General features: G+C 38.7%; 48 protein-coding genes and 1 riboswitch (1 of these 49 only partly in view). Of the genes, 4 read left to right on the top strand and 44 right to left on the bottom strand.

The window, feature by feature from the left end:
* A protein-coding gene (locus tag N0O92_RS11880) for a hypothetical protein (RefSeq protein ID WP_315614877.1) crosses the window boundary here: on the bottom strand, positions 1–107 show its 5' end (the start). It extends 229 nt beyond the left edge of the window; 107 of the gene's 336 nt are visible here — the first part of the coding sequence; its start codon is at positions 105–107; the stop codon falls past the left edge of the window.
* A gap of 436 nt (positions 108–543) precedes the next feature.
* Between N0O92_RS11880 and glcT the strand changes: the two genes are divergently transcribed.
* The 4 genes from glcT to mreBH all read left to right on the top strand — a co-directional run bounded on the left by glcT (position 544) and on the right by mreBH (position 5,121).
* Complete coding sequence (gene glcT, locus N0O92_RS11875) at positions 544–1,374, top strand: glucose PTS transporter transcription antiterminator GlcT (RefSeq protein WP_315614876.1); 831 nt, start codon at positions 544–546, stop codon at positions 1,372–1,374.
* 171 nt (positions 1,375–1,545) lie between these two features.
* Positions 1,546–3,576 (top strand): glucose-specific PTS transporter subunit IIBC, encoded by a 2,031-nt coding sequence (ptsG, locus tag N0O92_RS11870; protein WP_315614875.1) that lies wholly within the window; start codon positions 1,546–1,548, stop codon positions 3,574–3,576.
* A 113-nt stretch (positions 3,577–3,689) separates the two neighbouring features.
* On the top strand, positions 3,690–3,824 hold the full coding sequence (locus N0O92_RS11865; protein WP_315614874.1) for a DUF2639 domain-containing protein: 135 nt from the start codon (positions 3,690–3,692) through the stop codon (positions 3,822–3,824).
* A gap of 289 nt (positions 3,825–4,113) precedes the next feature.
* Positions 4,114–5,121, top strand: a complete 1,008-nt coding sequence (gene mreBH, locus N0O92_RS11860) for a rod-share determining protein MreBH (protein ID WP_315614872.1) — start codon at positions 4,114–4,116, stop codon at positions 5,119–5,121.
* 522 nt (positions 5,122–5,643) lie between these two features.
* Here the strand turns inward: mreBH and N0O92_RS11855 are convergent.
* The 43 genes from N0O92_RS11855 to uraD form a co-directional block, all read right to left on the bottom strand.
* Positions 5,644–6,435, bottom strand: coding sequence for a carbon-nitrogen family hydrolase (locus N0O92_RS11855; protein ID WP_315614871.1), 792 nt, complete (start codon positions 6,433–6,435; stop codon positions 5,644–5,646).
* Positions 6,436–6,468: 33 nt separating this feature from the next.
* The gene (locus N0O92_RS11850; RefSeq protein ID WP_315614870.1) at positions 6,469–6,921 is read right to left on the bottom strand and encodes a DUF3052 domain-containing protein; all 453 of its coding nucleotides are present in this window, start codon (positions 6,919–6,921) and stop codon (positions 6,469–6,471) included.
* A 119-nt stretch (positions 6,922–7,040) separates the two neighbouring features.
* The gene (locus N0O92_RS11845) at positions 7,041–8,000 is read right to left on the bottom strand and encodes a calcium/sodium antiporter (protein ID WP_315614869.1); all 960 of its coding nucleotides are present in this window, start codon (positions 7,998–8,000) and stop codon (positions 7,041–7,043) included.
* A gap of 135 nt (positions 8,001–8,135) precedes the next feature.
* Positions 8,136–8,705 carry an energy-coupled thiamine transporter ThiT gene (gene thiT, locus N0O92_RS11840; RefSeq protein WP_315614868.1) on the bottom strand — a complete coding sequence of 190 codons (570 nt, stop codon included), beginning with the start codon at positions 8,703–8,705 and terminating at the stop codon, positions 8,136–8,138.
* Between the two features lie 75 nt (positions 8,706–8,780).
* Positions 8,781–8,880, bottom strand: a riboswitch (TPP riboswitch).
* Between the two features lie 36 nt (positions 8,881–8,916).
* Entirely contained in the window at positions 8,917–10,386 is a 1,470-nt protein-coding gene (locus N0O92_RS11835; protein ID WP_315614867.1) for an amidase family protein, read from the bottom strand.
* Positions 10,387–10,756: 370 nt separating this feature from the next.
* Entirely contained in the window at positions 10,757–12,610 is a 1,854-nt protein-coding gene (locus N0O92_RS11830; RefSeq protein WP_315614866.1) for a PTS fructose transporter subunit IIABC, read from the bottom strand.
* Between the two features lies 1 nt (position 12,611).
* Positions 12,612–13,535 carry a 1-phosphofructokinase gene (gene pfkB / locus N0O92_RS11825; RefSeq protein ID WP_315614865.1) on the bottom strand — a complete coding sequence of 308 codons (924 nt, stop codon included), beginning with the start codon at positions 13,533–13,535 and terminating at the stop codon, positions 12,612–12,614.
* Positions 13,532–14,287 (bottom strand): DeoR/GlpR family DNA-binding transcription regulator, encoded by a 756-nt coding sequence (locus N0O92_RS11820; protein ID WP_315614864.1) that lies wholly within the window; start codon positions 14,285–14,287, stop codon positions 13,532–13,534. Before N0O92_RS11820 ends, pfkB begins: the two co-directional genes overlap by 4 nt.
* A 145-nt stretch (positions 14,288–14,432) precedes the next feature.
* A complete protein-coding gene (locus tag N0O92_RS11815) occupies positions 14,433–16,343 on the bottom strand; it encodes an ABC-F family ATP-binding cassette domain-containing protein (RefSeq protein WP_315614863.1) in 1,911 nt (636 codons plus the stop codon).
* 95 nt (positions 16,344–16,438) lie between these two features.
* Positions 16,439–17,497 (bottom strand): nitric oxide synthase oxygenase, encoded by a 1,059-nt coding sequence (locus tag N0O92_RS11810; RefSeq protein WP_315614862.1) that lies wholly within the window; start codon positions 17,495–17,497, stop codon positions 16,439–16,441.
* A gap of 402 nt (positions 17,498–17,899) precedes the next feature.
* Positions 17,900–18,376 (bottom strand): glutathione peroxidase, encoded by a 477-nt coding sequence (locus tag N0O92_RS11805; protein WP_315614861.1) that lies wholly within the window; start codon positions 18,374–18,376, stop codon positions 17,900–17,902.
* 53 nt (positions 18,377–18,429) lie between these two features.
* A complete protein-coding gene (gene treR / locus N0O92_RS11800) occupies positions 18,430–19,149 on the bottom strand; it encodes a trehalose operon repressor (RefSeq protein ID WP_315614860.1) in 720 nt (239 codons plus the stop codon).
* 27 nt (positions 19,150–19,176) lie between these two features.
* Positions 19,177–20,853 carry an alpha,alpha-phosphotrehalase gene (treC, locus tag N0O92_RS11795; RefSeq protein ID WP_315614859.1) on the bottom strand — a complete coding sequence of 559 codons (1,677 nt, stop codon included), beginning with the start codon at positions 20,851–20,853 and terminating at the stop codon, positions 19,177–19,179.
* Positions 20,854–21,090: 237 nt separating this feature from the next.
* Complete coding sequence (locus tag N0O92_RS11790; protein ID WP_315614858.1) at positions 21,091–21,591, bottom strand: PTS sugar transporter subunit IIA; 501 nt, start codon at positions 21,589–21,591, stop codon at positions 21,091–21,093.
* 94 nt (positions 21,592–21,685) lie between these two features.
* On the bottom strand, positions 21,686–23,119 hold the full coding sequence (treP, locus tag N0O92_RS11785; protein WP_315614857.1) for a PTS system trehalose-specific EIIBC component: 1,434 nt from the start codon (positions 23,117–23,119) through the stop codon (positions 21,686–21,688).
* 217 nt (positions 23,120–23,336) lie between these two features.
* Positions 23,337–24,650 carry a polysaccharide biosynthesis protein gene (locus tag N0O92_RS11780; protein ID WP_315614856.1) on the bottom strand — a complete coding sequence of 438 codons (1,314 nt, stop codon included), beginning with the start codon at positions 24,648–24,650 and terminating at the stop codon, positions 23,337–23,339.
* Positions 24,651–24,778: 128 nt separating this feature from the next.
* A complete protein-coding gene (locus tag N0O92_RS11775) occupies positions 24,779–26,089 on the bottom strand; it encodes an ATP-binding protein (RefSeq protein ID WP_315614855.1) in 1,311 nt (436 codons plus the stop codon).
* Positions 26,090–26,257: 168 nt separating this feature from the next.
* Positions 26,258–27,616 (bottom strand): aspartate aminotransferase family protein, encoded by a 1,359-nt coding sequence (locus N0O92_RS11770; protein WP_315614854.1) that lies wholly within the window; start codon positions 27,614–27,616, stop codon positions 26,258–26,260.
* Positions 27,617–27,775: 159 nt separating this feature from the next.
* Positions 27,776–27,997 (bottom strand): hypothetical protein, encoded by a 222-nt coding sequence (locus N0O92_RS11765; protein ID WP_315614853.1) that lies wholly within the window; start codon positions 27,995–27,997, stop codon positions 27,776–27,778.
* Positions 27,998–28,000: 3 nt separating this feature from the next.
* Positions 28,001–29,419, bottom strand: coding sequence for a dihydropyrimidinase (hydA, locus tag N0O92_RS11760; protein WP_315614852.1), 1,419 nt, complete (start codon positions 29,417–29,419; stop codon positions 28,001–28,003).
* A 15-nt stretch (positions 29,420–29,434) separates the two neighbouring features.
* Positions 29,435–30,709, bottom strand: a complete 1,275-nt coding sequence (gene preA, locus N0O92_RS11755; protein ID WP_315614851.1) for an NAD-dependent dihydropyrimidine dehydrogenase subunit PreA — start codon at positions 30,707–30,709, stop codon at positions 29,435–29,437.
* A gap of 22 nt (positions 30,710–30,731) precedes the next feature.
* Positions 30,732–32,102, bottom strand: coding sequence for an NAD(P)-dependent oxidoreductase (locus N0O92_RS11750; protein WP_315614850.1), 1,371 nt, complete (start codon positions 32,100–32,102; stop codon positions 30,732–30,734).
* A 325-nt stretch (positions 32,103–32,427) separates the two neighbouring features.
* The gene (locus N0O92_RS11745; RefSeq protein ID WP_315614849.1) at positions 32,428–33,435 is read right to left on the bottom strand and encodes a Gfo/Idh/MocA family protein; all 1,008 of its coding nucleotides are present in this window, start codon (positions 33,433–33,435) and stop codon (positions 32,428–32,430) included.
* 354 nt (positions 33,436–33,789) lie between these two features.
* Entirely contained in the window at positions 33,790–34,323 is a 534-nt protein-coding gene (locus N0O92_RS11740; RefSeq protein WP_315614848.1) for a chromate transporter, read from the bottom strand.
* Position 34,324: 1 nt separating this feature from the next.
* On the bottom strand, positions 34,325–34,900 hold the full coding sequence (locus N0O92_RS11735; RefSeq protein ID WP_315614847.1) for a chromate transporter: 576 nt from the start codon (positions 34,898–34,900) through the stop codon (positions 34,325–34,327).
* A 236-nt stretch (positions 34,901–35,136) separates the two neighbouring features.
* A complete protein-coding gene (locus N0O92_RS11730; protein ID WP_315614846.1) occupies positions 35,137–36,660 on the bottom strand; it encodes a tripartite tricarboxylate transporter permease in 1,524 nt (507 codons plus the stop codon).
* 17 nt (positions 36,661–36,677) lie between these two features.
* Positions 36,678–37,130 carry a tripartite tricarboxylate transporter TctB family protein gene (locus tag N0O92_RS11725; protein WP_315614845.1) on the bottom strand — a complete coding sequence of 151 codons (453 nt, stop codon included), beginning with the start codon at positions 37,128–37,130 and terminating at the stop codon, positions 36,678–36,680.
* 28 nt (positions 37,131–37,158) lie between these two features.
* Positions 37,159–38,193 carry a Bug family tripartite tricarboxylate transporter substrate binding protein gene (locus N0O92_RS11720; RefSeq protein ID WP_315614844.1) on the bottom strand — a complete coding sequence of 345 codons (1,035 nt, stop codon included), beginning with the start codon at positions 38,191–38,193 and terminating at the stop codon, positions 37,159–37,161.
* 266 nt (positions 38,194–38,459) lie between these two features.
* Positions 38,460–40,112, bottom strand: coding sequence for a gamma-glutamyltransferase (gene ggt, locus N0O92_RS11715; RefSeq protein ID WP_315614843.1), 1,653 nt, complete (start codon positions 40,110–40,112; stop codon positions 38,460–38,462).
* Positions 40,113–40,692: 580 nt separating this feature from the next.
* Positions 40,693–42,513, bottom strand: a complete 1,821-nt coding sequence (locus N0O92_RS11710) for an ABC transporter ATP-binding protein (RefSeq protein ID WP_315614842.1) — start codon at positions 42,511–42,513, stop codon at positions 40,693–40,695.
* Positions 42,506–44,227, bottom strand: coding sequence for an ABC transporter ATP-binding protein (locus tag N0O92_RS11705; protein ID WP_315614841.1), 1,722 nt, complete (start codon positions 44,225–44,227; stop codon positions 42,506–42,508). Before N0O92_RS11705 ends, N0O92_RS11710 begins: the two co-directional genes overlap by 8 nt.
* 146 nt (positions 44,228–44,373) lie before the next feature.
* Positions 44,374–45,546 (bottom strand): ATP-binding protein, encoded by a 1,173-nt coding sequence (locus tag N0O92_RS11700; protein ID WP_315614840.1) that lies wholly within the window; start codon positions 45,544–45,546, stop codon positions 44,374–44,376.
* 94 nt (positions 45,547–45,640) lie between these two features.
* Complete coding sequence (locus N0O92_RS11695) at positions 45,641–46,327, bottom strand: Na-translocating system protein MpsC family protein (protein ID WP_315614839.1); 687 nt, start codon at positions 46,325–46,327, stop codon at positions 45,641–45,643.
* 93 nt (positions 46,328–46,420) lie between these two features.
* On the bottom strand, positions 46,421–47,146 hold the full coding sequence (locus tag N0O92_RS11690) for a Na-translocating system protein MpsC family protein (protein ID WP_315614838.1): 726 nt from the start codon (positions 47,144–47,146) through the stop codon (positions 46,421–46,423).
* 82 nt (positions 47,147–47,228) lie between these two features.
* Entirely contained in the window at positions 47,229–47,672 is a 444-nt protein-coding gene (locus N0O92_RS11685; protein ID WP_315614837.1) for a hypothetical protein, read from the bottom strand.
* Between the two features lie 240 nt (positions 47,673–47,912).
* Positions 47,913–48,605 carry a Na-translocating system protein MpsC family protein gene (locus N0O92_RS11680; RefSeq protein WP_315614836.1) on the bottom strand — a complete coding sequence of 231 codons (693 nt, stop codon included), beginning with the start codon at positions 48,603–48,605 and terminating at the stop codon, positions 47,913–47,915.
* 250 nt (positions 48,606–48,855) lie between these two features.
* Positions 48,856–49,821 (bottom strand): Gfo/Idh/MocA family protein, encoded by a 966-nt coding sequence (locus N0O92_RS11675; protein ID WP_315614835.1) that lies wholly within the window; start codon positions 49,819–49,821, stop codon positions 48,856–48,858.
* 114 nt (positions 49,822–49,935) lie between these two features.
* Positions 49,936–50,796: a fumarylacetoacetate hydrolase family protein gene (locus N0O92_RS11670; RefSeq protein WP_315614834.1), complete on the bottom strand. Its 861-nt coding sequence runs from the start codon at positions 50,794–50,796 to the stop codon at positions 49,936–49,938.
* Positions 50,797–50,812: 16 nt separating this feature from the next.
* Positions 50,813–51,982, bottom strand: a complete 1,170-nt coding sequence (locus N0O92_RS11665) for an amidase (protein ID WP_315614833.1) — start codon at positions 51,980–51,982, stop codon at positions 50,813–50,815.
* A 16-nt stretch (positions 51,983–51,998) separates the two neighbouring features.
* Positions 51,999–53,252: a pyridoxal-phosphate-dependent aminotransferase family protein gene (locus tag N0O92_RS11660; RefSeq protein ID WP_315614832.1), complete on the bottom strand. Its 1,254-nt coding sequence runs from the start codon at positions 53,250–53,252 to the stop codon at positions 51,999–52,001.
* Between the two features lie 26 nt (positions 53,253–53,278).
* Positions 53,279–54,523: a Zn-dependent hydrolase gene (locus N0O92_RS11655; RefSeq protein WP_315614831.1), complete on the bottom strand. Its 1,245-nt coding sequence runs from the start codon at positions 54,521–54,523 to the stop codon at positions 53,279–53,281.
* A gap of 485 nt (positions 54,524–55,008) precedes the next feature.
* Positions 55,009–56,013: an ABC transporter substrate-binding protein gene (locus N0O92_RS11650; RefSeq protein ID WP_315614830.1), complete on the bottom strand. Its 1,005-nt coding sequence runs from the start codon at positions 56,011–56,013 to the stop codon at positions 55,009–55,011.
* Positions 56,014–56,070: 57 nt separating this feature from the next.
* A complete protein-coding gene (gene uraD / locus N0O92_RS23890) occupies positions 56,071–56,934 on the bottom strand; it encodes a 2-oxo-4-hydroxy-4-carboxy-5-ureidoimidazoline decarboxylase (RefSeq protein WP_315614829.1) in 864 nt (287 codons plus the stop codon).
* Positions 56,935–57,671 lie beyond the last annotated feature (737 nt).

Here is a 57,671-nt window from a genome sequence, read left to right as displayed (position 1 = left end):
TACAGATCATCAAATTCGGTATGCTTACAATCTACGGTACGCTCAAATTGTGTCTTAGCCTGCATAACCCGCTCTTCAAAATACGTATGAATGTTTTTCTCTTCCACCTGTAATCCCTCCCAATTAAATTCTATCTAATGAAAAAATTTAAGAACAACACAAGAACATTCGTTATATTAATTCTAACCTATGCTAAATCTCCAAGATAAAGAATACATATGCCCGAATTATATTTATAATCATACCACGAGTAAGGTGTTTACTAAACGAAAAACAGTTAGAAAATTTTTGAAAAAGCGAAAATTTACCTATCTATTCACAAAATTGAAGCTACACTCTTTCTTAGGTATTTCTTAACGCCAATTCTTCTTCTCCTTAACACATTTAAAGCGTAAAAAATGGTGAATTCTTTAAATGTAAAATTTTTCATATGTTACTGATTCATTTCCATTGACGTTCATTGTCTTTCTCGATATGATTAATTCGGAAAAGAATACACATTTCGACAAAATTCTTAATTTCTATGAAGGGAGGAAAAGAATAATGTTATCCGTTAAAAAAGTACTAAATAATAATGTATTAGTGGCCGAACATCCTAATTATGAGGAAGTTATCTTAATTGGAAAAGGCCTAGGTTTCGGAAAAAAAGCTGGAGATTTCGTTGCTGATGAACAAGCTGAGAAGTTTTTTGTTTTAAAAGAAGAAAAAGAACAAGAACAATACAAGCAACTACTTGATTATGTTGATGAAGGTTTCATTGGACTGATGAATGATATTATTGAAATTGTGGAAGAACGCTTTTCTGTCCAGCTTCATGAGCACATTCATATCGCTCTAACTGATCACCTTTTTTATGCAATTAAAAGAGTGAAGCAAGGATTAGACGTTACCAATCCTTTTCTTCCTGAAACCGAACTCGCTTATCCGAAGGAATTCTCTGTAGCTAATGAAATCGTTGACTATTTAGGCAAACAATTAGACCTTACTATTCCTCCTGGAGAAATCGGCTTTGTTGCCTTACACATTCACAGCGCTTTAACACGACGGTCTCTAAAGGAAGTAAATCGTCACACACAATTGATTAGTGAATTAGTATCAGTAACAGAAACATCACTCAATTTATCCATTGATCGTAAAGATGTGAATTACTTACGCTTAGTCCGTCATCTTCATCATGCGATTGAGCGAATTAATAAAGGTCAATATTTTGACAATCAAGAGTCTTTAAAAAAGGTATTGCAAACTGAATATCCTGTATGCTACAATTTGTCTTGGAAATTGATGAAAATTATGCAACAGGCTCTAAAGAAAGCCATTCCAGAAGCTGAAGCGGTCTACTTGACCTTACATCTTCAGCGACTATCTAAACAGTAAAATAGCTACAGCTATCATAAATTTCTTTTTACGTGTTACTGGTTATGCAGGCATGAGAGGAAAGGAAGCGATTGCACGGACATTCCGCGCATCCCCTTGCCACTCATGTCTTTTTTTGTTGCATAAATATCAATTAATCCATTCAAAATAACTTTATAAGGAGGAATTATTATGTTTAAAAATTCGTTTGGCGTCATGCAACGTGTTGGTAAAGCACTTATGCTTCCTGTTGCATTATTACCAGCTGCAGGTATCTTGCTAGCTTTTGGTAATGCTTTGCAAAATCCGGACATGATTGCTCGTATTCCGGCTCTAGAAGCTGGTTGGGTCGTAATGCTTGCGAGTATCATGGAAAATGCCGGGGATATTGTTTTTGCTAACTTAGCGCTTTTGTTTGCTGTTGGGGTGGCTATCGGGCTCTCTAATGGAGATGGAGTTGCTGGTCTAGCTGCTCTAATTGGTTACTTAATTATTAACGTGACCATGAGCGTAATGGGTGGCTATGGTGACTGGTCACCAGAAATGATTTCAGGTGATCCTGGTATCTCGAATGTATTAGGAATTCCCACGCTACAAACTGGGGTATTTGGCGGTATTATAGCAGGTCTACTCGCCGCCTACACGTATAAGAAATACTTTAACATTGAGTTACCATCGTATCTTGGATTTTTTGCTGGAAAACGTTTCGTTCCAATTGCAACGGCGTTCTTCGGTCTATTAATCGGTATTGCTCTTTACTTTGTATGGCCTACGATTCAAGTTGGATTAAATAACTTATCGTACTTAATGGTAGAAACGAATCAAACAGCGTCTGCCTTTATCTTTGGTGTGATCGAACGTGCGTTAATCCCATTTGGTCTTCACCATATTTTCTATTCACCATTCTGGTTTGAGTTTGGTCAATACACAAATGCGGCTGGCGAGGTTATCCGTGGTGACCAACGTATGTTCTTTGCGCAATTACGTGATGGTGCTGAATTAACAGCAGGTACATTTATGACTGGTAAATTCCCATTCATGATGTTTGGTTTACCAGCTGCTGCACTAGCAATTTACCATTGTGCTCGTCCAGAACAGAAGAAAATGGTTGCAGGTATCATGGGTTCTGCAGCGTTAACTTCTTTCTTAACAGGTATTACAGAACCAATTGAATTTAGTTTCTTATTTGTTGCACCTGTTTTATTTGCTATTCACACCGTGTTTGCTGGTTTATCTTTCATGGTAATGCAAATTCTTGATGTTAAAATTGGTATGACATTCTCAGGTGGGGTTATTGACTTCCTACTATTCGGTGTCTTACCTAACCGTACAGATTGGTGGCTTGTCATTCCAGTTGGTTTGATTTTTGCCGTTATTTACTACTTCGGATTCCGTTTTGCGATTAAGAAGTTTAACTTAATGACTCCGGGCCGTGAAGAGATGGCTGAAGATGATCAACCAGCTGCTGGGAAAGTATCAGAACTTCCTTATAACGTATTAAAAGCACTTGGTGGTAAAGAAAACTTAACGAACTTAGATGCGTGTATTACTCGTCTTCGTGTAAGTGTAAGCGATATTGACAAAGTTGAAAAAGACACATTAAAGAAGCTAGGCGCTTCTGGTGTTATGACAATGGGGAACAATATTCAAGCCATTTTTGGTCCTCGTTCTGATCAAATTAAACAACAAATGCAAGATATCATTAGCGGGCGCACTCCAGCTCCTGTGGAAGAAGCAGCTCCTGCAAACGAAGCGGTTGCTGGTAATGTATCCTTCGTGTCTCCACTAGCAGGTAAAGTGATGCCAATTACAGAAGTTCCAGACCAAGTTTTCTCTGGAAAAATGATGGGTGATGGTTTTGCGATTGAACCAACAGAAGGTGTTGTGAAATCTCCTGTAAACGGGAAAATCATTAACCTGTTCCCGACTAAGCATGCAATTGGAATTTTGTCAGATGAAGGCAAAGAAATTCTTATCCATGTTGGTCTAGATACAGTGAATTTAAAAGGTGAAGGATTCGAAACACTTGTTAAGCAAGATGATACGATCGAACAAGGACAAGAGCTTCTTCGCTTCGATTTAGAATTTATCAAAGCAAATGCGACATCAACGATTACACCAATCGTCTTTACGAACTTAGCAGAAGGCGAATTTGTTCAAATTGATAAAGAGCAACAAGTATCATTGAGCGAAAGTGACGTTATTACTATTAAGCAAAAATAAATTCTATAGTCATTTCAAACAAGTTGCATGCATAGCATGAAACAAACAATAAAAACGAGGAAGCCACTTGGCTTGCTCGTTTTTATTGTTATTTGTCTGAAAGGATGATGAGTATGTATATCGGAAGCAAAGGTTGGTATGTCAAGAAGCTTAAAGAAAAAGGAATTCGCTATATAGAAGGTAGAAAAATAGAACGCTACAAAGCCCATATTTTAGCTAATCTTTTACATGAATCAGAGACAAAATAAGAATATAGATCTTCCTAATTAAGTGTCTGACAGCTTCTCTCCAATGTTCTAGTCACCTTCTACTTCACATTACTTGGTCAGGCACTTAAATCCTTTTGTCATAGGTCTTTATACTTATCTTGGCTGTAATTGGAATTCCTATCCTTTTTAAGCGCCTATATCCTGCATTCCCTCCGTAAACTCTCACATTATTACATAGAAGATGATGAATTCGACACTATTTTCAACTTCCTTTACCTGATAAAATCAAGTCTTACTAAGAAAAGATTTTAAAAAGTTGGTGAAAAAAATGTTTTCAAACGTTGAAATAGGAATTGACTTAGGTACAGCTAATATTCTCGTTTACAGCAAAGAAAAAGGCATCATATTAAATGAGCCTTCAGTTGTGGCATTTAATCTTGATACAAATGACGTGTTAGCGGTTGGAACAGAAGCAAAAAACATGGTTGGGAAAACACCTGCTAATATCGTTGCAATAAGACCATTAAAAGACGGCGTGATCGCTGATTATAATATGACTGCAAGCATGTTAAAAGCGATCATGAAAAAGACAAGCAAAGTACTTGGTTTCTCTTTAAGAAAGCCAAACGTTGTTGTTTGTGCACCATCTGGTTCTACTTCTGTTGAACGTCGTGCCATTTTAGATGCGGTACGAAGTTTTGGCGCTAAGAACGTTCATTTGATTGAAGAACCGTTAGCTGCTGCCATTGGCTCAGACCTACCAGTAGATGAACCAATTGCAAATGTAGTAGTTGATATTGGTGGAGGAACAACAGAAGTGGCCATTATTTCTTTTGGCGGTGTGGTAACATGTAATTCCGCAAGAGTTGGTGGAGATAAGTTTGATGAAGCCATCAGTCAACATGTACGCAAAACGTATAATGTTCTAATCGGAGAACGCACAGCTGAATTAATAAAAATGGAAATAGGGTACGCCCCTATTGAACATGAAGAAATGACTATGGAAGTACGAGGACGTGATCTCGTGCATGGACTACCAAAAACGATCACACTCTCTTCGAAGGAGATTCAACAATCTCTAAAAGAACTTCTTCTTCAATTGCTTGAATCGGTGAAAGCAACGCTTGAGGATTGTCCACCAGAGCTAAGTGGTGATATCGTCGATCAAGGTGTAATGCTTACCGGAGGAGGCGCACTATTAAACGGCTTACAAGAATGGCTCGCAAGCGAAATCTCGGTCCCTGTACACATAGCTCCAACCCCACTAGAATCAGTCGCAATCGGAACAGGACGTTCATTAGTGTACATCGATAAACTTCAAAAAATTACGGTTTAATGACTAAGAGGACTAGCATCTATATGATGTTAGTCCTCTTTCCATGTAATTTGGCTGGATTCGTAAAAAAGTGCTCGTTTATTTCAGACTTGAAATGAGCTTCGACCCGCTCCCGGGATGGGGGGCACGCTTTCCGCAGGCGGGCGTTGAACTAACCGGCTGCGCCGGTGGATTTCAACCAGCCCTTCCCTCCTGCAGGAGTCGGCCCTCCCATCCCGTCCGCTTTAATGAGAGGGAAGAGAGAAATTGTCTTCTCTTCAACGATTAACAGAAAGTATGAGGAATAACGTAAAAAGGCTTTAATTCTGTTTCATATTCCTTTCATCTATGACCTGAAGTTTAATTTTAACAACCATTTCACTGTCACTTATTTGACAGGGTCACAAAGACGAGAAACGAGATTGGAAATCAATACACCCATTGGAGAGCCTAATAACATTTAATTTGCGGAATCTAATAACAGGAATCTTTACAGAACACATCGCTCACAATAAGAATAAGTATGTGAAAACACCTTGTATTTTAATCTTTATAAAGCTTAGGAACTCTGCTCGAAAAAACAGGTACATCTCTTCGAATTCGAGTTACTTCATCTAAATTAAGTTCAACGTTGATGGTTTCTTCCTCAGTTGAAGAAGCTTTGACCATGATATCTCCCCACGGATTAATCACCATAGAACGACCCGCAAACTCAACCTCATCATACGTACCATTTCGATTACAACTCACCACGTACACCTGGTTCTCAATTGCTCTTGCTTGTTGAAGAATTTCCCAATGACTCGCTCTAGCAGAAGGCCACTCTGCAACAACAAACACAATCTCCGCACCTTGTAATGCTAAAGAGCGAACCAGTTCAGGAAAGCGTAAGTCGTAACAAATAATAACCCCCATTTTTCTTCCATCTAACTCAAAGACTTTAGAAGAACTTCTTCCACCTTTTAGATACAGATGCTCATCTAACATCGGAACAAGGTGAATTTTATCATACGTATGAACAAGGTTTCCTTCACGATCAAAAATATAGGAACGGTTGAATATCTCACCATCTTCTTCTACTGCAATGGATCCTGCGACGATGTTGACACGCAATGTAGCAGATAACTGCTGTAAGAACACATAGGTGTCGGTTTTATCTTCCCTAACCTTCTCTTCTAGCGTAGGGAGAATATAGGCAGTTGTCCACATTTCAGGTAAAACAAGGACATCAGGTTGTTGTTCTTCACAAATATGCTCTGCCCACTCTTGTACTTTTTTACGATTTTTAGCTGGATCACCTGGCACAATATTCATTTGATAAGAAGCTATTTTCATGTTACGTTTCCCCTCTATCTTTTTATTCTATTTCTATTTTTGCTTTGTTCGTTCTTTCCCTTTTTCTGTTACAGCAAACGTCCGTTTCATTGTTTTGATTTTATCAACTGGTCGAAACCGAAGAGCAGACCAATCCTCATCTATAGCTACTTGCCGTACTGGTTCATACCCTTCTTGTGATAACATTGCTCCAACTGTATCTCTGCTACAATCCGATCCTTTGTATTTCTTTGAAGATTTTTTCGGATAACTTAACCAAAGCATACCGTCTTCTTCTACCAATTCAACTGCTTTTATTGCAAGATCTTTTAACTGTTGATTCGTCGCACCAAATACATGGATAAATGCATACGAGTCTCTTTTGATTTCTGTATCCACTTCTGCTTCAAACTGAGAAAGAACCTCCTCATATTCTGCTGGTGCAGCCAATACGAGAACCGATTGCATCGGCTCTTTCCATTGTAATTTTTTGATAACAGGATGCATCGCGAACCACTCCTACTAGTATATTTATTTTATTATATCATTGCCTATCTTGATTAATAAATCTGATAACAATTAAAAACACCGAAGCTTCGTCATGAACTAGCTTCGGTGCAGTAAAATTAATTCCTTATAATAATATATACTAAGTACAGCAAGTAAAAAATCGTTAAAGCCATTCCCTCATATTTCTTCACTTTATAATGAGTACGAGAGAAAATAAACAACACGATTGTTAATACAAGTAAAACAAAAATATCAAAGAACAGTTTGTCATTTACAGGTAGCGGCGAAATAATGGAAGATACACCGAGCACAAACAGTAAATTAAAAATCGAACTTCCCACAATGTTTCCTAAAGCAATCTCACTTTGTTGTTTCATCGCCGCTGTGATCGAGGTGATTAATTCTGGTAAGGACGAACCTATTGCCACAATCGTTAAGCCTACTAACGTTTCACTCATACCAAAACGAAGAGCAATGTCTGTACTACTTTCTACAACTAAGTACCCTCCTAATATAATCGCTGCCAAACCAGCAACGGTAATAAGAGTGTTCTTGCCCCAACCACCTATTTGATCTTGGCTCATCTGTACATCCATTGACTCTTCACGGCTATTTCTAGCTGCTTCAATGACATAATACAAGAAAATAGCAAAGAACAATAAAAAGATAATCCCATCGCTTCGAGTAATATAGTTTGCATTTGTAAATTCAAGAATTCTGTCACTCATTGCTACGAGTAAGACAACAGTGGCAAGAAAAGCAAACGGAATTTCTTTTTTTATTGTTGGCCTTTCCACAGATAAAGGAAAGATAAACGCTGTAATACCGACTACTAACGACATATTTAATAAGTTACTTCCAATAATATTTCCTATTGTAACATCAGCATTTCCTTCCAAAGCAGCAATGATACTGACTGTTGCTTCAGGTGCTCCTGTACCAAAGGCGACAATTGTTAAACCAACAATAAGAGGAGGTACACGAAACAAGGCAGCGATATTGGATGAACCATCAATAAAGTAATCTGCCCCTTTAATGAGTAACCCGAAACCTAATAATAGTAAAAGATAGACCATGTTACATCACCCATCTACTTTTTCTTTCTTTTACTTTACACAACTTCGAGTCTTTTTAACCTCATTAAATCAACCTTATTAAAAGAAGGGAACGTAAACAGGCTCACGCCCTTTTACGTTCCCTATTATCAAAGTCTAAGCTGCATCTGATTCATGTCTCGTTCGTTTCGCCAAAAAGAACTGAGGATATTTCTTAGCTAACAAAAGCAATACTCCAAGTGTCAATAACATTTCAGGCACTAAATACGATAGATTATACAAAGCCGAATATAAACTAACATTCATTCCTTCCGGAGCATATTCTCCGAACCAAATAACACCTGAAGCAAAATGACTTAAGAAGCGAAGCGTTGTTGCAAACAACAGCCCAATCACGATAGCTGTAATACTCGGCACAGCACCTTTTTTCAATACCAAGATACTTGCTAACCCTAATACAAGATAAGCTAAAGGATAATCCAAAATCAACTGTACTGGATGTACAACATAACCTCCAATTAGAAGATTCAACAATCCAACTAACAATCCAGTGAGTACACCCATTTTCCATCCACGCCTAAACGCAATCACAAAAATCGGGACCATAATAAGCGATATCGACCCACCCATTGCCCATAAAGCACCAAATTTCACATTGCTCAATACAACCGCTAAACCAGTCATCACCGCTACTTCCATCATCGTTAACAAACGGTCTCGAGACATAAAAAAACCTCCTTTTGTTTTATCCACAAGAGAAGGTAGAGTTTGACGTTAATACACGCACGCAAAAAAAAGCATACATGATCACAGCCACTTCCCTACGCTAGTATTAACTAGATCAGGTTTTAAGAGTTGAGGATAATCCTCTCTCAGTCACTTGACACCCCTAGTGGAATTTCGTTTTAATTTGTCTTTTGTATTATATCATAGTTTTTTATAGTGTAGGATTTTTTCTTACTTTTTCCAGTTTTTCAAACGAGCTTGCAACATGAATCAGCTTTTCTTCAGAAAAAGCCTTGCCTGTAAAGGTGATCCCGACCGGCTCCCCTTCTTCTGTATAACCTGCTGGAACCGTAATAGACGGGTAGCCCGCTTTTGCTGGGATAGCAGCACCGAGGTTATTCGGAAAAACTAGCACATCTAGGTCATGATTGCGCAGCGCGGCATCAATCCCGTTTTCGACTGAATGATATTGATCAAATTGAAGCGCTTCTAAATACTCGACATCTGTTAGCGTACCACTAGTTTGGTCTGATTTCGTCAGCAACGATTGACCATATTGCAAACGGTTCTTTGGATCTTCTAAGTTAAAACGAATCACATCACTGAGATTTTGAACAGGTAATTGACTACTCACACCTTGCAAATAGGCATTTAAATTGGCTTTAAATTCATATACTAACACGCCTATTGTCCACTTTTCTTTCGCTGATGGAATCGTAACATCTTCAACGATTACCGCATTTGCGCTCTTTAATTTCTCGATCGCTTCTGAAAGAACTGTTTGTTTTTCCTTCGTTAATTGGGTGAAAAATGGGTCTTTCGCGATCCCAATTCTAACTCCTTGTAGAGATGACGACGACTGAAGAGCCTCCAATAACTGTTCCGCCGAAAGTGGATTTTTCTTTGTCACAACATCCCTCTCATCTTCCCCCAGAATGGCCGCTAATACATAGACAGCGTCTTGAACACTACGAGCCATTGGACCGGCTGTATCTTGAGTATGAGAAATAGGAATTACCCCGTGGCGACTCACAAGCCCTACTGTTGGCTTTATTCCAACAAGACTATTTTGACTTGACGGACTTAAAATAGAGCCTGACGTTTCCGTCCCAATCGCTACAGCGGCTAAATGAGCAGCAATGGCCGCACCTGAACCCGAGCTCGATCCACCAACATCAAACGGCCCATAAGGATTTAATACTTGTCCACCCCTTGAACTAAAGCCACTTGGCATATTTTCTGTAGACATGAAATAGGCCCACTCAGACATATTCGTTTTTCCTAAGATGACCGCTCCAGCCTCTCGTAATTTTGTGACTAGGAATGCATCCTCCTTCGCATAATGTTCGGCCAATGCTAACGAGCCTGCGCTTGTGTGTTGTTTGTCTTTTGTATCAATATTATCTTTTAGTAGGACTGGAATTCCATGAAGTGGGCCTCGAACCTTTCCATTCATGCGCTCAGTATCAAGAGATTCTGCTATGTGAATAGCGTCTGGATTGACTTCTATGATTGAATTGATTTTAGGACCCGAACGATCAAGGCGAGCAATTCTGTCTAAATAAATAAGCACTAAGTCTTTAGCCGTTACTTCTTCTTTGGACATTCTTTCCTGTAACTCATCAATCGTCGCATCGAGGAACCAACTTTCTTCGATCTTCTGTAATCTAGGGTTAATCATCGAATAAACCTCTTTCCCAGCGTATTTTGTACTTTCATTATAAACGAATGTGAAGCGGTAGATCTATGATTGTTGTTTGAGTCAGTTTGCATACTGGATTTAGTTAAAACAAATGGCTGTTTTTTTATCAATTAGGTGGAAATGACGGGGTTCGTTCCATTGCGCTCCAGTCACTCGCTTTCCGCGGGGAGGTGCCGAGCCTCCTCGGCTACGCCAGAGGGGTCTCGCGCCTTCCTCTATTTCCCGCAGGAGTCGAGTGACTTCCTCTCCATTTCACTAAGAGGGAAAAACAAATACCAAAGCCACAATCATGAACAAAACAGCCAAACACAAAAAGAGAGACGAAATTTCGTCTCTCTTTTAAATCTTTTTAAACTGTCTTCTTCTTCCAAATACCTAAAACTAAAGCTGTTACAGCGGCACCTGCAAGGATCGCTAGTAAATACATGAACCAGCCACCGGATACTAGACCGATCACGAAGATTCCACCATGAGGAGCTGGTAACCCAATTCCAAATAGTGCCGTTAGTCCACCCGCTACGGCTGCTCCAGCTACGGCTGCAGGTATAACACGACCAGGGTCTGCTGCTGCAAATGGAATCGCACCCTCTGTAATAAACGATGCACCTAAAATATAGTTCGTCTTTCCAGCTTCTTGCTCTTGTTTTGTAAATTTACGCTTAAAGAATGTAGTTGCTAATGCAATCCCTAATGGAGGTACCATACCACCAGCCATTACAGCTGCATGTGGACCAAAGTTACCAGCATCAATCATCGCAATACCGAATGTGAAAGCCGCTTTGTTAATCGGACCACCCATATCAATTGCCATCATTCCACCAAGGATGATTCCTAGTAGAACCATGTTCGTCGTACCCATGCCACCTAACCAGCCTTCAAGGCCACGGTTAATCGCACTTAACGGTGTAACTAGAAGTAACATAATCATACCAGTAAAGAAAATATTGAAAACCGGATAAAATAAAATCGTTGTAATCCCGCTTAGTTGTTGTGGCAAACCAGCTAATACCTTCTTAACTAAAAGGGCAATGTATCCACCTAAGAAACCAGCGATTAATCCACCTAAGAAACCAGCATCGCCGTTAACAGCAATTAAACCACCGACCATACCAGCAGCAAAACCAGGACGATCAGCAATACTCATCGCGATAAAAGCAGCTAAAACAGGAATCATTAAGGCAAAGGCTGTACCTCCACCAATATCCATTAACATTTGAGCAAATTCATTATTAAGATCAATGTCAATCAAGAAAGAGAGGGCAATTAAAATACCACCACCAACAACGAATGGAAGCATGTTTGAAACACCATTCATTAAGTGTTTATAGAAACCTCCACCTGCTTTTCCTTTCTCTTGACCTTCATTTCCTCCAGAACCGCCAGATCCTTGATACACTGGAACATTACCCGATTTTGCTTGTTCCACAAGCTCTTTTGGACGGCGAATTCCATCTGTTACAGGAACTTCAATGACTTTCTTTCCAGAGAAACGATCCATTTCAATTTTCGTACTAGCCGCAACAATAATGGCTTGTGCATTGTTAATTTCCTCTGGTGTTAATTGATCTTTTACTCCACCAGAACCATTTGTTTCAACTTTAATAGACAATCCTTGCTTCTTCGCTTCATCCTTTAATGCATCAGCTGCCATAAATGTGTGAGCGATCCCCGTTGGGCAACCCGTTACCGCTAATAGATCGTATCCATCTTTAGCTGGAGTTTTTTCAGCTTCTTCTTTTTCTAATTGCTCTTCCTCTTTTTTATCAATGGCTGCAATGATGTCATCTTCAGATTTCGCGTCTAATAAAGCTTGACGAAATACTTCATCCATTAAAAATGTCGATAATCTTGATAATGTAGCAAGATGCGCTTCATTCGCCCCTGCTGAAGCTGCAATCATAAAGAACAAGTGCGTTGGTTGACCATCAAGTGCTTCATAATCCAAACCACTTTCTGAACGACCGAACGCAATGGCAGGTGTTTTTACAGCCTCACTCTTCGCATGAGGAATCGCAATCCCCTCACCAAGACCTGTTGTACTTTGCTCTTCTCTAGCTAAGATCGCTTCTTTATACTCAGATGCATTATTTAATCTTCCTGCAGCATCTAATTTATTTACTAACTCATCGATCGCAGATGCTTTGTCACTTGCACTCATCGTAAGAACGATCGTATCTTTCTTTAATAAATCTGAGATTCTCACCCTATTCCACCCTCTCTAATTCTTTAATGTCTATCTTACTCATTAAGCGCTCGATCTCATTTCTTTCTGCAAACCCTTTTGAAAAAGCAGTCGCACTTCCAGTTGCTACGGCAAACGTAAAGGATTCTTCTAATGACATTTTTTCTGTACGAGCTGCAAGAAAACCAGCGACAACAGAATCTCCCGCTCCGACAGAGTTCACAACCTCACCTTTTGGCGTGTTGGCAAAAAGGATGGTATCTTTCGTTCCAAGAATGGCTCCGTCACCAGCAAATGACACTAAAACAAATTCAATCCCTTTTTCAACAAGTTTTTTCACATAAGGGATGGCGTCTTTTGGTTCCTTTAATTTGGTCGAAAACAACTCACCAAGCTCATGGTGATTCGGTTTAATAAAAGTTGGGTTTTGATCAAGTACTTTCTTCATAGGCTCACCACTAGAATCAATAAATACCGTTGCTTTTCTAGCTATGGCACCTTTGCAAAGTACTTCGTAAATGTCACTTGGGATTGTTGCTGGAACACTACCAGCAAGAACAAGCGCATCGCCTTCTTTTAGATGAGATAATTGCTTTTGCAATTGCTCAAGGTTCTCGCTTGTAATTTCAGGTGACACCCCATTGATCTCTGATTCTTGTTGGCTTTTTACTTTTACATTTATTCTTGTATCACCAGTTACTTGAACAAAGTTGGTTGGAATCTCTTCGCCCTCAACAACATCTCGTATATATTCACCCGTAAAACCACCAATAAAGCCAAGAGCCTCACTCTTATGCCCTAATCTCTTTAACACCCTAGAAACATTAATTCCTTTTCCACCCGGAGCTTTATGATCATATGATGAGCGATTTACTGACCCAAGGTTCACTTGTTCTAACTCTACAAAATAATCAAGGGCTGGGTTTAAAGTAACGGTATAAATCATAGGCTAACCACCTCTAACGTTGTAATTTTTCTTAAGTTGCGACTATATTCTTCGTCTATTAGTGAGCTTGTTATTAGTGTGGCATCTTCTACATTTCTAAATTTACAAAATGATACTTCTCCAAACTTGGAGTGATCTGCCAATACATAACTTTGACGCGCACGTTTCATAGCACTTTCTTTTATAAAGGCTTCTTCGGGATCTGGAGTTGTATACCCATCATCTAGTGTTACGCCGTTGACACCAATAAAAGCCTTATCAAACCTAAACGTCTCAAGAGTTTGAATGGCACTTCGTCCAACAAATGCTCTTGTACCCGACTTCACTAATCCGCCGATAACATGTGTTTCTATACCCAAATCAAGTAATGCTGAAATATTCGTTAACCCATTTGTCACGACCACAACTTCCTTTTCTTTTAAAAAGGGAATGATCTCAATGGTACTAGTTCCGGCATCAAGGAAAATACAGTCTCCATCTTCTACAAAGGAAGCTGCTCTTTCTGCGATCCGCTTTTTTTCTTGACTGTTTTTGATCGTTTTCTCAGCTATAGTTGGTTCATCTAACTTTTTTTGAAGCAGTGTTGCCCCACCATGAATACGCTTTAATTTCTTAGCTTGTTCAAGATCATTCAAATCTCTTCTTATTGTTGATTCAGATGAATTGGTTTCATCAACTAGCTCCTGTATTTTGACAGTGACTCGATCTTTCAATAAGGAGAGAATGAGTTGATGGCGTTCAATTGTTAACAAAATCATCACCTCATTATTTCTATAAAGGTAGTATACATTCATTTTCTTTCACAATCAATCATTTTCATCCATCTGTCACAAAAGGAAAGCGATAACCATTTTTAGGTTACCGCTTTCCTAATTTTTTATTAAGCAACATATCGCACTAGCCTTTTTTCAAATTCTCTTCAATTTCTTCCATTAACAAAGATAACTCCGTCCACCGTTCAATGGTTTCTTCGAGTTGCTTTTCTAATGCCTCTTTTTCCTGCATTTTTTCGTGAATAATGCCGTAATCACTACCTGCTTTGACGATTTCATTCTCAGCCATTTCAATCTTCTCTTCAAGCAACGTAATTTTATCTTCTATTTGATTCCATTCTTGTTGGTCTTTGTAAGAAAGCTTTTTTCTTGTTTCCTTTTTTGTTGGTTCTTGTTTACTAGAATACGTTTTTTCGTTTGCTTTTTCTTGCTCTATTTTATTTTGTTGAACGGAGAGGTAGTCCGTATAATGACCTTGAAACCTTGAAACGACTCCCTCTCCTTCAAATACAAGCAAATGATCAACAACTCGATCAAGAAAATAGCGATCATGGGAGACGGTTATAACAACGCCTGGAAACTGATCCAAATAATCTTCTAGTACAGAAAGTGTTTCCGTATCTAAGTCATTGGTTGGCTCATCTAAAAACAATACATTCGGTTCAGTCATTAAGACTCTTAGTAAATAAAGTCGCCTTCTCTCGCCACCAGATAAACGGCGAATATACGTATATTGCATAGATCTTGGAAAAAGGAATCGTTCTAACATTTGTTCTGCTGTGATGACAGAACCATCCACTGTATAGACAACTTCTGCAATTTCCTTTATATAATCGATAACTCGTAACGACCCGTCGATTTCCTCATCCTCTTGAGTATAATAGCCAATCTTAACGGTTTCCCCCGTTGTAATCTCCCCTTTATCTGGAGACGTTCGACCAGCTAACATATTCAACAACGTTGTCTTTCCACTACCATTTGGTCCAACAATCCCTAAACGTTCTCCTTTAACAATGAGATAATCTAAAGACCGAATAAGGATGCGTTCGTCATATTGTTTGGTTACCGCTTCAAGCTCGATCACTTGATTTCCTAGTCTTTTCGATCCAATTGCAAAATCAAATTCGCCACGACTAGAAAATCCTTCTTCTTCTTTTAGAGCTTCCACTCGTTGAATTCGAGCCTTCTGTTTCGTTGTTCGCGCTTTTGCTCCACGCTGCAACCACGCAAGCTCTCTTCTTAATATATTGGCACGCTTCTGATCTCTTTGTGCTTCCTGTTGTTCTCTTTCTGCTTTTTTTTCAAGAAACACTTGATAGTTTCCAACGTATTTAAATAATCGACCTTGGTCGAGCTCGTACATATGATTCGTGACACGATTTAGAAAATAACGGTCATGTGTAATAAGGATGATCGATCCTCGATACGTTGACAAAAACGTTTCTAGCCACTCAATCGTTTCATGATCAAGATGGTTCGTAGGCTCATCTAAGAGAAGCAAGTCTGCCGGTTGAATCAAAGCTTTAGCTATGGCAACACGTTTCTTTTGCCCACCAGAGAGTTGATTTACTTTTGCTTGATAGTTACGGATTCCTAGTTTAGATAAGATCGTTTTAGCGATTGTATTTGCTTCCCAAGCGTCAAGTTCATCCATTCTTTGCTGATATTTCATAAACTGTTTTTGATACTCGTCACTTTCGGGATTTGCTTCAAATAACAACAAACTTTGCTCGTATTCTCGCATCGTTTTCATCACTTTTGAATCTCCAAAATAGATGTGCTCCATTACCGTTAAATCTTCTTGTAAATCTGGTTGTTGTGGCAAATATTCAATTTGAAAATCATTGGCATGAATCAATTGTCCTTGATCTGCCGACTCTATACCCGCAATGATTTTAAGGAGGGTCGATTTCCCAGTTCCATTTACTCCAATTAACCCAATTCTCTCTTTTTCTCCTATCGTAAACGAAAGGTTATCAAACAATGTTTTATCCCCAAACGTTTTCGTTAAACCTTCTACCTGTAACATACTCATCACATTCCGTCCTTTGTCGCTAAACTTATCTTCTTATTTTAGCGTAACTTACTATTGCTTGCACCTTCTAAAAAGGAACCCTTGCTGTATTTTTATTAATACAACTTGTCCTGATAAAAATAATTAGGTGTAACCACGTCATCTTGATAGTCTTTATGAAAAATATGAGTTGTAGCCGGAGACATCGGCGGTATCAACCATGACCAAGTTCCCGTTACCGTCCTCCCGCTTTTTTCTTCTCGTTCTTCAAACTGCTTAAATTGTTTCGCTGCTGTATGATGATCGACTATACTCACTCCAGCTTGCTTAAACGAGTGTAAAACAGCTTTATTCAGCTCAAGAAGAGCATAGTCTTTCCATAAGGACGAATCTCTAGAAGTATCTAATCCCAATAGAACCGCCACTTTCGGCAGCGTGTCGTACCGTTTCTGATCAGCCAAGTCACGAGCCCCTATTTCTGTCCCCATATACCAACCATTAAAAGGAGCTGCTTCATAAGAAATCCCTCCAATTTCAAGTTTCATATCAGAAATAAAAGGAACACCGTACCATTGTAATTGAAGATTTGCGAATTCTTGTATTGTTGGATGAACAATGGGCACTTCAAGAATACATTCTTCTGGAATCGTAAAGAATTTGGGAGTTTTCTCGTTCACTTGAATGACTAAAGGCAAAACGTCATAAGGCGTTTGTTTTCCCTTCCAACCTAATGACTCACAATATTTTGTAAACAAAACAGAGTCAGGATCACCGATGATTCCTTCCTTCGTTTCGTAGCCCGCATAACGAATCAATTGATGATTTAAAATTCGAACATGAGCAGATTTAAATACTGTGATCGTTGGGATAATTCTTCCTTCATTTGTTCCGTACTGCATATGAAAAAAGAGCGCATTCGCTATCTCTTCTTCTGTTTCGAGCTCTCTCTCATCAAGAACATGCATCGATTCCCAAAACAATCGGCCAATACAGCGATTGCTATTACGCCAAGCCATTCTCGCTCCATGAGCTAGCTCTTCATATGTATGTGTATACGTTCCCGTCTTTTCGATCTCGTCTCTAATGTTGCTCATTCTTTGTTGAAAATCACTACGCTCTTTTCCTAGTTCTTTATAACAACTCTCAATAAATAGCTGAGCTTCTCTTTCTAACATGTATGGTACACCTCATTTATAACAATCCATTAATCTTATTGTAGGCGAGAAAAGCTATTTTACACAAATGAAGCTTATGAAAACAAAGAAAAGAAATTAGGGAGGCCATTGAAAAAGGTGCGATTTTCACCTTTTTCAATGGCCTTTAAGCAATGAGCAGAGCCGTTGCTTTGTTTTAAGCCTGCTACGAGTGGGTTTCTCGTAGCAGGCGCGCAACGTGTGAAGCCATTGCACTTCCCCGAATCTGCTTAAAGGAACTTTTTCAGTGGCCTCGAAAGCAAGTGCCTGCAGCGCAATGGAACGGTCACGATAAGGATACGTAATAAAAACCACAAAGTATACGAATAAGCCCTAAAAATAAAAAAGCCCTACAAGGTCTAACTAGACCTCATAAGACTCCTTCTATGAAAGCAGTGCAGAAATATCTTCTTCAATCTTTTCAGGTGCAACCGTTGGCCCGTATCGTTCTACGACGTTGCCATTTTGATCAACCAAAAACTTAGTGAAGTTCCATTTAATTTCTCCACTCAAAACACCCTTTTTCTCTTTTTTCAAATACTGATAAAGAGGATGTGACTGGCTACCATTTACATTAATTTTTGCAAATAAAGGAAAGGTCACACCAAAATTAAGCTGACAGACTTCTTCCATTTCCTGATCCGTAACAGGTTCTTGATTCATAAATTGATTACACGGAAAACCAAGTACAACCAGGCCACGACTATGATACTCTTGGTGTAACTTTTCCAACCCATTAAATTGTGGTGCAAGACCACACTTTGTCGCTGTATTAACAATTAGCATAACATGTCCTTTATACGCATCAAGACGTTGTTCTTCTCCATTCGGCTTTAAAACCGTATAATCATGAACACTCATCGAACCCCTCCTGTACTCGAGTATAGGCTCATTATACTGTAGAAATGAGATCCTTACCTAGTTGTACGCCTTGCAAAATCAACAAAGCGAAACTTATCAGGACGGTGTCTTGATTCTGTATATTGAAACATCGTCGCATCATCTAAATAGACATGGCTTTTCACGACAACGATCATGTCATAACCATTAAGATCAAGTAGCTCACGATCTTCTTCGGTTGGTTTTTCTACGGTAATTTCCTTTTTGGCAAAGCTAATCGTCAATCCTAATTCTTTTTCTATATAAGCATAAATGGATTTTTCACAGATTTCTTTCGTCAAACCCGGAACAAACGATGAGCGTAAAAAATCTTTATCTAAGATGATTTTTTCATGATCAATTTCTCGAACCCTTGTAACATTCCAAATAGAATCGGCTTCTTTTAATTGAAAGTATTCTTGTAAGTCTTCTGACATCAACCTTTCTTCCAATGTAACAACGTCGGTCGTAGCACGTTTTCCCATTTTATCTGCCAGTTCTCGAAAGCTCACAAGTCCTGATATCGGAAAATTAATTTTTGTAATGTCCAATACAACCGAACCTTTTCCTTGCATCTTCTGAATATAGCCATGTTCAGAAAGTAACTTTAATGCTTTTCGAATCGTCTCTCGAGATGCATTGTACGTTTCGGCTAATTCATTTTCTGAAGGAAGAAGTTCGCTCGCCTTCAAGATTCCATCTTGAATTTGTCTCGATAAATCATCATAGATCATTTGAAATTTATTTTTTGTCATAATACCACCCAGTTTAGTGTATCACGATTATTTATAGTAATAAACGAGAGACTCATACGGACGTAACTGAACCGTTTGTGTTAGTGGTTGTTTCTCATCATAATTAGATAAAAGCAGTTGACAGTCACTACTAATGTCCTTCCATTCTCGAGGAACATCAAACGTACAGTCTCTTCCATAGAAATTGTTAACAACCAAAGCTTTTTCATCCTCACTTACTCGTTCATAAACAAAGAGTTGAGGATGGTCTTCCAGCAATAGACGATAGTTTCCTTCGGTAAAAATGTCATACTGTTTGCGTAATTGAATTAGCTTTTTATAATGATAGAAGACAGAAGACTCATCAGCCACTGCCGCTTCAGCATTGATCTCTTTGTAGTTAGAGGCAACAGGAATCCACGGAGTACCTGGCGTAAATCCAGCGTTCTCCTCTTGATTCCATTGAACAGGAGTTCTAGAATTATCTCGAGACTTTCTTTTGATAATTTCCATAATCTCATGTTCCGCTAACCCTTTTTCTTTCATAATACGGTAGTAATTTAATGTTTCAACATCTCGGTAGTCATCAATCGATTCAAAGCCTGGATCCGTCATCCCAAACTCTTCACCTTGATAAATATACGGCGTTCCTTGCATAAGGTGAATGGTTGTTGCGAGCATTTTTGCCGATTCATTATGATAAGTCGTATCATTTCCGTAACGAGTCACGATTCTCGGCTGGTCATGATTACACCAGAAAAGAGCATTCCACCCTCCTCCTTTGCTCATTTCAACTTGCCATTTCGTGAGAATTTGCTTAAGAGCTAGGAAATCAAAGTCAGCGATCGCCCATTTCTCTCCGTTCGGATAATCGACTTTTAAATGATGAAAATTAAACGTCATACTAAGTTCTTTGCTTGCTGGATTCGAGTACTTAATACAATGTTCGATTGAAGTCGAAGACATCTCGCCCACTGTCATACTATCGTATTTAGATAATACTTCTTCGTTCATTTCTCTTAAAAATTCATGAACTCTTGGTCCATCTGTATAAAACTTACGTCCGTCTCCCGGAGCTACACTGCCATCATCATTAGGAAACGATTGATCTTTTGAAATTAAATTTATAACATCTAAGCGAAATCCATCTATGCCTTTTTCAAACCAAAAATGCATCATATCATAAACATGCTGACGCAACGTTTCATTTTCCCAATTTAAATCGGCTTGTGTCACATCAAACAAATGCAAATAATACTGTCCTGTCTTTTCATCATATTTCCACGCATTTCCGCCAAACTTTGACTGCCAATTCGTCGGCTCTGCTCCGTCCACAGGGTCTTTCCAAATATAAAAATCACGGTATGGGCTTTCTTTTGATTGTTGGGATTGTTTAAACCAATTATGTTCTGTCGATGTATGATTCACGACTAAATCCATGATGAGCTTCATTCCGCGTTGATGCGTTTCTTCTAGCAGTCGGTCAAAATCAGCCATCGTTCCATACTCTTCATGAATGGAATAATAATCAGATATATCGTATCCATTGTCTTTTTGAGGGGAGGCATATACTGGAGTGAGCCAAAGTACATCTACTCCTAAGTTTTTTAAGTAATCTAGTTTTTCAATGATCCCTTGAAGATCTCCAACACCATTCCCCGTAGTATCATTAAAACTCTTTGGATAAATTTGATATACTACAGATTTTCTCCACCATTCTTTCATGTTTAAAGCACCTTCCCTTATCGCTATCTACGTTGTTTACTTTTAGTATCTTCATTCAACAAGCATAAATCCCATGAATTCATTTATTTATCAGTCTTTATCTTGTATATACAAGTTTACTTGTTTTTCATATAAAACACAAGTGACCCATGCTGTCGTAAGGCCCGGTTTGAAGCATTGAAATAACCAAAAGCACATCAATTTCATTCCATTGATGTGCTACGGTTTTTAAGATTGTTACTTCTTTAAAGTAATAGTTAAAATATCTGTTTCTGATTTTTGTATTTCTATTTGTGGTTTCTTTTCCATCGTTTCAACGACTTCATCTGTGTTCGTTATAATAATCGGTGTAATGGTACTCGCCGCTTTTTCGCGAATGATTTCTAAATCAAACTGAATTAATTTGTCTCCTTGCTTTACTTTGTCTCCAGCTTTCACAAAACTTTCGAAGCCTTCTCCGTTCAAATTGACCGTTTCTAAACCAATATGAATTAATACTTCCAAACCAGATTTAGCTTTGATCCCTACTGCGTGTTTTGTTGGAAATACTTGAACAATCTCCCCATCAATCGGGCTTACCACTTCCCCTTCTGCCGGCTCAATGGCAATTCCATCTCCCATCATTTTTTGCGCAAAGACTGGATCAGGCACTTCTGCTAAGTCTAGTGTTTTGCCTGTAATAGGTGCTGTTAACGTTTCTACTTTGCTTTCTTTTTTTCCAAATAAACTTTTAAACATGAGAATCTCTCCTAATTGTTTTTCGCTTTCAACTGTAATGTACAAGGGTGTCCTAAAGTCAAAACAGACCTTATTTGGACACCCCCATTCATTCTTATTTTCCTAAACGCTTATAAGCATTAACACCCATTTTTGTTTTAGCTAAAACAAATGTTAGTAATATCGGTACAACTATAGCTACAACCATCGCTACGGCAAACATTAGCATGTGCTGTACTTGTATCGATAGGATTCCAGGTATACCACCAACACCTATAGAGTTAGCCATTACCCCACTACCAACCGAAATGATAGCCGCTAACGACGATCCTATCATCGCTGCTAGGAACGGGAATACATAGCGTAAATTAATCCCAAACATCGCAGGTTCCGTTACTCCTAAATAACATGAAATCGCTGCAGGGACGGAAACTTGCTTTTCTTTTTCATCTCTTCTATTTAAAATAATCATCGCCACAACGGCAGAACCTTGAGCAATATTCGATAAAGCAATCATCGGCCATAAGTTCGTACCACCAAATTCACTCATTAGCTGTAAATCAATCGCATTGGACATATGATGTAGCCCTGTAATAACTAAAGGCGCATAAGCGAAACCAAATAGCGCTGCAAATAACCATCCAAACGCTGAAGTTAAACCTGAATACACAACATTCGAAACCCATGAACCAATTGTCCAACCAATTGGCCCTAATACAACATGTGCCACTAACACAGCTGGAATTAAAGCAAAGAACGGAACAAAAATCATTGAAACAACACTTGGGATCACTCTACGTAACCCTAGTTCTAAATAGGCAAGTACAAACCCGGCTAAAATAGCTGGAATAACTTGCGCTTGATACCCAATCATTTCAACTTGCGCGAATCCAAAATCCCAAACAGGAATGGCCTCTGCTCCTGGCACCCCGTAAGCATTAAGAAGCTGCGGAGAAACTAACGTGATACCTAACACAATACCAAGAATTTGAGTTGTTCCCATCTTTCTAGAGATCGCCCACGTTATCCCAACAGGTAAGAAGTGGAATATCGCTTCCCCTATCAACCATAAGAACGCATGAGCACCAGCCCAGAATTGAGAAACTTCAACTAATGTTTGTGTTCCCCCATTCATCATATTAATTTCGCCAATGACATTTCTAAAACCAAGAATCAGACCACCAACAACAAGGGCTGGGATTAACGGTGTGAAAATGTCAGCTAAATGCCCGATCAATCGCTGTAGGAAATTCATGTTTTGTTTAGCTGCTACTTTCGCCTCGTCTTTCGATGTATCGCCAACGCCTGCGATTTTCGTGAATTCATTATAAAAGGAAGCAACTTCATTTCCGACAATCACTTGGAATTGACCAGCTTGTGTGAATGTCCCTTTTACAATATCAATCTCTTCGACTTTCTTTATATCTGCTTCTTTCGGATCATTTAATACAAATCTCATTCTCGTTGCACAGTGAGTGACAACAGAAATGTTTTCGCTTCCACCAACATGTTCAAGCAACTGTTTGGCTGAATCTGTGTACTTGCTCATTTTTATCCCCCTCAAAATCTACTTAGAAACCTCGCATTTGTATATACAAGTTTGTTTGCGTTTTCATTCTAACTTGTATGTACAAGTATGTCAATGCATTTCTACTATATTTCGACAACCTTTTCATTTACGTATTTTGCCAACTAGCTTGCTACGCTATTCACCTTACTTTTCTAGCACACAAAAAAGCGATGTTCTCGAAAGAACACCGCTCATTTTAAATTTTTTTCAACAATAAATTCACACCTATTTTCTTACAGATCGTTACGTAATGTAAGAATGTAAGCAACACTGCTCCCATGTTCATTCCTAATATAATTCCATCCATTTGTAAGTGAGGGTTTGACCCTAACACATACATCATCGCAAATGAAAAAACTGTAGAGTATAGCGCATGAACAAAAGCATCTTTTACAAGCCCAAGTCCAATTAAGTAAGCTTGCATAGGAATGACGAAAAAGTGAAATAAAAAGTACGGGACTAATAACTGCAAATATCTGATCGCAGGGGAATTTTCAAAGAAAAGACTCGTTAATGGCTCGGCATAAAAGTAAAAAACAGCAACCGCTGGAATGCCATAAGCGGCTGTTAACAACATCACTTTTCGCAACAGTGTTCGCAACCTTGTTAAATCTCCCTTTGAATAAGCCTCTGATACCGTTGGAATGAGGACAATTAACAACGAATGAGCTATAAATGCAGGGAAAAATCCAATCGTGAAAGCAACACCAGCCATTTTCCCATACTGAACCATAGCAAGGGAATCAATCATACCAGCTCTTACTAGCGTTTCCTTGATAAAAAACGGTTTTATCGCAAACGTAGCAGCATGAAAAATCCTTAGACCAGTGGTTGGAATGGACACTTCTAATAAACTTTTTCTCACTTTGCTTCCAGAGAGTTGAGCACGCGGCTCCCTTTTCAACACACGCATTTGGATCAAAAAGGCGACAAATAAATAACTAAAAACTAGAAGTTCACTAGCAATTAATGTACATAACGCAACGAGTAACGCCATTTCTGCTTCAAACGTGGTAAAGGTAAATAAAATAACTAATAACAATAATTGACCAGCACGTCTTAGAAAATTAGCAAAAGCAATCTTGCCCATTCTCTGAGCACCCATGAAATAACCCCTAGCTACAGAAGAAAAAGCAATGATGGGGATTAGAAGTATGAACAACCATGGTACAAGCGGATGATACTTATCAAATACTGGAATGATAGGTAGCACCCAGATTGCAATCACCGTAAACACAATCGTGCAAATCGTAGCAAACCTTAAAGCATGCATCAACATGCTCCGGTGATAAATAACTTCCTTTTCAGCCACGAATTTTGAAATAGAGATAGGGAGTTCAAGACTAGCAATCACAACTATAAACAGGATTGTTGGTAAGATTGACATGTATAGCCCAAGTCCCTCTTCCCCTAGTTCTCTTGCCAAAACCATGTTTATAAGAAATTCAATACATTCACCAATAAAAGCAGCAACAATTAACAATAACGCACTTTTAAAAAAGATATTCATTGTTTCTCTCCCTTACACCCTGTCCATAAATTTATATGAGACAAGTTGCTAAAATATGGGTACAGAAAACAAATTAATATGTAATTACACAAAAAAACCAAGCTTGTACGCTCGGCTAGGACAATATGCTACTTATATCTGTCTGACGATATTGCTGAGGCTGCTTCAAGATTGAATGAAGAAATAGGATCAACGGGTAAAATAATCGTTACCTTCGTACCTATATTGATGCTGCTCTCGTACCTAAGCGTCCCTCCCATTTCCTCAATGATTCTAAATGATACCATTGTGCCCAAACCTGTTCCTTTTTCTTTCGTTGAATAGAAAAGCGTACCTATGTTAGCTAATTGGTCAGCCGACATCCCTTTACCGTTATCTGTAATGGTGATTTTAACAACCGTTTGGTCTTCTTCCACCGTTACAAGTACGTTTCCCTTTTCTGGTGTTGCCTCAACTGCATTTTTTATTATATTAATGAGTACTTGCTTAAACTGATTTTTATCACTTTTGATATAGATCTTGTTAGAAGAAGATTGAATGGATAATGCAACATTTTCTTTCAATGAATACGGAGTTAAGAAGCTTAGTATTTCTTTTAAAATTTGGTTCACTTCCATGTTCTCAATATTTTTAAATTGTGGTTTAGCAAAGTTTAAATAATCGCTTATAATTTGTTCTGCTCGATTCATTTCACAAAGAGCGATTTCAAAATAATTCTTTTTCTTTCCTTGCTCATCTTTCTGCATTAATTGCAAAAACCCTTTAACAACCGTCAACGGATTTCGGACCTCATGAGCAATTGAGGCAGCTAGTTCACTAATGGCATTTAACTTTACTGCTCTTTGCATTTCTATTTGAATACGTTTTCTCTCTAACAATTGTTCAAGCAATAGTGTTGCAAAACCAACCGCAATTAATAATGTAACTGTAAAAACGATCGTATAAAAAATGAAGTGTCCATGTTGTCTGTAAAGGTCACCTTTCATTTCTAGATAAATGGTTAAAAGTGTGAGTTGAGCAAGCGCTGGCCAAAATATTAAATTCATAGCGAAACGAACTCTTTTCCATTTATGAACGAGTTGATTGTAGCGATGCACAGCTAAAGAGAAAATAAAAGAAGACGTTAACGTAATCACATATCCAACTAAAAGCTGTTCTCCACCTATAAATGTTCTTGTCACAAGGATGACCCCACATAAAGCCCAACCTGCTTTTTTTCCTCCGTATAAAAAGGCAATCATTAACAACACATAACGTAAGTCCCAGTATAGACCATCTTCCTCAAATGCAAAGACGATACATAAAACAGCCGCAGCTCCTAAGAGAACAACCAAAATGGAATGTGCCTGCTTTTCTTTACGATCATTTAATAAGAGTGTTACAACCAAAATCGGCATTAAAACGATTAAGACATGTAACAGGAGTTTCTCTGCAATCATGTAAAGGCTCCCCTACCTTTTGTCCACACGCAGTGGATTCTTTTATGTTATCAGCATTATTCGACGTTTTTTAGAGAATCCCTGCAAAAAAATCGTAAAATTATGTAATTTAATGACAAATAAAAACGCCACTTTTATCGAATGCCGAAGAAAGTGGCGTGCTCTCCTTTAATATGACAATTCTTGCACCGAATCAACGATTGCATTGACGACAAGGTTCACTTCATCATCGTTAATAATAAGAGGCGGGGCGATGGTAAGTACGTTGTTATACCCCGCAACAGTGGCTCCATTCTTACCAATAATTATTCCTTTTTCTTTACAACTAGCGATGATTTTATTTAAAAATTCAACAGGTAGTGGAACTTTTGACACTTTGTCGGTAACGAACTCGACTCCAATTAACAAGCCTTTCCCGCGAACATCCCCTACTTTTGGATGCGACAAAAGCTTTGCTCTAAGTTGTTCTAACATCTGATCGCCTACCGTTTTGGCTCTAGTAAATAACCCCTCTTCTTCCATAATCTCAAGGTTTTTTAATGCTACTGCACAAGCGGCTGGATTTCCACCAAACGTATTTACATGCCGGAAATAGTCATATTCCTCTGATCCTTTAAACGTATCATAGATTTCTTTTTTTACTGCTGTAACAGATAAAGGCAAGTAGGCACTTGTCACCCCTTTTGCCATTGTAATAATATCGGGCTTTACCCCGTAGTTCATAAATCCAAATGGTTCCCCTGTACGACCGAAGCCACAAATCACTTCATCAACAATAAACAAAGCCCCTTTTTCACGACATACTTCTTGTACAGATTGTAAATAATCATCAGGTGGCATTAATATTCCTCCACCCGTAATAATAGGCTCCATGATTACAGCTGCAACCGTTTCTTCTAGCTCCCACGTGATCATCTGTTCAATTGCCTTTACCTCATCACGCTCTCGACCTGACTTGGCAGGATCAACAGGGGAACGGTACGTGTCCGGTGGAGGTACATGCAAAAAACCCGTCGTCAGTGGTTCATATTTATATTTTCGTTGTGCTTGGCCCGTAGCAGCAAGCGCGCCCATCGTATTTCCATGATAGGAACGATATCTTGATATAATCTTATAACGGTTCAACTCCCCTTTTTGCTGATGATACTGCCTTGCAATCTTAAATGCCACTTCATTTGCTTCAGACCCACTATTCGAGTAGAAAAGAACATAATCTCCCCCTAATAACTCATTTAGCTTCTCCGCTAATTCAATAGCAGGGTTATGACTATGCGTAAGCGGAAAGTAAGCAAGGTGTTTCATTTGCTCATAAGCAGCCTTGGCTAACTCCTCTCTTCCATACCCAATATTTACACACCACAGACCAGACATAGCATCTAAATATCGATTCCCTTCCTCATCCGTTACCCATACTCCTTTTGCTTCTTTCGCAATTAATGTGTTAGTTGGATTGTACGGTTTCATAGCATGCCATACATAAGCCTCGTCTTTCTTTTGACTCAAACTTGTTCGTTCTGAATTAGACATATTGATTCCCCCTTTATCCTTTTACATTTTATTTAGCTCGACAAGATTTTAGACACGTTTCCTATTTCTTTCTAGTAAACTGTCATTATATGTAATTCTATCTTAAAAAAAGGCGCTCTTAAGGAAACATCCCTTAAGAACACCTCTACACCCTTTGATTTATACATTTTGCTTTTCCATCATTTTCGTTGCAAAGTATTTTCGTGCGTCGGCTGTTTTAATATGAAGTTGAATAAAGTCTACTTCTTCTTGTTTTTTACCTTTTGAAAAATCAACAAATGCACCGCTTAAATTTTCTGTAACGTTTGTAATTTCGTATCCTTTCTCCAACAATAGATCGATATTTTCACGTTCAGTTAAAAACTGTTGATAATCCGACAAGTCTTACACCTCCTGTAATGATGAATTCAAATGTGATTCAGACTTTCCAAACTTTTGACGTTTTACATACTGCCCTGTGCCTTCTGTCCCTACAAAAGACTTTTCACGAATCACGAATTCACCTCTAGAAAGAACACTGACTGTTTCCCCCGTCACTTTCATGCCTTCAAAAGGATTGTAATCAACCGCCATATGATGGGTGCTTGCGGAAATAACACGTTCTACATTTGGATCAAACAACATTAAGTCAGCATCCGTTCCTACTGCTATTGTGCCCTTTTTAGGGAACAGACCAAACAACTTTGCAGATCGAGTCGAAGTAAGGTCAACGAATTGCTGCAACGAGATTCTTCCTTTTTTCACTCCTTCTGAAAACAAGATACTAACGCGATCTTCAATAATCGGTCCTCCATTTGGAATTTTAGTAAAGTCTCCTTTACCGAGATCCTTTTGACCATTAAAATCAAACGAGCATTGGTCTGAACCTAATGTTTGAAGCTGTCCTGTTTTTAACGCATTCCAAAGGGCATCTTGATGAGATTTTTCTCTTAAAGGTGGTGACCAAACATACTTGGCACCCTCAAAATCTGGCTTTTCTAAATAGGTTTCATCAAGCACTAAGTACTGAGGGCATGTTTCCCCATATACTTGGATTCCTTTTTGGCGTGCTTCCGTAATCTTCTCAACTGCTTCTCTACAAGAAACATGAACAACATATAGCTGCGAGTCGGCTAAACCAGTTAACTGAGCAGCACGACCTGTTGCTTCTCCTTCGATTTCAGAAGGTCGTGTTTTTGCATGATAGATTGGATCTGTCTGTCCATTGGCTAATGCCTGTTTTGTTAGGTATTCAATGACATCGCCATTCTCTGCATGAACCATAACCAGACTTCCAAGATCTTTGGCTGCAATCAGTGTGCGGAATAAGGTTTCGTCATCTGCTTGGAACACATTTTTATAGGCCATAAACACTTTAAACGACGTAATCCCTTCCTCATCGATAACAGATGGAAGCTGCTCGAGTACTTTGTCATTTATTTCACCAATCATTAAATGAAAACTATAGTCGATCACGGCTTTATCTTGGGACTTGGCATGCCAGCGATCGATAGCAGCTTGAAGTGGTTCTCCTTTATTTGTTAAGCAAAAATCAATAACGGTTGTCGTTCCACCAAATGCAGCAGCTTTTGTTCCTGTTGCAAAATCATCCTTCGTCACGGTTCCCCCAAAAGGCATTTCTAAATGCGTATGTGGGTCTATTCCACCTGGAAAGACATATAGCCCCGTTGCATCAATTACCTCCGCTCCCTCTACAGGTAAATTTTTTCCGATAGCTACAATGGTTTCTCCTTCAATTAAGAGATCTGCTACATATTCATCTGTTACTGTGACAATCGTTCCATTTTTAATGATCTTCTTCATCTTTTTCTCCCTCCGTTATGCATTTACTTTAATTTCTCCACTAATGATTGATTGTCGCTCATTCCAGGTCATAGAAGGCAAACCTGTTTTTAATTCAACCATGTCGATTGCTCCATCAACGGGACAAACGATCGAACAAAGATTACAACCTACACAATCTTCTTCTCTTACCTTTAAATACTTGTTGCCAGAAGGATCTTTTAACATATCAATACATTGGTGCGATGTATCTTCACAAGCGATGTGACACTTGTTGCAATTGATACAGGTGTCCGGATTGATTCTAGCAACAATCTTATGATTCAGATCAAGATCACCCCAATCGGAATAGCGTTTCACCGATTGACCGACTAATTCTCCAACAGAGGAAAGACCTTTTTCTTCTAAATAATGAGAGAGTCCATCAATCATGTCTTCCACAATGCGGAAGCCGTGGTGCATAGCGGCTGTACACACTTGCACATTGGAAGCTCCCATTAACATAAATTCAACAGCATTTTTCCAGTCTGATACCCCTCCCATGCCAGAAATCGGTACAGAAACTCGTGGATTTCTTGCACATTCTGCAACCATATTTAGAGCAATCGGCTTAACCGCAGGGCCGCAATATCCTCCATGCGCCCCCTTTCCCGCAACATGAGGAATTGTATTCCAAGAATCAATATCCACTCCTGCTAAACTATTAATTGTGTTAATCATACTAACAGCATCCGCACCACCTTGTACGGCGGATTCAGCTGTGACTGTAATGTCCGTTATATTCGGTGTTAATTTAACAATAACAGGCGTTTTTGCTACTTCTTTTACCCAATACGTTTGCCTTTCTACTAATTCAGGTACTTGACCTGAAGCGGCTCCCATTCCTCTTTCCGCCATCCCATGCGGACAGCCAAAATTTAGTTCTAATCCATCCACTCCAACGTCTTCCACTCGTTTGACAATCTCATGCCACTTCTCTTGTTGTGGCTCAACCATTAAGGATGCAATAATCGTATGATTAGGGAAACGTTTCTTCGTCTCAGCAATTTCCTTTAAGTTCACTTCTAAAGGGCGGTCTGTAATAAGTTCGATGTTATTAAAGCCCGCTACTCTTTGACCATTAAAACTAACTGCAGCAAATCTAGACGATACATTAAGAATAGGATCCCCCAACGTTTTCCAAACAGCTCCACCCCAACCCGCTTCAAATGCCCGTTGCACTTGGTAACCTGAGTTCGTCGGTGGTGCCGATGCTAACCAAAATGGATTTGGTGATGTAATGCCAGCGAAATTTGTTTGTAAATCAACCATTCTATCTCCTCCATTTCTTCGTCTAGGCCGTTTCACTTGCAAGTATTGTTTCTTGTTTATGAATGTGATAGGCAACTAACTTCCCTTGCTGAGCTGCCGAAACAACCATGGCCTCTCCTTGTCCCTGGCCAAAAATAACATCGCCACATGCAAATACTTTTTCATTAGATGTTTGGTAAGAGTCGTTGTTAATGTCAACAACCCCGTCACTGTGCTTTAAGCCAAACTGTTCAATCAGATTGATATATCGCGACTGACCAATGGCGCGTATCACTGCATCAACTTCAAGAATAAATTCTGAACCTTCTACTTCAATCGGACGCCTACGCCCATCCTCGCTCGGTTCACCTAACTTCATTTTGATACACTCAAGACCCGTAACGTTACCTGAAGCATCCGATATAATCTTTTTCGGTGATGTTAACCATTTGAACTCTACTCCTTCTTGTTTGGCAAACTCGAATTCGAAAGGATAAGCTGTCATCTCTTCAGCTGTTCGACGATAAACAATCGATACATTTTCAGCACCTAAACGTACGGAACATGTGGCTGCATCTATTGCCGTATTTCCTGCGCCAATAACGGCAATCTTTTTTCCTATATATTGTTCTGATAATGTTCCAGATTTTGTTTCTTTCACAAACTCAATGGCATCTAGTACCCCCTCCGCATCTTCACCCTCTATCCCTATATGCGGAACGGATGCCATCCCAATGGCAAAGACAACTGCATCATAATTTTGGATTAGCTCATCAGCTGATACATCAACTCCGACTCTAGTATTTGTTCGAATTTCCACATCTAGACTTTTTACTTGGTCGACTTCCCAGAAAGAAACAGCTTGCGGCAAACGGAACGAAACAATTCCATATGTATTTAAGCCACCCGCTTCTTTTTCCGCTTCGAAGATTGTAACTTGATAGCCTAATAGAGCCAATTCACGAGCAGCTGATAAACCAGCTGGCCCGCCACCTACAATGGCTACCGTTTTGCCATTTTTTTGACCCGCTTTAAATAATGCTTGTTCATTTTTCATCGCCCAATCTGTGGCGTACCTTTGTAAGTTTCCAATCATAATAGGCTTCGTCGAATGGTTCAAAACACAAGACCCTTCACATAACTCTTCTGTCGGACATACTCTCGAACAGCTTGCACCAACTGGATTTTCCATCATAATCGTTTTTGCTGAACCTTTTACATTGCCAGATGCAATTTTCTTAATAAAGGATGGAATGTCAATACCGGTTGGACAAGCCTGTATACAGGGAGCATCGTAACAGTATAAACATCGACTCGCTTCCTCTAATGCCTCTTGTTTCGAAAGACCGTTATCCACTTCTTGAAAGTTTTTTTCAAGGTTGCTAAGCAATTGATTATTTACACTCGCACTCATGTAATAGACCTCCTTATTCGACTAACAGAATGTAGTAATGAAAAAGGCCAAACACCACCAAACAATCTGACCTTTTACTAACTAAATTTGGAAAAACTATTTGTTCGTATCCTATCATATCTATAGCGTTTTCACTTCTACTTCGGAAGGTTTCATTACACATTTTCTAAATATTCACAAAAATAACTCAGAAGGTTTCTCTTGCACATAAAATATCCCGTGACAATGGTTAGAGGGCTATAATCAGAGCCATTTCAATATAAAAAAAGCCTTCTATGAGTGATTTCTCATGGAAGGCCTGCAAGAGATTTTTATAACTGCAGCATTATAGTGTAATTTGTCTATTCTCATGTAAAGATTTGTGACACGCTTCAAGCACTTTCATATTTTTCAGCATTGCTTCATTATCATAAATGGGTGTTTCTCCTGTTAGGACACATGTAGAAAGATGTTCAATCTGAAGTACATATTGATCACCAGAGAGCCTTTCCTCAGTCGTTTCACCATTCTGATTTGTCACAATGATACGACCATCCCCCTCTGTCACATCCGGGCGGAACGCAGCTGGGACATCAATTCTTCCTTTTGTTCCTATTATGGTATAGTGATTTTCGAAAGGCTGTTGAAAACTACAAGAAAAGCTTGCCGTAATGCCACCTTCGAAAGACAAGATTCCAGCAGCTGTTAGGTCGACACCAAACTCCGGTGGAATATGACCAGAAACATAGACTTGATTTGGTTCTTTCTCTAGAATATATTGACTTACATGAAGACAGTAACATCCTATATCAAAGAGACTTCCTCCGCCGAATTCCCGATTTAACCGAATGTTTTGTGCCTGAGCCTCTACATCCATAAAGAAAGAAAAAGCCGAACGCATGCTAGTAACTTCACCGATAGTTTCGCTTTCAATCAGTTCTTTTACTCTTTGATGTTGAGGATGAAATTGATACATAAATGCTTCCATAAAGACGACATTGTTTTGTTCACAAACTTCAATCATTGATTTTGTCTCTTTCTCCGTTAGAGACACTGGTTTCTCACATAAAATATGTTTTCCCTTTTCTGCGGCTTTTTTAACCCAGGTTGCATGCAAATGGTTGGGTAAAGGGATATAAACGGCTTGTATCTCTTGATCATCTAGCAACTCTTCATAACTGCCGTAGCGCTTAGGAATATCAAACAAATCGGCAAATTCTTCTGCTTTCTGTTTATTACTACTGCTTGCAACCGCCATAACTTCTGCATTTTCAGCTCTTAGTATCGCTGGAACAACGGCTTTTCTCGCTATTCCCGCCGTTCCTAAAATACCCCATTTCACAACATTGCTCATGATCTCTATCTCCTTTATTACTACAAGTTATTACCTACTTACATTCTCCCCTCACCAACGAGAACCCTTTTTTAAGTAGGTGTTTCTTCATACTTTGTTGTTTTTATGGGGTACGTGTTCTCCACATGTTCGTTCCATTGCGCTCCAGCCACTCGCTTTCCGCGGGGAGGTGCCGAGCCTCCTCGGCTACGCCAGAGGGGTCTCGGCCCTACCTCTTCATCCCACAGGAGTCGAGTGGCTTCCGCTCCATTTCACTATGAGAAAAAATTTTTTTCACCTCAACACTCTAGTCATTGCTCTAATAGAAAGGATCCTAAAAAGGATGGTTTTCAACCTTTTTAGGATCCTTTCTGATTAAAAGCTCAGAAAAATGGCTCCATAACCAAGTCCACCTATAATGACAAAAGCAGGGTGTACTTTCCATTTTTCCAACAATAAAAATCCGATAATAATTAAAAAGGCTGTATGCCAAATCCCAGCACCTATGTACGAACTTTCTAAAAAGCGATACGTGAGCACCCCTAAAAGGATCGCAATAGTTGGTCGCACAAGGGAAGTCATGTTTTTCACCTTTGGCGAGTCTTTAAATTTATATAATAATCCTAATAGGCCAATCATTAATACTAACGACGGAGCTACTGTTGCAAAAACTCCGACAAACGCCCCGAATGCGCCTCCAACTTCATACCCTATATATCCAGCCATTTTTGTTGCGATAGGACCAGGCAAAGCATTCCCTAAAGCAAGCACTTCACTAAATTCTTCTACAGTCATCCATTGATATTTCGCAACGACTTCATATTCTACTAATGGAATGGAAGCAGGTCCCCCACCATATCCAAGTATTCCAGGAATGAAGAACGCTAGAAAGATTTCCCAATAAATCATCTTAATTCACTCCTCTTTCCTTTGGCTTTTCCTCTTTTTTAAGCTTATTTGGTTTTAACAACGCATACGAAAGTAAAAGAGCAATAATAATTCCAGGGTGCACATGCACCATCTCAATTAATAAGAAACTAACCAAAAGCAGAGTGATACTCACTTTCCATCCAAGACCTTGATTAGACTTTTTAAAGAAGTCCCACGTCAGTACAGCCATCATCACGACAACAATTGGAATAACTCCTCTTGTCATTCCCGCAACCCATGGTTGGTCTTTAAACGTTGTTAGTGTCGTTAACAAAACGATCATCATTAAAATGGATGGAACAATAGAGGATAGCACAGCATTTATCATTCCAAAAACTCCAGCCACCCGATAGCCAATATAGCCAGCCATCTTTGTGTTAATGGGACCTGGCAATGTATTACCTAGTGCAAGAACATCACTAAATTCATCATCATTCATCCATTTAAACGTCTGGACAACCTCCTTGTGAACAAGCGGAATAGCTGAGGGACCACCACCGAACCCTAAAATACCCGATCTAAAAAAAGCAATAAAAAGATTTAAGTGGGTTTTCATTTGTAAACCTCCAACTCTCGTTTTATATCATCTTGTTGTAATTATAACAGTTTCACCGACCGAAACGAACGACTTTTTTGTAAAATTTTATTTTTTTGCTTTTTTGACGCTTCTTATATTTCTCTTTCTATTGTACTCCAACACGGTTTTTCTACCCTTTCAGCAAGAGAAATCCCCTATGACATTTAAGAAATAGGGGATGAGTGAACGAATTATAGACTTCGAATATGAGGTTCTTATGACGCACGTTTTTGAATTTCTGCGGTAGTACCCTGTTCCTTTTTTCTCTGCCTTAAGGTAAAGAAGATAGATCCGATAGCAAGCAAAAGGAATACTAACGAAATTGGACGTGTGAAGAACGTACTAATCTCAGGACTTATTTGAAATGCCCGAATAAGCTCCGCTTCTAACGTTGGTCCGAGAATTAAACCTAAAATAACTGGTCCTAAAGGAACATCCGCTTTCTCTAATAAGAACCCTACTAGCCCAAACACAAACACAACCCATATATCAAATGGGCGATTATTTAAAGCAAATGCCCCTACCGTACTTAAGACTAATATACTTGGGATTAGGATGGACTTTGGCACTAAAGTAATTCTGATTAACAAAGGAAGTAGCAACGTTTGAATAATTAACACAAAAATCGCACTACAAATAATAGCAACATAAATTGAATTGACTAAGACTGGCTGTTGTTGAAAAAGTCCTGGCCCTGGTGTAATACCATGTAAAATGAGAGCACCAATCATTACAGCTTGAGCAACATCACCAGGTATTCCCAACGTAATTGTAGGAATAAACGCCCCACCAGCAACGGCATTATTTGAACTTTCAGCTGCTACAATTCCACCAGGATGTCCTTTTCCAAAGTTCTCTTTTTCTTTTGATGATTTTTTTGCTCGATCATAACTTATGAAATTAGCTGATTCCGCACCTGCAGCTGGAAGCGCACCTATAAAACATCCAATTGTCGATGAACGAAACACGTTCCACTTCTCCTTATATACATCTTTTATAACTTGTAAGTAAGGAATTTTCACCTTCGACTTCAAAACGGCCTTATCTTTAGATGAATAAGCTTCTTTAATTTCCTCTACATTTTTAAACAATTGAGAAAAGGCAAATAAGCCAATTAGAACAGGAATGGCTGACAATCCACTTGAAAGGCTCGGATAGCCAAAATCAAATCTAATCTGTCCAGTTGGTGCTATTCCAACCGTACCAATCAGCAGCCCTATACAACCTGCGATTAATCCTTTGATTAAATTTGCTCCACTAAGCCCTGCAATTAATGTTAATGCAAACACAACTAACGCAAAGATTTCCCAAGGTCCGAAGTTCAAAGCAACTCTCGAAATAACAGGACCAAGCGCAAATAAAATAATAGCACCAATAATCGTTCCTAACACAGAGGAAACTATTCCAATTCCTAGCGCCCTTGAACCCTCTCCTCTTTTAGCCATCGGGAACCCATCAAAGATGGTAACAACAGAAGAAGGTGTGCCAGGAATCCCCAGTAATGTACCTGAAATTAAACCTCCCGATAATCCCCCTATATAAATACCAATCATCAAAGTTAATCCCGTAATAGGATCCATTCCAAATGTAAATGGAAAAGCTAGAATAATCGCCATTGTGAATGTAAATCCAGGAATAGCTCCTGCAATGATTCCAAAAAATACTCCAATCGCAAGGTAAAGTAATGTCAGGGGTTGAAAAACCTCTTGAACAGCTAGAAAAATCGATGTAACGTCCAAGCTCTCTCAACTCCTCTCTAAGGTAAATAAATATTTAGAAACTGTTGGAACACATATTGAATAGTAAATGGTAAAACTAAGGAAACAACTACGTTTGTTACTAAAAAGGCTTTGCGCCATGGTCTCAATATGCTAAATACAATAAGTAAAAAGAGCATTGTACTTATTAGAAACCCAATAATAGGCATAACTGAAATGTAAACATATAAAATAGCAATTAACGCTAACACACGCCAATGCTCTAATATATAACCTTTGATACGTTGAAATAAAAGAAGAATTGAGTGCTTTTCTTTAAAACTACTTATCAGTAAAACGATTGCCAATACTGTCATAATAAAAATAATTGCAGTCGGAAAAGAAGAAGGGGCAAACGTTTGCCCCACTGATTTGTCCGAAAAGCTTCTTGATTCAATAAACAGTACTATGGCAACTATTAATACTACTAGAGAAAATATTCTGTTTGCCAAATCTCTTCACCTCGGACTTTCTATAGCATTAAAATTGCATTTTCTCTGCTAAATCATCCATTCTATTGTTTAATTCTTCTAAATGTAATTCATACTCGGAAGTTGGCATAAAGTTCGGGAAGCTTCCTAGTTCTTCAATTTGCCTTTGAAGTTCGGGATCTTCTAAAGCCTTTTTGAAAGCATCATTAATGATTTCAATTCGATCTGCAGGTGTTCCCTTAGGAGCCAAAACCCCTCTATCAATCGTTACAGCAAAATCAATTCCTTGTTCAATTAATGTTGGTACTTCTGGTAAGAATGGGTTTCTTTCATCAAAAACCATTCCCAATGGAACCATTGAACCATCCTCGATGTATCCTTTACCTGAAGCATAGTCACCAGTCATTCCCTCTACTTGATTGGCTACTAAAGCCGCATACTGAGGACCGGTACCATCATAGTTCACATAGTTTAAGCTTCCAGGATCAACTCCAGCAGCGTCTAGCATCGCAGCAATTGTGTAATGATCTTCTGAACCTGTTGTAAAAGCCCATGTTACTTCATTTGGGTTTGCTTTTACATATTCAATAAAACTAGGAACATCTGTGACATTGTTCTCTTCACTGAACTTTTTGCTAACTGCTGGGATATGTGGTGTTGATGTCATTAGCATAATAGGATCGAATGCATCAAATCCATAATCTACAATTCCAGTATGGTAAGCAGTTGCTGCTACTTGATGAATTCCAAGAACTGTATAGCCGTCAGGTTCTGCATCTTTTACATGCCTTGAACCAACCGTCGCTGTTGCACCTGCCATATTAGTAGGTACAATCGTTTGACCTAAATGTTCTTCAGCATAACTTGCTACCAATCTAAACAAGACGTCCGTTCCTCCACCTGGCGGATACGGAATCACTAGTCTGACAGGCTTTGTTGGAAAATCGCCCCCAGCTACTATTTCGTTTTCAGACCCGGTTTCAGCACTTGTTTCATTACCTGTTGAAGAACTTCCACATGCCGCTAAAGAGAAAAGTAAACTTGCACTTACTGCAGCTGTTACCCATTTTCTAATCTTTTTCATCCGTATTCCCACTCCTTTTACATATGTTTACTCTCTCAAAAAGAAAGCATTTTCACACTTCGAAAACCATTAGTAAATATATTATTTGTTTTTTCTTTCTTTTTGTTAAAGTAATTAAACCAAATTTTCTATCAATTCAGCAAGCTTATTGTCAGAAAATGTCACACCGATTTTATAAAACCTATAAAATCCCCTTTTAAATCAAGAACTCACCCACACAAAAAAGAGAGGTTATTGTTAAAATACTTAACAATAACCTCTCTTTTTTAATAACCCAAGGCTGCTCCGTCACCTCTCGGGTCAGCTCCACCACATTTTATTCCGTCGTCGCCAATTAAAATGGCGCCAGCATGCCCCATCACATCTGTAAAGTCACCAACAATTTCTACATCATGACCTAACTCCTCTAAAGCTTGAATCGTTTCTTTTGGTATCCGTGATTCTACTTTCAAACTATTCGAGCTAGCTCCCCACGTTCGGCCATAAAGCCACCTTGGGGCTTCTATAGCAGCTTGAACATCAAATTGATAATCAAGAATCCTTGTTACCAGCGCTGCCTGCGTTTGAGGTTGACCTTCTCCCCCCATTGTTCCATACACAAGGTAAGGTGAGTCTCCTTTTAATAGCATAGCTGGGTTTAACGTGTGAAATGTTCTTTTGTTTGGTTGTAAGCAATTCACATCACTTGGCTCAAGCGAAAAGAAACTACCTCTATTTTGCAAAAGCACTCCTGTCCCCTTTGGAATGATACCCGATCCGAAGTCATGATAAATGCTTTGAATAAACGAGACCGCATTTCCTTCTTTATCAACGACACCAAACCAAACAGTATCTCCTTTAGGATCTAATTGTTTTTCCATCTCTTTTGATAATTGCTTATTGATTTGATTCGCTAGATCCATTCCATGTGATTTCGATAATAAATCATCTAGTGGAATATCAATAAAGTCTGGATCCGTCAACCATTTATCTCGATCTGCAAACGCTAGTTTCGTAGCTTCAATCAACAAATGATAATATTCCTTTGATCCTTCTTTCATCGTTGAGAGATCAAAGTTATTTAGTATATTTAAAATAGATAAGGAAGCCAAGCCTTGTGTATTCGGTGGTAAATTATAAGCGGTGTAGCCTTTATATTCAACACTAATGGCATCTACCCAGTTAGATTGATGATTTTTAAAATCAGTAAGAGTTAATACCCCACCATTCTCTTGAAGATCTTCTACTATTTTTTCAGCAATGACACCTTCATAAAAAACGTCGCTACCTTCTTCAGCAATTAACTCTAACGTTGTTGCTAGATCTGGCTGCTTCATTCGTTCGCCTTTTTTATAAGGTGAACCATCCGGTTTCAAAAATGTCCGACTGAACTCTTCAAAGCGCTGTAAATGGCGGAACTCGCTGTCTGCTTCATTCAAATTCACGTTAGTCCAATGTTCTTGACTCGGGGTAACCGGAAACCCTTCTTTTGCGTAATGAATAGCATCCTGCAATAACTCACCCCAGTTAAACGAACTAGTAAGGTGTTGTTTGGAATAGCGAAAAGCTTCATCCCAACCAGCCACAGCTCCTGGTACAGTATTAGCAGATAAATAGCCGCGAGCTGGGATTTTTTGAAAACCTAGCTCTTTGTAAAAGTCGATCGATGCATTTTCTCCTGATCGTCCACTACTATTTAGCGCTTCTACTTTTTTCGTTTTCGCGTTGTAGATGAGCCAAAAGTTGTCTCCTCCGATACTATTCATATGAGGATACACGACAGAGATGGTTGATGCAGCTGCAATCGCTGCTTCAATTGCATTTCCTCCATTTTGTAAGACCTTCATCCCTGCTTGTGAAGCTAAATAATGAGGAGCTGTGATCATTCCATTCGGCCCCATTGTTGTTGCACGATAAGCTTGATTTTGTTTATAGGTCATCATACCCCACTCCTCTGATTGTCTCATTTTCTTTTGTTAACTAGTTTCATTGTTTTTATGACCGAAAAGTATTAATTTTCTAAAATTATAAACCAAAAGTAATCAATTTATCAATCAATAATTCCGTTTTTCAATTTATATAAATGCTATCTTCGCATACTTTGTTGTTTTTATAAGGTGCGTGTTCTCCTCATGTTCGTTCCATTGCGCTCCAGCCACTCGCACCCGCAAGGAGGTGCCGAGCCACCACGGCTGCGCCTGTAGGGTCTCGCCCCTACCTCTTTCTTATAGTTGATGAAAATTAAACTTCAGACTGTAGACAAAAGGCCTTTTTTACGCTATTTCTCCTATTATTTTTGATCGTTGAAGAGTAGGGAATTTCTATCTTTCCTCTCAACAAAGCGGACGGGATGGGAGGGCCGACTCCTGCAGGAGGGAAGGGCAAGTTGAAATCCACCGGCGCAGCCGGTTAGTTCAACGCCCGCCTGCGGAAAGCGTGCCCCCCATCCCGGGAGCGGGTCGAAGCTCCTTTTTCAAGTCCTACAACCTAAATAAAAAAGGGAGAATTTTCTCCCTTTTCTCACGAGCGTTGACACATCTCGTAATAATAGCCCTTTTTCTTTATTAGGGCTTCATGATTTCCCTTTTCAAAGAGCTGTCCATTTTTTAATACGAGAATTTGATCGGCTTGTTTTACTGTATTTAAGCGATGAGCAATGACAAAACTTGTACGGCCTTTCATTAACCTTTGTAATGCCTCTTGTATTTTGATTTCTGTAATCGTATCAATGCTACTTGTTGCTTCATCTAAGATTAATAACGATGGATTTGCGAGCATCACTCGCGAGATGGACAATAGTTGTTTTTGTCCTTGGCTAATGCCACTCCCATCTTGGTCTAATACGGTATCATAGCCGTTTGGCAAACTAGAAATAAAAGTATGGGCATTCGCCTGTTTAGCTGCTTCTTCTACTTCATCGTCACTAGCTTCTAAACGCCCATATCTTATGTTTTCTCTAATCGTTCCTTGAAACAGATGGGTATCTTGAAGAACAAACCCTAGATGACGACGCAAACTCTCATTTTTAATGTTTTTTATATTTTGCCCGTCAATGGAAATCACCCCACTGACTGGCTCATAAAACTTTGTCAGTAAATTAATAATGGTCGTCTTCCCTGCACCCGTTGGCCCAATTAAAGCGACGGTTTCCCCCTCAGTGATGGTAAAACTCACGTTCGAGATCGTAGTTTGATTTTTTTCATAAGAGAACGAGACATCTTCAAACGTAACGTCCCCTCTGACTTCAGGTAAATCATGAGCATCATGGGCATCACGTTCTTCTTCCTCATCCATTACTTCAAATACTCGCTCTGCCCCAGCCACAGCGGACAATAATGTATTGAATTGGTTGGCAAGATCATTCAGCGGTCGCGTAAACTGCCTAGAGTATTCAGCAAAGATCACAATAACACCAATGGTTATCATATTATTAAAGGCTAATATCGCCCCAATACCAGCAATAAGAGCAAAGCTCAAATTATTTAATACATTCATCAACTTTGGAATAAATCCGGAGTAGGTTTGCGCCCAAAATCCCGCTCCTTTTAGACTTTCACTTTTCCCCATGAAAGTAGAAACCACATGCTCTTCCTTAGAGAAAGCTTTTATGATTTTTTGTCCTGCAATCGTTTCTTCAATGTATCCATTGACTTCACCTAGATGCTTTTGCTGCTCTTTAAAGAACAGACTCGTTCGTCGTGTAATCCACTTCATTCCTATTACCATAAGTGGAACAACAGCTACCGTAATAAGAGTTAAGAGAGGACTTAAATAAATCATGACCGCAATAATTCCTATAAACATAAGGATACTTGAGAAAATTTGGATGACTGAGCTATTTAGAGTCGTACTGACATTTTCCATATCATTGGTCAATCGACTCATCAATTCTCCATGTTGACGTTTATCTAGGTAAGAAATCGGCAACTTTTGTAACTGTTTAAATAACTGCATTCTAATAGCGTAAACGGTCTTTTGAGCAATACCAACCATCCAAAAATTTTGTAACCAAATGCTTAGTGAATAAAAGATATAAATAAAAAGGAGAAAAATCAGTAATTGTAGCAAACCACTTACATTATGATGAACGATGAATTCATCAATCGCCATTCCGACTAAAAAAGGACCTAGCAAACTTAACATAGAACTAAGCACAATCATAAGAACAACGAGAAAGAAATATATTTTATGTACGGAAAGGTATGACCATATGCGTTTTATGGTACTCTTCCAGTCTTTTGGTTTTGATTTGACCTTTCCGTTTGTTCGTTGTTCAGACGTTGTGACAGTCGGTAATGGAATTTTTTTATAACGAAATGGTCTCGTCAGTTGGTTAAACATCTTGGAACGCCTCCTCCCTCTGTTGAGACCTGAGGATCAGCTGATACAACTCTGATTTTTCTTTCAATTGATCATGATGTCCTTTTCCAACGATTTCACCTTCATCTAGTAAAATAATGTTATCTGCTTTCTTCGCCGAACTAATTTTTTGCGTAATGATGAGTGTTGTGCACGAATAATGTTTCAGAGCTTCTAAAAATCGTTGTTCCGTTTTTACATCTAGTGCACTTGTACAATCATCTAAAAGCAAAAATGCTGGTTTACGTACTAACGCTCTCGCAATTGAGAGCCTCTGCTTCTGCCCACCAGATAAATTGACCCCTTTTTGTCCGATTCTCGTTTCATATCGATCGGGGAGTTCATCAATTAGGTCATGAATTTGTGCCGCCTTCGCTGCTTCTATGATTTCATTCATCGATGCTTCGCCATTGCCCCATTGAATGTTTTCTTTGATCGTACCTGAAAACAAGAAAACTTCTTGAGGCACATACCCAATTTGTTGACGCAATTGATTGGAATTCATGCCTTCGATGTTGAAGTTATCGACTACTATTTCTCCATCGCTTGGTTCATATAATTTTGGAATGAGTTGAAATAAAGTTGATTTCCCTGAACCTGTCGCTCCTAAAATAGCAAGCACTTCCCCTTCTGCAACTTTAAAAGAGACATCTTTTAACACTTCCGTCTTTTTGTTTGGATACGTAAATGTTACACCCTTAAACTCTAATGACCCTTTTACAACCGGAGAGATTTCAGCTTCACTTTTAGGCTCATCCCCTTCTTGTAAAACATCAGAGATTCGTTCTGCCGATGCTTTAAATCTCGAGAAAACAATTATAATCATCGAAAACACACTTAACGCAGATGTAATACGAGTTGCATAATTAACGATAGCAACCACTTCACCTACTTGTGCTCCACCTGAATTTACTTCAAAGCTACCAAACCATAAAATCGCCATAATGCCGACATTCATCAAAAACAACAAAGCAGGCATAGCCACTTCCATTAATCGTAGAGCAGATACCGTTTGATCCATAAGAGCTTTATTGCTTTTCTTAAATCTTTTATTTTCATGTTTGTAACGGACATATACTTTTACTAATCTCATCGCTGTAAGATTCTCACGCATAACGTGATTAACACGATCAAGCTTTGCTTGTACACGGCTAAAAAGAGCTCCCCCTTTTTTCATCATCCAGATTAAAAACAACATAATAATGGGGATAGCCACAATTAATATAAGAGCAAGCTTTACATTAATAAATAACGCCATCAACGCTCCACCAACGATCAATAAAGGAGCGCGTAGCATAATACGCAAACTCATAAAAATAGTATTTTGAACTTGAGTCACATCATTGGTTAATCTCGTGATTAAAGATGATGCTTCAAATTTTTGTAGCTGCGAAAAGGAAAACAATTGAACTTTCCTATACAGCCCTGAACGAATATCAAAACCGGAACTTTGACTTACATGAGCAGCATAAAACGAATTCACCACTCCTGCCACAAAAGCGAACAAGGACAAAACTACCATCAAACTCCCCCACCGTATAATGACAGAGACATCTTCTTGCATAATGCCATCATCAATAATTTTTGCGAGCAAGAACGGATGAAACAGCTCAACAAATAGCTCAATTAACATGAGGATTAATGCAATAGCAACTGGGAGCTTATATGGTTTTAAAAATTGAAGAACGGTTAACATATGACTTCCCCCAACTTTATTTTCGTAGTGCGAAACAACGAAGTCATTATAGCACTTTTTCCCACATTCGTTTAACTTTTTTGAATTGTTAGACTAAAAAAGACGCAAATAGCCCAGATCCTGTATTTTTAGACCTGAGCTACTCTTCACGTATGTATCGGCAAACTAATTTGCACTTCTGTTCCCTTTCCTTCCTCACTCTCAATAGTAATCTTTCCACCATGCTCCTCGATGATATGATTGCTGATCATCAATCCAAGCCCTGTTCCGTTTTCCTTTGTTGAAAAGAATCGCTTTCCTATATTCACCATCTTCTCTTTTGGAATCCCTTTGCCTTGGTCTATAACGGACACATAGACAAAGTTACCTTCAACGTGAACACGGATAATAATAGTACCTTCTTGTTTCATCGCTTCAATGGCATTTCTGAATACGTTAATAAACACTTGCTTTAATTTATTCTCGTCACACTTAACATTGATCTTCTTAAGTTCGTCAGCCATTTCTACCTTCATTTCAATGTTGTATATGATCGCTTGCGTATTTGTTAATGTGACGACAGTATGTATGATTTCAGATAGACTTTGTTCTTTTATCGTTAATTCTTTTGGTTTCCCTAAAATAAGCAATTCACTAACAATCAGATTAATTCGATCAATTTCTGACAACATGATTTTTGTATAGGAAGGAGAAGGAGAACGTCCATCAGAGCTATCCATTAATTGCAAAAATCCCTTTAAACTCGTAATCGGATTGCGAATTTCATGAGCAATGCCTGCAGCAAGTTGGCCAATCCCAGAAAGTTGTTCAGCTTGTTGAAGTTTTAATTCCTTTTCCTTTTGTTCTGTAATATCCTTCAAAAGGAAAAAGTAACGCTCTCCTTGGCAATCGCTAAGCCCTATTTTTGTTAATTCTACGTCAATGACCTTGCCTTTCAAACTTGTAATTTTCGTCACAGTCGTTTCATTATGCACTAATGTTTCCAACTCTCCTTCATTCATGAACATGAAGGCTGAGATGTTCTTTCCTATCACTTCTTCACTTTGGCCCTCAAACATTTCTAGAGCTGCATCATTTACATCAAATACGTTCTCATTCTCAACAACAATGACTGGCAAAGGTAATTGATCGACAATTCCTCCGGCGTTGCTTGGAAACTTTTTTTGGTCATCGTTTTTTGAGAAAAAGATAAAAGAAAACAATACAACACTTATTAATCCTATTTCAAAATAAAGATTCTCAACAAAATACAAAATGAAATAGATAACCAAACTCACCGGCAAGACTTTTTTTATTGTTTGAATTATTTTCCTACTCATATTTCCTCCTTCTTCAAACAAAAAAGACCTAACTCCCCATAGTTGGTAGAAGTTAGGCCATGCAAGACTTTTTAATCCTCACATTTACCTGTTTTTATGACAAAATGAATACCATAATGGATTTATCTCCATGTAGATCCCAATCAATAAAAATATCTCGTACATCTTTCGAGAGAATTTCAGCAAATTTGCCGTAACGATGAAAATACATTTTTTCCAATTCATCTTTGGTTAACACCAATTCTTTTTCATAACCCCTAGTTATCAATGCTTTTTCAATCGGTATTAAAATCCCTTCTCTTTTGACAAGAAGTACTTTATCTGATAACGATGTTGTTTCAATGTTGTCAGGGACTTTTTGAACCAGCGCACTAATCCGAGCAATTTCTTTTTCAAATTCTTGCAAATAAGTAACATTAGCTGATGGATTGTTATTACATATTTCCTCCTCAAACACAAGCATAATTACTCCTGTGTTGTTAGGGTAATTCCAATCATGATAATACTCTGCGACATCAACTTTCAACGATACTTGAACGACTCCTTTGAGCTCATCTAGTACATTGGCAATAATCAAAGTCCTTGCATTGTCAACATCATGCGATTTTCCTTGTTGAAGAAGAACCTCTTCCATCGGTGAAATAAAACCGCGAATATGTAACAGGAAAAAGCGCCCTGAGAGTGTTCCTGTGCAGGATTCAGGACCTCTTCCAAATTTTCTTCTAAGTAACTTGCTAGTGTAACTACTAATATGATTGACCTGATCTTGAAACTCTGTCATGACATCCCTCTTTCGAAGGGAACCGTAATCAATGTCTATAAAACATCAACCATACTCATTATACCACAACTTGTCTCTTTACGAACAATTCTTCTAATTGCGGTCCATTACGTCCCCTTGCTTTATTGGTACTGTTATAAATACGATAATGCTTTTATCTAACTCAAAATCCCAATCTACAAACGAATCAACGACTTCCCTGCCAAGTATCGTATGAAAATGACTACTGTTATGCAGAAAATTCTTTTCTAAATTTCGTTTTACTCTTTTTAGAAGTTCTTCATTTCCTAGTCGGATTAACTCTTTTTCTATTCGGACCAATATCCCGTTTCGGACATTAACAATCGTTCTCGGATTGAGTTCACACGAATAAATTTCTTCAGGTGCTTTTTCTGCTTGTTTACTAATATCAATAATTTCTTGATTAAACGCATCCTTGCCTATGAAATCTTCAACGATCGATTCTTTCGTGGTAAACGGCTCCCTGCTTACACAAACAATGACACCAGACTTATTATGAAGCCCCCAATCATAATAAACTTCGCGTATTTTTCTTTTCGTAACTAATTCCAAATACGCTTTAAATTCAGGTACTATCGATTTCATCAATTTATCACGAATTTGCTGAACATCCATAACCTGATCCTGTTCCATCAAAATTTTCTCTGATGGAGTAATAAACTTCCTAAGATAAATCGTAATAAACGTATATCCAATCGAAACAAAAACAGATTCAGGACCTTTCCCAAAGTTATCTCGCAGTAAACGACCTGTATAGCCACCGATTTCCTGTTGAAGTTCTTTTTCTGCAAATTCCAAAATAAAACGCTCCTATCCCAGACCATCTGAGCATATTATTGGCTTTTTCATATGAAATTAAACTTCTATTTTCCCGTTAACCTTAACTCATCATTTCAAGTAAAAGCTGTCGTCCATAATCAATTAAATATTTTAAAGTCGTCACCTGTTCGACTGTAACATTCTCTTCAAATGAACCTTTTGTTATAAGTAATTGTAATTGGGTAAACAACGTACTTTGTTTACCGATTCGTTTAACCACTTGCGCACCAAATTCAATTATTCCAGCTTCATCATCTATTTTTTCAGCCTGCATATTAGTAAGTAGATGCAAATTGGCTTTTTTCTCTGTCATGATTTCATTTAAAGAGAAATCTAAATCAGCCTCAATCGTCTCTCTTGTAGAAACAAGGATGTTATCGATCTCTTCAATTACTTTTGACAACTCTTGTTTCTTTTCATCTAATTTATCCAAAATATGTAAGCTGAATTTATATTCATAAGCTGAATAATTTAAATGTTTAATTAAATCTTCTACATTCGCCATACGTATTTTCCCCTCAGTTATCAGAATATTCTAAATTAAAAATAAAATAAAAAAACCAAAACAGAAAATGGTATCTCTTATTTCTGCTTTGGCTTATGTTTAGCTATTTTTTCTAACCATTTCTACCAATTTTATATTCTTATTGTTAGTCTATCGTCTCTACCGTTCAAAAGAAAAGCGTCTTATTCTTCTCTTCTATATTTTAAAATAATTATACTTGTTTTTGATAAACTTGTAAATTTATTTACCAAAAATCATAATATAACTCTTATTATTTTCATAATCCCATGTGATGAAAAGCTCACTAATTTTCTGATCAAGTACTAGTTCAAATTCCTGGTGATACAGTTCAAAATTTTTACGGATCTCCTGTGCTCGTTCTAATAACAAATGATCATATTTATTTTCAAATAAAAGACTTTCCACTTTTATTAAAACATCGTAGCATTCGAGAATAAAAACATTTGATTTTTTTGTTAGCAGCGCTACATTCGCTGGACTTTTATGCACTTTTCCACTTACCTTTTTCACTTTTTCGATCAAGGAGATATCACATGATGTATTTGTAGGAAAATATTTATCTGTAACGTTTGTAGTCTCAAACATGATTACCCCGACATTTTTCTCATAATTCCAATCATATAAGGGTTTCGTTAATTGTAAGTTCGTCAGCGTTTCTATTTCAGGCTTCACTTCTTCAATGATTGCACTTATTAAAGCAGCTCTAAATTGTAAAGCGAGCTGTAATTCATTTTTCTTATACAGTACCTCCTCAGCTGGTGTAATAAAATTTTGGAATTTAACAAGAATGAGGTTATTCTCTAAAAAAACCGTACATAATTCAGGCCCTTTCCCAAAATTCCTCTTCATCACTTTGCTAATATAACTACTTAAATAAGTTAATTCTTGTTGCTGACTACTTTCTTTAAGCATTACTAACTCCCCCTCATCCGAACAAAAATCCATAAAAATACAAAAATGACCTAACTTCACAAAAAAGTGAGAAGTTAGGCCATGAATAAGACTTCTATACTATGTATATATTCTTTCATTTACCATTCATATTTTTTTCGCAATTCAATTTATACATTAATTAATATATAATCACTGCCAGCTAGACAATAATCATTTAAAATCCTACCATAAAATTAACGTATATTCAATTGTTATCATAGACTTCCTTTTAATTTAAATTTGGTAAACGAAGAATGTCTTCTAACACACTTTGAACCTTCATTCCACTTTGAAAATCAATTAAAAATGCCTCTTGTCCATGAATGGCCTTTGTTAGTTCATTTATAATAGTTGTTTCACTTGCTTTCATCTCACTTAATGAAACGGTTTCTAAATCCTCGTTTTTAAAAGCTCGTTTTAACACGCGCCAATCTTCTAAAGCAATCGTTTGCTCTGTTCCATGAATCGTAAATAAAATCTTCTCTTCTTCCGCCCCAACAAGTCCGTCTACGACAACATCAATTCCTGATTTCAGCGTTAATGTTGCCGATAATCCAATCTCACTTTCTACCTCATTAGGAGGGAACTCTATTTCCCCTTTTACTTTCTCTATCTCGCCGAATAAGGAAAAAACCAACTGAAGGTAATGAGGCATAATTTCACGAACAAACCCACCTTGCTCTCTTGTATTGATCCATGGCGTTTGCTGCCAGACTCGCGGCCATTTTTCAAAATGCATCTTCAAGCTGATCTGTTTAACCGTACCAAAGGATGGATCCTTAATCGCTTCTTTCATAGTAGCAATCGCACTTTGATATGGAAGTGGAAAATGCATCGCATGAACGACACCTACTTCTTCAGCTTTTTTATTCATCATTTCTGCTTCCGTACCAGAGTTAGCTAATGGCTTCTCACACAACACGTGCTTCTTCTGTTCTAAAGCAGCCATGACCACTTCAAAATGAAAAGCAGGTGGCACTGCAATATAGATTAACTGAATATCCTGATGTGATACTACCTCTTGATAGTTAGTCGTATAAAAATCAATTTCATACTCAACTGCAGTTTGTTTTAGCAATTCCTTGTTTTGGTCACACAAAGCTGCAACTTCTATATTTGGTGACTCATGAAATTGGTCGAGTAATCTCTTTCCGACTACCCCTAGACCTACAATACCCACTTTAATGTTACTCAAAACATTCACCTTCTTTTTTTCTTCTCATTCACGAATAGTTTCCCGTTTATCATACATTTTTTTACTAGAAATGCAAAAAAGAGAGGGTTTTATTTGTAATCCCCCTCCCTTCTCTTATTTTTGAACCACTACATTGGTTAATGTTTCAAACCCAGAAATTTTACACTCCACTACATCATCTTGATTAATTACGGTTGCTCCAGGTGTGCCTGTCATAATAATATCTCCTGGTAACAAAGTAGTTACATGAGACAAAAACGAGACAATATAGGCAGGAGAACAAATCATATTTTCGACTTTATTTTCAAAATGTACGTTCCCATTTAACGCTGTTGTTACTTGTAAGCTAGCAATATCTTGTACTTCATCTTTTGTAAGAAGAACCGGACCAAAACTAAAGAATGTATCAAAACTTTTCGCTCGTTGAATAAAGCGAGGATTTTCAGCATGAATATCAGCAGCCGTTACATCTGTTGCAATGGTATACCCGGCAACCACATCTTGCACTTCGTCCTCCGAGATATTTTTGCATTTCTTTCCTATAATTATTGCTAATTCCGCTTCAGCTGTCGTTCTTTTTGATTGCGGCGGGATTTCAATCACATCGCCCTCACCTATAATGCTTGTATCAGGCTTCATAAAAAAGACAGGATCGGACTCTTCTAGTCCACCTAACTCTGACCTAACTGCCACATAATTCATTCCGATTCCCCAAATCTTACGGGGAGTGCGATACAAAGGAGCGTACTCCATTTCCGCTCTGGAAAGAGACGGAAATTTCGTTAGAAGCTCTTCTCCTTCTCTATCATACCAGCTTTTTATTTGTTCAAATTGACCCGACTCTAATAAGCCCATGATCGTTTCAGACCAATTTGTCTGGCTCACTTTATTAATCTCTTCAATTAATACAACTCTCTCTTCTGTCACAATTGCGGCAACTTCCTTGTTACCTCTTTTTACAGTAGCTAGCCTCATTTATATCACCTATCATCTAGTTATTATCACTATATTCCAACATCCACTGAAGTAACCGCCTATCTTGGTTAAGGCCTGCAATAAATGAAAGTGCAACAGGCAATCCATTTTTCCCTTTGATCGGAATCGTCACTTGAGGAAGTCCCGCTATGCCAGCAATACAAGACAATTGCATCGTCTGTGATCTACGCTGTTCGATCTCTTCACCAGACAAATGACAAAGAGGTGCGTACCCAGGGGTCGTTGGAATGATCAACAGTCTGTCATCTCCCAACATATCTGCCATCTTTTGAGCAATCTTGTGTTTTAATGCTAGTTCTTTTGGCCGATCTTCTTTGTTTAATGTACTTGCCCAGGCAAATCTAGCTTCAATATCAGAACCAAATGAAGGTTTTACGTCCGTTATCCACTCCCCGTGAGTTTCCCATATCTCGAGACCTTGAAGTATTCGAAAACAACTAGCCCACCTTTGTAACCCTTCTTCTGCAACGGTGATCCACTCAGATGCAAGCTCAACTTGTTGAACGTAAGGCAAAAGGGCGTTCTTGCTGTCATCATCAGCTAGCTCCCAAGCATCTTTGCCCAGCAAACACGACGTAAATGGTTTCTCTACCGAAACACTGCTATCGCCTAGTAACTGTTCCCCTACTTCAACTAACAACTCTATGTTCGGTGTCATCCATCCGACCGTATCGAAACTCTTAGCAAGCGGGATTACTCCGTCGATTGGTACGAGTCCATGAGTTGGACGAAATCCATATACTCCGCAATAAGCGGAAGGAATCCGAACCGATCCACCAGTATCTGTACCAAGGGCAAAGTCAACGAGATTCGCCGATACAGCAACGGCCGATCCGCTTGAAGATCCACCCGGAATATGACCCTCTGCTTTTGGATTCACCGGGGTCCCGTAATGAGCATTCTCCCCATTTAAGCTATACATAAGTTCATCGGTAATCGTCGTTCCTTTTAAGGTAGCTCCTTGTCGTAACAAAAGATCTACAGCTGATGCATTGCTTTTTGCAGGTTGATGTGTACGAAGCCAGTCGGGATTACCAGCGCTAGATGTAATCCCTTCTAGATCAAACACATCTTTCACAGCAAATGTTCGACCAGAGAGGTTTCCGGATTTTATCGGTTTTATCGTCACCTTTTCATCAACAAACGCATTATAATGATTCGTCATTACAAGACCCTCCCTCTTAACTCACGACACGGTTTTCAATTCGCTCCTTGTTTTGGTAAACATCTAGAGCTGCTTGTACTCCTTCTCCTACGTTCACTTTCCCTTTATGACGCAAAAGGACGGCTTCTAATGAGGCAAGAGTAAGCAACACATTACGTTGCTGACAACTATAGCCCATCGTCCCAATTCTCCAAATCTTTCCGTGTAACGGTCCAAATGAACTTGCTATTTCAATTCCAAACTCATCAAGAAGCATCGAGCGAACAGAATCCCCATCTATGCCCTCAGGAATATTGACACATGTTACAGTCGGCAATTTATGGTCATTGTCTCCGAATAAAGTAAGACCCATCGCTTCAATACCTTTTACTAATGCATGTTCATTTAAGCGATGACGCTTATAACGTTCCTCTAATCCTTCTTCTAGAATCAGACGTAACCCTTCATACAACCCGTACAACATCGTTGTCGCTTCCGTATGATGATTTAGTCTTGCTGGGCTCCAATAATCTTGTAATTGACTTAAATCTAAGTAATTGCTATGAATCTTTCTTTTATTATTGGCTGACTGTAAGTCTGATACTAGTCCTTTTTCAATAGACTTTCGATCTTGTAAAATCGCTTCAATACGGTCATTGTACGTGAGTGGTGCCATTCCCGATGGAACAGATAAACACTTTTGTGTACCCGTAATCAGTCCATCGATCTTCCATTCATCTGTTTTCACTTCCGTTCCTCCAACAGTAGCCACTGCATCTACAATAAGCAAAACATCTTGTTCACGACACGCATGCCCGATTTCTTCTAGTGGCTGCATTCTCCCCGTTGATGTATCTCCATGAACCATTGCTACCACTTTTGGTCGAACTTTTTCCATTTCAGCAATCACATCTTTAGGATCAAATACACTTCCCCATTCACAATGAATAAGATGGATTTCTGCCCCACAGCGATCTGCGATTTCTGTTAGCAAACCACCGAATCGTCCAAACGAAGGAATGAGAACTTTATCTCCTTCCTCAAGGACACTACAAAGCATCGCCTCGATTCCTGCTCTTGATGTTCCATCGACAGGAAAGGCCCAATGGTTATCTGTTTGTAACACTTTTCTTAGTTGAACCATCGTTTCATTCATTAAAGATGTAAAACTAGGATCGAACTGTCCTAAAATGGATGACGACATCGCTTGTAATACTCTTGGATCAACTTCTACCGGCCCTGGTGTCATAATGGTTCTAGCTGGAACGTGCAATCTATTTGATAATGGCATTTTTCTCTTCCCCCATGTAATCGAGATTATTTTGCTAATTTACGTAACGCTTGTAATAATACGTGTGTACCCTTCACACAATCTTCTTTCTCCGTCCACTCTTTCGGGTTATGGCTAATGCCGTCTTTTGATCTAACGAAAATCATCCCCATCTCCGTAATTTTCGTCATCATAAGCGAGTCATGACCCGCGCCACATGGTAATTTCATCGTTGGAATATCTAGTTCCTTACAAGACTCTTCAAGTAAATCGACAATCGTACTGGAACAAACTGCTGGATCAACTGACTTTTTCAATTCAATTACAGGTTCAATCAACCTTTTTTTACTTATTTCCTCTATAGATGCTGTAACTTCATTAACCATTTTCGTGCGCAACTCTATATCTCCATGTCGTAAATCAATTGAAAAAATTGCCTTCCCTGGAATAATGTTCACACCACCAGGCTCTACTTTTAACTTCCCTACTGTACCTACTCCTTGATATTTCGTTGCGATACGCTCTACTTCAAGCATCACTTCTGCCATTGCAAGGGAAGCATCTCTTCTCATATTCATTGGAGTGGCACCTGCATGGTCTGGATGACTGTTTAGCGTCACTTCGACCCATACAGGACCTTGAATATTCGTAACGACCCCTACTGCTAATTCGTTCTCCTCAAGAACTTTTCCTTGTTCAATATGCATTTCGACATAAGCTTTTATTTCTTCCGGCTTCCTTATTGCCTGCTTATATAGGGTTGGATCAAATCCAGCTTGATGAAGGGCCTCAGCGTAAGTAATTCCATTTGCATCTGTTAAACTAAGAGTTGCCTCATCTAAATATCCAGTCATTGCTTTGCTTCCAATATACCCAGTTCCAAATCTTGTTCCTTCTTCATCTGTAAACGATACAACTTCAATTGAATGAGTCAGTTGGATCCCCGATTCTTTAATCGAGCGAACAGCTTCAATCGCTCCTAGCACACCTAGTGTCCCATCAAACACTCCACCTTGCAAAACTGTATCAACATGAGAACCAGTCATCACAATAGGAGCATTAGGGTCAGTTCCTTCTAATTTCCCGATAATGTTACCTACTTCATCGACGCGAACATCTAAGCCCGCTTCCTCCATTAACGAAATCACATAATGCCTTGCCTCTAAATCTTCCAAACTAAGGGAAAGCCTCGTTACCCCTTCTTCAGCGATGTTTGTACCAGATCCGATCTCACTTAATTCTTTTATTGTTTTCCATAATCGTTGTTGATTTATTTGATTAATAGCTAGCATCGTTTCAAACCCCTTCCTGTTGTATCCTCAGCTTCTAATTGCTTTTATTTTAGAGAACGAAAGAGCAATAGTCATTGTTCAAAGTATCTAAAATATGTATGATTTTTTATACGAAATAACTAATGTTTTAAAAAGGTTTTTCGTTAACCTACAGAATAAAAGGCTCCTATGAGTTTTTCGAATGGAAGATAATGTTCCGCTCATTTTTTCATTACGCTGTTTTCGGAAATATTGTTGTAATGAAATGGTTTTTTCTCATAGTGAAATGGAGCGGAAGCCACTCGACTCCTGCGGGAATGCAGAGGTAGGGGCGAGACCCCTCTGGCGTAGCCGAGGAGGCTCGGCACCTCCCCGCGGAAAGCGAGTGGCTGAAGCGCAATGGAACGAACATGGCGAGAACACGTATCCCATAAAAAACAACAAAGTATGCGGAAACAGCCTTTCATAGAAAAAGGCCTCCATCGGTTGGAGACCTTTGGCCCTTCTTAATGCGAAGGTAAAAATTCAGTTGTAAAGATGTCATTAGCCTCAAACGTTTCTTCTAGCAAACCTAATTCGTGTAATTGATCAATAAGCAATTGCCAACGCTCTTCAGACATATATCCAAACCCGTGTTCTTCGGCATCCCCGCCATAAACAAATTCAGCTTGTGCATCGGTTTCGAACTCTAAATCTTCAAGAGCAAGATCTGGATTCGCTTCGTGAATAGCTTCATTAATTTCGTAAGGTGCATCTTTATAATAATTCCATCCATCAACAAACGACGTCACAAAGTTCTGAACGGTCTCTTCATTATTTTCAATAAAATCTTTCGTCGCAAACAACACAACATTATAAGGGTCAAACCCTGACTCAGAAACGAGAATGGTTTCGGTCTTTACCCCTTCCTTATCTAAGAAAAATGGCTCTGACGTGACAAACGCTTGACTGACAGATTGTGGGTCTTCAATGAAGTTAACGTGTTGACCCGTATAACCCATTTCCGTTACTCCACTTAAATCATACTTGCTCGTTAAGAAATCCCAATACGGAATACCCGGTTGAATATAGGCTGTTCTTCCATTCATATCTTCAAATTCAGAGATTGCTTCTCCTTCATGAAACATTAACGCAGCAGGACTGTTTTGCATCGCTGTTGCTAACGTAACGAGTTCAATCCCTTCATTTCTAGCAATGACAATTTGATCAGCATGAGCTAAGCCAAATTGCGCATTACCTGAAGCAACAATTTGAATAGAGGACACTTGAGGTCCACCAGCTTCTACCTCTACTTCTAAGCTATTCTCTGTAAAAATCCCTTGCTCAAGTGCTGCAAAAACTCCACCATGCTGACTTTTTGGAAACCAGTTTAAGACAAGCTTGACTGATTCAGCTCCTGCTGATCCCTCTCCAGAACTCTCTCCTGCAGATTCTTGACCACCACATGCAGCAAGCAAAAAGAGCGCCAACACCGCCATCACAAACAATTTAACATTGAAAACTTTCTTCATAACATAACCCCTCTCTTATAGAAACCTTCTATGTTTATACTTGTAAGCTAATCACTCCTAACTACCTCTATACGTGCTATACCCTCCTGGAGCAATTAGTAGAGGAACATGATAGTGATCTTCTTCATCGGAAATGACAAATTGAATCGGGACAACTTCTAAAAAAGGAGAATTCTGTTTTCCTCCATTTTCACGAAAGTAATCTCCAGCATGAAATTGAAGCTGGTATGTACCTCTTTTCAACTCATCTCCCTCTAGTAGAGGAGCATTTACTCTACCATCATCATTTGTTTTCGCATCTGCCATTTTCATTAGTTGCTTCTCTTCATTCAATTTAAATAGTTCGATTGCAACCTTTTTAGCAGGTTTTCCCGTGCTAATATCGAGCACATGAGTCGTAAGTTGGCCGACCTTTTTTTCTTCAATTAAATCGTCCAACCTGAATTTAGCTATTTTACTTACCTGTTCAAGTGCGGTTACTAATTCTTCTTCATAATCATTATGAATGCGTTGTTTCATCAAGTTCTTAATAGAATCTTTTTCATGACCTTTTACAGCTAAAATGAAAGGAAAACCAAATTTAGCTGTATAATCCTTATTTAACATTGAAAATTCAGTGAATTCCTCTTCTGATAATTGACTTAACCCGGCATTCTTTTGTTCATCTCTAGATGAATCAGAAACCTCTAGTCTAGTACCTAAGTCTGGATGCGCTCGTAGCAATGACAGTTTCAAAGACTCATTCGCTTCCATCATCTCCTCAATCATGCACTGATACATATGATCAAGGCTTTTAAACGGATGATGCTTCCATGATTTATCTGCGACCCAAGGGGAATGTTCAAACACCCCTCCCACGACTGCAATGAATTCAGATTCATTCATTTTATTAACCTTTTCCATTGTGATTCTCATTGTCATCACCTACTCTTCTCTCTTTTTCCAAGACTGTTTTCGCATACTTTGTTGTTTTTATGGGATACGCGTTCTCCTCATATCGTTCCATTTAGTCAGCCACTCATAGCAACAATCTTTACGGAAACAGCGTTTTCCAAAGCTAATTGAACCGTATTCTTCACTTCTTATAGCCAAATCATAAGGTGTAAACACGCAACAGTCATTGTTCGAATTAACCAAATGTCAAACGCCAAATTGTTTAATGAATCTACAGTAACGTTCTCAAAAATCGAATTTGCTCCTTTGATTTCCAGGCAACTTAGTATAAGGAAAAGTTTAGAAAACTCATAAGTCGCCCTTTTTCTACTCTATCCGATCGTCATAAACCGAAGATGCTAGAGTGTGACAGGTTGTAAGAAAAAGTGACTGTCAATATCTCTAATTTATCTTTTTCTATCTGTCTTCTAATTTCACTAGTCTGTTAATCGTATACTTTGTTGTTTTTATGGGGTGTGTTCTCTACAGATTCGTTCCATTGCGCTTCAGCCACTCGCACCCGCAAGGAGGTGGCGAGCCTCCACGGCTGCGCCTGCGGGGTCTCGCCCCTCCCTCTTCATAAAGCTCTTTGCGTTTCATTTCTCAAAGGCCTTTTTTACGCTATTTCTCCTATTATTTTTGATCGCTGAAGAGTAGGGAATTTCTATCTTTCCTCTCAACAAAGCGGACGGGATGGGAGGGCCGACTCCTGCAGGAGGGAAGGG

It is taken from the genome of Alkalihalobacillus sp. MEB130, assembly GCF_032335535.1.
Classification (GTDB): Bacteria; Bacillota; Bacilli; order Bacillales; family Bacillaceae_D; genus Halalkalibacter.
The sequence above is the reverse complement of the archived record's forward strand: the minus strand, read 5'-3'. Positions and strand labels throughout refer to the sequence as shown.

Bases quoted from the DNA above. Each gene is read 5' to 3' on its own strand.
- N0O92_RS11865 (WP_315614874.1), top strand. From the start codon at position 3,690: ATGTATATCGGAAGCAAAGGTTGGTATGTCAAGAAGCTTAAAGAAAAA.
- N0O92_RS11745 (WP_315614849.1), bottom strand. From the start codon at position 33,435: ATGAGCAATGTTGTGAAATGGGGTATTTTAGGAACGGCGGGAATAGCG.
- pfkB (WP_315614865.1), bottom strand. From the start codon at position 13,535: ATGATTTATACCGTTACTTTAAACCCAGCCCTTGATTATTTTGTAGAG.
- treR (WP_315614860.1), bottom strand. From the start codon at position 19,149: ATGACAAAAAATAAATTTCAAATGATCTATGATGATTTATCGAGACAA.
- N0O92_RS11665 (WP_315614833.1), bottom strand. From the start codon at position 51,982: ATGACGAATCATTATAATGCGTTTGTTGATGAAAAGGTGACGATAAAA.
- N0O92_RS11815 (WP_315614863.1), bottom strand. From the start codon at position 16,343: ATGAGTATGTTACAGGTAGAAGGTTTAACGAAAACGTTTGGGGATAAA.
- N0O92_RS11855 (WP_315614871.1), bottom strand. From the start codon at position 6,435: ATGAAAATAGCTTCTTATCAAATGAATATTGTGCCAGGTGATCCAGCT.
- N0O92_RS11655 (WP_315614831.1), bottom strand. From the start codon at position 54,523: ATGCTAGCTATTAATCAAATAAATCAACAACGATTATGGAAAACAATA.
- N0O92_RS11790 (WP_315614858.1), bottom strand. From the start codon at position 21,591: ATGTTTAAAAGTTTATTTGGAAAAAAAGAAAGCAAAGTAGAAACGTTA.
- N0O92_RS11660 (WP_315614832.1), bottom strand. From the start codon at position 53,252: ATGCCATTATCAAATAGATTGCACGTTCCAGCTAGAACCATTATGACA.
- mreBH (WP_315614872.1), top strand. From the start codon at position 4,114: ATGTTTTCAAACGTTGAAATAGGAATTGACTTAGGTACAGCTAATATT.
- N0O92_RS11720 (WP_315614844.1), bottom strand. From the start codon at position 38,193: ATGAAAAAGATTAGAAAATGGGTAACAGCTGCAGTAAGTGCAAGTTTA.
- N0O92_RS11670 (WP_315614834.1), bottom strand. From the start codon at position 50,796: ATGAGGCTAGCTACTGTAAAAAGAGGTAACAAGGAAGTTGCCGCAATT.
- N0O92_RS11805 (WP_315614861.1), bottom strand. From the start codon at position 18,376: ATGAGTGTTCATGATTATACGGTTTTAAAGCCGAATGGAGAAGAACAA.
- hydA (WP_315614852.1), bottom strand. From the start codon at position 29,419: ATGAAGAAGATCATTAAAAATGGAACGATTGTCACAGTAACAGATGAA.
- N0O92_RS11735 (WP_315614847.1), bottom strand. From the start codon at position 34,900: ATGAAAACCCACTTAAATCTTTTTATTGCTTTTTTTAGATCGGGTATT.
- preA (WP_315614851.1), bottom strand. From the start codon at position 30,709: ATGGTTGATTTACAAACAAATTTCGCTGGCATTACATCACCAAATCCA.
- N0O92_RS11705 (WP_315614841.1), bottom strand. From the start codon at position 44,227: ATGTTAACCGTTCTTCAATTTTTAAAACCATATAAGCTCCCAGTTGCT.
- N0O92_RS11850 (WP_315614870.1), bottom strand. From the start codon at position 6,921: ATGCATCCTGTTATCAAAAAATTACAATGGAAAGAGCCGATGCAATCG.
- N0O92_RS11770 (WP_315614854.1), bottom strand. From the start codon at position 27,616: ATGTCTAATTCAGAACGAACAAGTTTGAGTCAAAAGAAAGACGAGGCT.
- glcT (WP_315614876.1), top strand. From the start codon at position 544: ATGTTATCCGTTAAAAAAGTACTAAATAATAATGTATTAGTGGCCGAA.
- N0O92_RS11775 (WP_315614855.1), bottom strand. From the start codon at position 26,089: ATGATTGCAGAGAAACTCCTGTTACATGTCTTAATCGTTTTAATGCCG.
- N0O92_RS11750 (WP_315614850.1), bottom strand. From the start codon at position 32,102: ATGAGTGCGAGTGTAAATAATCAATTGCTTAGCAACCTTGAAAAAAAC.
- N0O92_RS11685 (WP_315614837.1), bottom strand. From the start codon at position 47,672: ATGGCGAATGTAGAAGATTTAATTAAACATTTAAATTATTCAGCTTAT.
- ptsG (WP_315614875.1), top strand. From the start codon at position 1,546: ATGTTTAAAAATTCGTTTGGCGTCATGCAACGTGTTGGTAAAGCACTT.
- treC (WP_315614859.1), bottom strand. From the start codon at position 20,853: ATGAAAGAATGGTGGAGAAAATCTGTAGTATATCAAATTTATCCAAAG.
- N0O92_RS11835 (WP_315614867.1), bottom strand. From the start codon at position 10,386: ATGATTAACCCTAGATTACAGAAGATCGAAGAAAGTTGGTTCCTCGAT.
- thiT (WP_315614868.1), bottom strand. From the start codon at position 8,705: ATGTCTCGAGACCGTTTGTTAACGATGATGGAAGTAGCGGTGATGACT.
- N0O92_RS11845 (WP_315614869.1), bottom strand. From the start codon at position 8,000: ATGGTCTATCTTTTACTATTATTAGGTTTCGGGTTACTCATTAAAGGG.
- N0O92_RS11700 (WP_315614840.1), bottom strand. From the start codon at position 45,546: ATGAGTAGGAAAATAATTCAAACAATAAAAAAAGTCTTGCCGGTGAGT.
- N0O92_RS11780 (WP_315614856.1), bottom strand. From the start codon at position 24,650: ATGAATATCTTTTTTAAAAGTGCGTTATTGTTAATTGTTGCTGCTTTT.
- ggt (WP_315614843.1), bottom strand. From the start codon at position 40,112: ATGACCTATAAACAAAATCAAGCTTATCGTGCAACAACAATGGGGCCG.
- N0O92_RS11810 (WP_315614862.1), bottom strand. From the start codon at position 17,497: ATGTTAGAAAGAGAAGCTCAGCTATTTATTGAGAGTTGTTATAAAGAA.
- treP (WP_315614857.1), bottom strand. From the start codon at position 23,119: ATGAGCAAGTACACAGATTCAGCCAAACAGTTGCTTGAACATGTTGGT.
- N0O92_RS11710 (WP_315614842.1), bottom strand. From the start codon at position 42,513: ATGTTTAACCAACTGACGAGACCATTTCGTTATAAAAAAATTCCATTA.
- N0O92_RS11740 (WP_315614848.1), bottom strand. From the start codon at position 34,323: ATGATTTATTGGGAAATCTTTCTAGCGTTCTTCATTCCTGGAATACTT.
- N0O92_RS11695 (WP_315614839.1), bottom strand. From the start codon at position 46,327: ATGACAGAGTTTCAAGATCAGGTCAATCATATTAGTAGTTACACTAGC.
- N0O92_RS11650 (WP_315614830.1), bottom strand. From the start codon at position 56,013: ATGAAGAAAGTTTTCAATGTTAAATTGTTTGTGATGGCGGTGTTGGCG.
- uraD (WP_315614829.1), bottom strand. From the start codon at position 56,934: ATGACAATGAGAATCACAATGGAAAAGGTTAATAAAATGAATGAATCT.
- N0O92_RS11680 (WP_315614836.1), bottom strand. From the start codon at position 48,605: ATGCTTAAAGAAAGTAGTCAGCAACAAGAATTAACTTATTTAAGTAGT.